At 66.7% G+C, this 53,963-nt stretch carries 58 protein-coding genes and 1 tRNA gene (1 of these 59 running past the window's edge); 34 read left to right on the forward strand and 25 right to left on the reverse strand.

All coding sequences use genetic code 11. The features are described 5' to 3' along the window. Positions 1-104: 104 nt before the first annotated feature. The 3 genes from mutS to ACE3Q6_RS05625 all read right to left on the reverse strand — a co-directional run bounded on the left by mutS (position 105) and on the right by ACE3Q6_RS05625 (position 5,670). Positions 105-2,720 (reverse strand): DNA mismatch repair protein MutS, encoded by a 2,616-nt coding sequence (gene mutS / locus ACE3Q6_RS05615; protein WP_374429534.1) that lies wholly within the window; start codon positions 2,718-2,720, stop codon positions 105-107. 593 nt (positions 2,721-3,313) lie between these two features. After that, positions 3,314-4,612, reverse strand: coding sequence for an ATP-dependent protease ATPase subunit HslU (gene hslU, locus ACE3Q6_RS05620; RefSeq protein ID WP_374429536.1), 1,299 nt, complete (start codon positions 4,610-4,612; stop codon positions 3,314-3,316). Further along, positions 4,609-5,670: a hypothetical protein gene (locus ACE3Q6_RS05625; protein ID WP_374429538.1), complete on the reverse strand. Its 1,062-nt coding sequence runs from the start codon at positions 5,668-5,670 to the stop codon at positions 4,609-4,611. The genes hslU and ACE3Q6_RS05625 overlap by 4 nt, the downstream gene beginning before the upstream one ends. Before the next feature lie 202 nt (positions 5,671-5,872). Here ACE3Q6_RS05625 and ACE3Q6_RS05630 point away from each other — a divergent pair, with 202 nt between their 5' ends. Further along, entirely contained in the window at positions 5,873-6,160 is a 288-nt protein-coding gene (locus ACE3Q6_RS05630; RefSeq protein ID WP_374429540.1) for a BrnA antitoxin family protein, read from the forward strand. Here ACE3Q6_RS05630 and hslV read toward each other — a convergent pair. Together hslV and rpsO are read right to left on the reverse strand one after the other, a co-directional pair. Continuing rightward, entirely contained in the window at positions 6,157-6,717 is a 561-nt protein-coding gene (gene hslV / locus ACE3Q6_RS05635; protein ID WP_374429542.1) for an ATP-dependent protease subunit HslV, read from the reverse strand. The genes ACE3Q6_RS05630 and hslV overlap by 4 nt on opposite strands. 99 nt (positions 6,718-6,816) lie before the next feature. Further along, complete coding sequence (gene rpsO / locus ACE3Q6_RS05640) at positions 6,817-7,086, reverse strand: 30S ribosomal protein S15 (protein ID WP_374429544.1); 270 nt, start codon at positions 7,084-7,086, stop codon at positions 6,817-6,819. A 282-nt stretch (positions 7,087-7,368) separates the two neighbouring features. Here rpsO and ACE3Q6_RS05645 point away from each other — a divergent pair, with 282 nt between their 5' ends. Further along, a complete protein-coding gene (locus ACE3Q6_RS05645) occupies positions 7,369-8,364 on the forward strand; it encodes a calcium-binding protein (protein ID WP_374429546.1) in 996 nt (331 codons plus the stop codon). Positions 8,365-8,370: 6 nt separating this feature from the next. Here ACE3Q6_RS05645 and ACE3Q6_RS05650 read toward each other — a convergent pair whose 3' ends face one another. Continuing rightward, complete coding sequence (locus ACE3Q6_RS05650; RefSeq protein ID WP_374429548.1) at positions 8,371-8,871, reverse strand: DUF1643 domain-containing protein; 501 nt, start codon at positions 8,869-8,871, stop codon at positions 8,371-8,373. 192 nt (positions 8,872-9,063) lie between these two features. On the opposite strand from ACE3Q6_RS05650, the gene ACE3Q6_RS05655 reads away from it, so the two are divergent. From ACE3Q6_RS05655 to queG, 4 genes are all read left to right on the forward strand, one after another. After that, on the forward strand, positions 9,064-9,582 hold the full coding sequence (locus ACE3Q6_RS05655; protein ID WP_374429550.1) for a DUF1269 domain-containing protein: 519 nt from the start codon (positions 9,064-9,066) through the stop codon (positions 9,580-9,582). Positions 9,583-9,604: 22 nt separating this feature from the next. Further along, positions 9,605-10,357: a monofunctional biosynthetic peptidoglycan transglycosylase gene (gene mtgA / locus ACE3Q6_RS05660; protein WP_374429552.1), complete on the forward strand. Its 753-nt coding sequence runs from the start codon at positions 9,605-9,607 to the stop codon at positions 10,355-10,357. Between the two features lie 65 nt (positions 10,358-10,422). Further along, the gene (locus ACE3Q6_RS05665) at positions 10,423-11,088 is read left to right on the forward strand and encodes a glutathione S-transferase family protein (RefSeq protein ID WP_374429554.1); all 666 of its coding nucleotides are present in this window, start codon (positions 10,423-10,425) and stop codon (positions 11,086-11,088) included. Positions 11,089-11,142: 54 nt separating this feature from the next. Beyond that, the gene (gene queG, locus ACE3Q6_RS05670; protein WP_374429556.1) at positions 11,143-12,177 is read left to right on the forward strand and encodes a tRNA epoxyqueuosine(34) reductase QueG; all 1,035 of its coding nucleotides are present in this window, start codon (positions 11,143-11,145) and stop codon (positions 12,175-12,177) included. On the opposite strand, the gene ACE3Q6_RS05675 is transcribed toward queG, so the two are convergent. After that, the gene (locus tag ACE3Q6_RS05675) at positions 12,174-13,004 is read right to left on the reverse strand and encodes a hypothetical protein (protein WP_374429558.1); all 831 of its coding nucleotides are present in this window, start codon (positions 13,002-13,004) and stop codon (positions 12,174-12,176) included. The two genes, queG and ACE3Q6_RS05675, sit on opposite strands and share 4 nt — an antisense overlap. Positions 13,005-13,152: 148 nt before the next feature. Here ACE3Q6_RS05675 and ACE3Q6_RS05680 point away from each other — a divergent pair, with 148 nt between their 5' ends. Beyond that, on the forward strand, positions 13,153-13,917 hold the full coding sequence (locus tag ACE3Q6_RS05680) for an SDR family NAD(P)-dependent oxidoreductase (RefSeq protein WP_374429560.1): 765 nt from the start codon (positions 13,153-13,155) through the stop codon (positions 13,915-13,917). Here ACE3Q6_RS05680 and ACE3Q6_RS05685 read toward each other — a convergent pair. Genes ACE3Q6_RS05685 through ACE3Q6_RS05695 form a run of 3 tightly spaced genes read right to left on the reverse strand, consistent with a single transcriptional unit; the run spans position 13,914 to position 16,282 of the window. Next, positions 13,914-14,678, reverse strand: coding sequence for an SDR family oxidoreductase (locus ACE3Q6_RS05685; protein ID WP_374429562.1), 765 nt, complete (start codon positions 14,676-14,678; stop codon positions 13,914-13,916). The two genes, ACE3Q6_RS05680 and ACE3Q6_RS05685, sit on opposite strands and share 4 nt — an antisense overlap. Then, the gene (locus ACE3Q6_RS05690; protein ID WP_374429564.1) at positions 14,678-15,532 is read right to left on the reverse strand and encodes a fumarylacetoacetate hydrolase family protein; all 855 of its coding nucleotides are present in this window, start codon (positions 15,530-15,532) and stop codon (positions 14,678-14,680) included. The genes ACE3Q6_RS05685 and ACE3Q6_RS05690 overlap by 1 nt, the downstream gene beginning before the upstream one ends. Positions 15,533-15,547: 15 nt before the next feature. Continuing rightward, the gene (locus tag ACE3Q6_RS05695) at positions 15,548-16,282 is read right to left on the reverse strand and encodes an SDR family oxidoreductase (protein WP_374429566.1); all 735 of its coding nucleotides are present in this window, start codon (positions 16,280-16,282) and stop codon (positions 15,548-15,550) included. Positions 16,283-16,434: 152 nt separating this feature from the next. On the opposite strand from ACE3Q6_RS05695, the gene ACE3Q6_RS05700 reads away from it, so the two are divergent. Next, positions 16,435-16,602: a hypothetical protein gene (locus tag ACE3Q6_RS05700; protein WP_374429568.1), complete on the forward strand. Its 168-nt coding sequence runs from the start codon at positions 16,435-16,437 to the stop codon at positions 16,600-16,602. Positions 16,603-16,611: 9 nt separating this feature from the next. Here the strand turns inward: ACE3Q6_RS05700 and ACE3Q6_RS05705 are convergent, their stop codons facing one another. Next, positions 16,612-17,043, reverse strand: coding sequence for a MarR family winged helix-turn-helix transcriptional regulator (locus ACE3Q6_RS05705; RefSeq protein WP_374429570.1), 432 nt, complete (start codon positions 17,041-17,043; stop codon positions 16,612-16,614). A gap of 104 nt (positions 17,044-17,147) precedes the next feature. On the opposite strand from ACE3Q6_RS05705, the gene ACE3Q6_RS05710 reads away from it, so the two are divergent. After that, complete coding sequence (locus ACE3Q6_RS05710) at positions 17,148-17,576, forward strand: organic hydroperoxide resistance protein (RefSeq protein WP_374429572.1); 429 nt, start codon at positions 17,148-17,150, stop codon at positions 17,574-17,576. 1 nt (position 17,577) lies between these two features. Here the strand turns inward: ACE3Q6_RS05710 and ACE3Q6_RS05715 are convergent, their stop codons facing one another. From ACE3Q6_RS05715 to ACE3Q6_RS05725, 3 genes are all read right to left on the reverse strand, one after another. Next, complete coding sequence (locus tag ACE3Q6_RS05715) at positions 17,578-18,048, reverse strand: hypothetical protein (protein ID WP_374429574.1); 471 nt, start codon at positions 18,046-18,048, stop codon at positions 17,578-17,580. Beyond that, entirely contained in the window at positions 18,033-18,257 is a 225-nt protein-coding gene (locus tag ACE3Q6_RS05720) for a hypothetical protein (protein WP_374429575.1), read from the reverse strand. Before ACE3Q6_RS05720 ends, ACE3Q6_RS05715 begins: the two co-directional genes overlap by 16 nt. A gap of 189 nt (positions 18,258-18,446) precedes the next feature. After that, on the reverse strand, positions 18,447-19,313 hold the full coding sequence (locus ACE3Q6_RS05725) for a branched-chain amino acid aminotransferase (RefSeq protein WP_374429577.1): 867 nt from the start codon (positions 19,311-19,313) through the stop codon (positions 18,447-18,449). A 141-nt stretch (positions 19,314-19,454) separates the two neighbouring features. On the opposite strand from ACE3Q6_RS05725, the gene ACE3Q6_RS05730 reads away from it, so the two are divergent. The 8 genes from ACE3Q6_RS05730 to ACE3Q6_RS05765 all read left to right on the forward strand — a co-directional run bounded on the left by ACE3Q6_RS05730 (position 19,455) and on the right by ACE3Q6_RS05765 (position 26,441). Continuing rightward, on the forward strand, positions 19,455-19,949 hold the full coding sequence (locus ACE3Q6_RS05730; RefSeq protein ID WP_128516317.1) for a MarR family winged helix-turn-helix transcriptional regulator: 495 nt from the start codon (positions 19,455-19,457) through the stop codon (positions 19,947-19,949). Then, the gene (locus tag ACE3Q6_RS05735; RefSeq protein WP_374429689.1) at positions 19,946-20,644 is read left to right on the forward strand and encodes a response regulator; all 699 of its coding nucleotides are present in this window, start codon (positions 19,946-19,948) and stop codon (positions 20,642-20,644) included. The genes ACE3Q6_RS05730 and ACE3Q6_RS05735 overlap by 4 nt, the downstream gene beginning before the upstream one ends. Before the next feature lie 62 nt (positions 20,645-20,706). Next, positions 20,707-21,621 carry a histone deacetylase family protein gene (locus ACE3Q6_RS05740; protein ID WP_374429580.1) on the forward strand — a complete coding sequence of 305 codons (915 nt, stop codon included), beginning with the start codon at positions 20,707-20,709 and terminating at the stop codon, positions 21,619-21,621. Next, positions 21,618-21,869 carry an exodeoxyribonuclease VII small subunit gene (locus ACE3Q6_RS05745; protein WP_374429582.1) on the forward strand — a complete coding sequence of 84 codons (252 nt, stop codon included), beginning with the start codon at positions 21,618-21,620 and terminating at the stop codon, positions 21,867-21,869. Before ACE3Q6_RS05740 ends, ACE3Q6_RS05745 begins: the two co-directional genes overlap by 4 nt. Beyond that, on the forward strand, positions 21,866-22,735 hold the full coding sequence (locus ACE3Q6_RS05750) for a polyprenyl synthetase family protein (RefSeq protein WP_374429583.1): 870 nt from the start codon (positions 21,866-21,868) through the stop codon (positions 22,733-22,735). Before ACE3Q6_RS05745 ends, ACE3Q6_RS05750 begins: the two co-directional genes overlap by 4 nt. A gap of 19 nt (positions 22,736-22,754) precedes the next feature. Beyond that, complete coding sequence (gene dxs, locus ACE3Q6_RS05755; RefSeq protein ID WP_374429585.1) at positions 22,755-24,668, forward strand: 1-deoxy-D-xylulose-5-phosphate synthase; 1,914 nt, start codon at positions 22,755-22,757, stop codon at positions 24,666-24,668. Between the two features lie 118 nt (positions 24,669-24,786). Continuing rightward, the gene (locus ACE3Q6_RS05760) at positions 24,787-25,722 is read left to right on the forward strand and encodes a restriction endonuclease (protein WP_374429587.1); all 936 of its coding nucleotides are present in this window, start codon (positions 24,787-24,789) and stop codon (positions 25,720-25,722) included. 110 nt (positions 25,723-25,832) lie between these two features. Beyond that, positions 25,833-26,441, forward strand: a complete 609-nt coding sequence (locus tag ACE3Q6_RS05765; RefSeq protein WP_374429589.1) for a hypothetical protein — start codon at positions 25,833-25,835, stop codon at positions 26,439-26,441. 22 nt (positions 26,442-26,463) lie between these two features. Here the strand turns inward: ACE3Q6_RS05765 and pip are convergent, their stop codons facing one another. Next, positions 26,464-27,432 (reverse strand): prolyl aminopeptidase, encoded by a 969-nt coding sequence (gene pip / locus ACE3Q6_RS05770; RefSeq protein WP_374429591.1) that lies wholly within the window; start codon positions 27,430-27,432, stop codon positions 26,464-26,466. 56 nt (positions 27,433-27,488) lie between these two features. Between pip and ubiG the strand changes: the two genes are divergently transcribed. Next, positions 27,489-28,226, forward strand: a complete 738-nt coding sequence (ubiG, locus tag ACE3Q6_RS05775; RefSeq protein ID WP_374429593.1) for a bifunctional 2-polyprenyl-6-hydroxyphenol methylase/3-demethylubiquinol 3-O-methyltransferase UbiG — start codon at positions 27,489-27,491, stop codon at positions 28,224-28,226. Positions 28,227-28,259: 33 nt separating this feature from the next. On the opposite strand, the gene ACE3Q6_RS05780 is transcribed toward ubiG, so the two are convergent. After that, positions 28,260-28,784, reverse strand: coding sequence for a TetR/AcrR family transcriptional regulator (locus ACE3Q6_RS05780; protein ID WP_374429595.1), 525 nt, complete (start codon positions 28,782-28,784; stop codon positions 28,260-28,262). 111 nt (positions 28,785-28,895) lie between these two features. Between ACE3Q6_RS05780 and ACE3Q6_RS05785 the strand changes: the two genes are divergently transcribed. The 3 genes from ACE3Q6_RS05785 to ACE3Q6_RS05795 all read left to right on the forward strand — a co-directional run bounded on the left by ACE3Q6_RS05785 (position 28,896) and on the right by ACE3Q6_RS05795 (position 30,922). Next, a complete protein-coding gene (locus ACE3Q6_RS05785) occupies positions 28,896-29,321 on the forward strand; it encodes a VOC family protein (protein ID WP_374429597.1) in 426 nt (141 codons plus the stop codon). 62 nt (positions 29,322-29,383) lie between these two features. After that, entirely contained in the window at positions 29,384-30,466 is a 1,083-nt protein-coding gene (gene pheS / locus ACE3Q6_RS05790; RefSeq protein WP_374429599.1) for a phenylalanine--tRNA ligase subunit alpha, read from the forward strand. Next, on the forward strand, positions 30,467-30,922 hold the full coding sequence (locus tag ACE3Q6_RS05795) for a hypothetical protein (RefSeq protein ID WP_374429601.1): 456 nt from the start codon (positions 30,467-30,469) through the stop codon (positions 30,920-30,922). It begins immediately after the preceding gene. Positions 30,923-30,955: 33 nt separating this feature from the next. Here ACE3Q6_RS05795 and ACE3Q6_RS05800 read toward each other — a convergent pair whose 3' ends face one another. The 4 genes from ACE3Q6_RS05800 to ACE3Q6_RS05815 are packed head-to-tail and all read right to left on the reverse strand — an operon-like array spanning position 30,956 to position 34,969. Next, a complete protein-coding gene (locus tag ACE3Q6_RS05800) occupies positions 30,956-32,131 on the reverse strand; it encodes a TIGR03862 family flavoprotein (protein WP_374429603.1) in 1,176 nt (391 codons plus the stop codon). Continuing rightward, positions 32,115-33,407 (reverse strand): mechanosensitive ion channel family protein, encoded by a 1,293-nt coding sequence (locus ACE3Q6_RS05805; protein ID WP_374429605.1) that lies wholly within the window; start codon positions 33,405-33,407, stop codon positions 32,115-32,117. The genes ACE3Q6_RS05800 and ACE3Q6_RS05805 overlap by 17 nt, the downstream gene beginning before the upstream one ends. Positions 33,408-33,410: 3 nt before the next feature. Continuing rightward, entirely contained in the window at positions 33,411-34,355 is a 945-nt protein-coding gene (speB, locus tag ACE3Q6_RS05810; RefSeq protein WP_374429606.1) for an agmatinase, read from the reverse strand. Further along, positions 34,352-34,969: an enoyl-CoA hydratase/isomerase family protein gene (locus ACE3Q6_RS05815; protein WP_374429608.1), complete on the reverse strand. Its 618-nt coding sequence runs from the start codon at positions 34,967-34,969 to the stop codon at positions 34,352-34,354. The genes speB and ACE3Q6_RS05815 overlap by 4 nt, the downstream gene beginning before the upstream one ends. A 105-nt stretch (positions 34,970-35,074) precedes the next feature. On the opposite strand from ACE3Q6_RS05815, the gene ACE3Q6_RS05820 reads away from it, so the two are divergent. From ACE3Q6_RS05820 to ACE3Q6_RS05835, 4 genes are all read left to right on the forward strand, one after another. Then, entirely contained in the window at positions 35,075-36,583 is a 1,509-nt protein-coding gene (locus ACE3Q6_RS05820; RefSeq protein WP_374429610.1) for a DUF2125 domain-containing protein, read from the forward strand. Positions 36,584-36,649: 66 nt separating this feature from the next. Then, positions 36,650-37,993, forward strand: a complete 1,344-nt coding sequence (locus tag ACE3Q6_RS05825) for a TldD/PmbA family protein (RefSeq protein WP_374429612.1) — start codon at positions 36,650-36,652, stop codon at positions 37,991-37,993. After that, positions 37,980-38,756 carry a 3'(2'),5'-bisphosphate nucleotidase CysQ gene (locus ACE3Q6_RS05830; protein WP_374429614.1) on the forward strand — a complete coding sequence of 259 codons (777 nt, stop codon included), beginning with the start codon at positions 37,980-37,982 and terminating at the stop codon, positions 38,754-38,756. Before ACE3Q6_RS05825 ends, ACE3Q6_RS05830 begins: the two co-directional genes overlap by 14 nt. Positions 38,757-38,898: 142 nt before the next feature. Further along, entirely contained in the window at positions 38,899-41,349 is a 2,451-nt protein-coding gene (locus ACE3Q6_RS05835; protein ID WP_374429616.1) for a DEAD/DEAH box helicase, read from the forward strand. Between the two features lie 143 nt (positions 41,350-41,492). Here the strand turns inward: ACE3Q6_RS05835 and ACE3Q6_RS05840 are convergent. From ACE3Q6_RS05840 to ACE3Q6_RS05855, 4 genes are all read right to left on the reverse strand, one after another. Continuing rightward, a tRNA-Thr gene (locus ACE3Q6_RS05840) sits at positions 41,493-41,568 on the reverse strand. Positions 41,569-41,617: 49 nt separating this feature from the next. Continuing rightward, on the reverse strand, positions 41,618-43,078 hold the full coding sequence (locus tag ACE3Q6_RS05845) for a heme biosynthesis protein HemY (RefSeq protein WP_374429691.1): 1,461 nt from the start codon (positions 43,076-43,078) through the stop codon (positions 41,618-41,620). Then, on the reverse strand, positions 43,078-44,220 hold the full coding sequence (locus tag ACE3Q6_RS05850) for a COG4223 family protein (protein WP_374429618.1): 1,143 nt from the start codon (positions 44,218-44,220) through the stop codon (positions 43,078-43,080). The genes ACE3Q6_RS05845 and ACE3Q6_RS05850 overlap by 1 nt, the downstream gene beginning before the upstream one ends. Positions 44,221-44,273: 53 nt before the next feature. Continuing rightward, a complete protein-coding gene (locus ACE3Q6_RS05855) occupies positions 44,274-44,999 on the reverse strand; it encodes a uroporphyrinogen-III synthase (protein ID WP_374429620.1) in 726 nt (241 codons plus the stop codon). A gap of 44 nt (positions 45,000-45,043) precedes the next feature. Between ACE3Q6_RS05855 and tsaD the strand changes: the two genes are divergently transcribed. The 9 genes from tsaD to ACE3Q6_RS05900 all read left to right on the forward strand — a co-directional run bounded on the left by tsaD (position 45,044) and on the right by ACE3Q6_RS05900 (position 53,011). After that, positions 45,044-46,129 (forward strand): tRNA (adenosine(37)-N6)-threonylcarbamoyltransferase complex transferase subunit TsaD, encoded by a 1,086-nt coding sequence (gene tsaD, locus ACE3Q6_RS05860; RefSeq protein ID WP_374429622.1) that lies wholly within the window; start codon positions 45,044-45,046, stop codon positions 46,127-46,129. Beyond that, positions 46,126-47,082 carry an NAD(P)H-dependent glycerol-3-phosphate dehydrogenase gene (locus ACE3Q6_RS05865; RefSeq protein ID WP_374429623.1) on the forward strand — a complete coding sequence of 319 codons (957 nt, stop codon included), beginning with the start codon at positions 46,126-46,128 and terminating at the stop codon, positions 47,080-47,082. The genes tsaD and ACE3Q6_RS05865 overlap by 4 nt, the downstream gene beginning before the upstream one ends. 2 nt (positions 47,083-47,084) lie before the next feature. Next, positions 47,085-47,357, forward strand: a complete 273-nt coding sequence (locus ACE3Q6_RS05870; RefSeq protein WP_374429625.1) for a YciI family protein — start codon at positions 47,085-47,087, stop codon at positions 47,355-47,357. Continuing rightward, positions 47,354-47,773 carry an EVE domain-containing protein gene (locus tag ACE3Q6_RS05875; RefSeq protein WP_374429693.1) on the forward strand — a complete coding sequence of 140 codons (420 nt, stop codon included), beginning with the start codon at positions 47,354-47,356 and terminating at the stop codon, positions 47,771-47,773. The genes ACE3Q6_RS05870 and ACE3Q6_RS05875 overlap by 4 nt, the downstream gene beginning before the upstream one ends. A gap of 187 nt (positions 47,774-47,960) precedes the next feature. Further along, positions 47,961-48,659, forward strand: a complete 699-nt coding sequence (locus ACE3Q6_RS05880) for a GntR family transcriptional regulator (RefSeq protein ID WP_374429627.1) — start codon at positions 47,961-47,963, stop codon at positions 48,657-48,659. Positions 48,660-48,741: 82 nt separating this feature from the next. Beyond that, entirely contained in the window at positions 48,742-49,701 is a 960-nt protein-coding gene (locus ACE3Q6_RS05885) for a dihydrodipicolinate synthase family protein (RefSeq protein WP_374429629.1), read from the forward strand. Position 49,702: 1 nt separating this feature from the next. After that, entirely contained in the window at positions 49,703-50,932 is a 1,230-nt protein-coding gene (locus tag ACE3Q6_RS05890; protein WP_374429631.1) for an NAD(P)/FAD-dependent oxidoreductase, read from the forward strand. Position 50,933: 1 nt separating this feature from the next. Then, positions 50,934-51,935: a 4-hydroxyproline epimerase gene (locus tag ACE3Q6_RS05895; RefSeq protein WP_374429633.1), complete on the forward strand. Its 1,002-nt coding sequence runs from the start codon at positions 50,934-50,936 to the stop codon at positions 51,933-51,935. A gap of 356 nt (positions 51,936-52,291) precedes the next feature. Further along, complete coding sequence (locus ACE3Q6_RS05900; RefSeq protein WP_374429635.1) at positions 52,292-53,011, forward strand: hypothetical protein; 720 nt, start codon at positions 52,292-52,294, stop codon at positions 53,009-53,011. An 83-nt stretch (positions 53,012-53,094) separates the two neighbouring features. Here ACE3Q6_RS05900 and uvrC read toward each other — a convergent pair whose 3' ends face one another. After that, positions 53,095-53,963 carry the 3' portion of an excinuclease ABC subunit UvrC gene (uvrC, locus tag ACE3Q6_RS05905; protein WP_374429637.1) on the reverse strand. It continues 988 nt past the right edge of the window, so only the last 869 of its 1,857 coding nucleotides appear in the window; its start codon lies beyond the right edge, outside the window; the stop codon is at positions 53,095-53,097.

Here is a 53,963-nt window from a genome sequence, read left to right on the forward strand (position 1 = left end):
GGGGGGCGGCCCGGGGGGGGGGGGGGGTGGTGGGCGCCTTTGGTTGGCGGTTTGGGGGGCACTGAGGGGATTTCGGTGGGGTGGGTGCGCCATGAATGCGCACCCTACGCCAACCCTTTGATTTCATAGATCAGTTTCAGGGCCTCCATCGGGGTGAGTTCATCCGGGTGGATGTCCTTCAGGCGTTCCTCCACGGCGGAGACCTTCTGCTTCTGCGGCGGGGGCGCGGGTGGCGCTGCCCGGAACAGCGGCAAGTCGTCGATTAGTGTGGCCTGCTTGCCGCCCTCGCGGTCGCCCTTTTCCAGCGCGTCGAGGACGACTTTTGCCCGCTCGATCACAGACGGCGGGAGGCCTGCAAGGCGCGCGACCTGGACGCCGTAGCTGCGGTCGGCGGCGCCTTCGCGGACTTCGTGCAGGAAGATGACCTCGCCTTCCCATTCCTTCACGGTGACCGTGGCGTTCTTCACGCCCGGGAGCTTGCCCGCCAGCGCCGTCATCTCGTGGTAATGCGTGGCAAAGAGGGCGCGGGAGCGGTTGACCTCGTGCAGGTGTTCGAGGGTCGCCCAGGCGATGGAGAGGCCGTCGTAAGTGGCGGTGCCGCGGCCGATTTCGTCCAGGATCACCAGCGCGCGGTCGTCGGCCTGGTTCAGGATCGCGGCGGTTTCGACCATTTCCACCATGAAAGTGGAGCGGCCCCGGGCGAGGTCGTCGGAGGCGCCGACCCGGCTGAAGAGCTGGGAGACGAGGCCGATGCGGGCCTCTGTCGCCGGGACGTGGCTGCCGGCCTGGGCGAGGAGGGCGATGAGAGCGTTCTGGCGGAGGAAGGTGGATTTGCCGGCCATGTTGGGGCCGGTCAGCAGCCATATGGCGGGGGTGTCCTTGTCCGTGAGCGCGCAGTCGTTGGCGACGAAGGGTTGGCCGTCGCGGCGCAGCGCGCGTTCGACGACGGGGTGGCGGCCCCCGGTGATCTGGAAGGCGCGGCTGTCGTCGACCTCGGGGCAACACCAGCCTTCTTCGGCGGAGAGGTCGGCGAAGGCGGCGGCGAGGTCGATCTCGGCCAGGGCGCGGGCGGCCAGCGCGATGGGGGCGGAGTGGTCGAGGATTTCGGCTTTCAGGGAGGCGTAGTGGCGCTTCTCGATCTCGAGCGCGTGGTTGGCGGAGTTGAGGATGCGGGTTTCGAGGTCGGAAAGCGCGAGGGTGGTGAAGCGGACCTGTCCGGCGGTGGTCTGGCGGTGGATGAAAAGCTCCGGCATGGCGCGCATGCGGTCTTCGTGGGTGGTGGTCGTCTCGATGAAGTAGCCGAGGACGTTGTTGTGCTTGATCTTCAGGGACTGGATGCCGGTCTGGTCGATGTAGTCGGCCTGCATCCGGGCGATGACGCTGCGGCCTTCGTCGCGGAGGGCGCGGGTGTCGTCGAGTTCGGGGTCAAAGCCGGGCGCGATGTAGCCGCCGTCGCGGGTGAGGAGCGGGGGTTCGGCGATTAGGGCGCGGGTGAGGTGGGCGACGAGTTGGTCGTGGCCGAGGAGAGATTGGGCAGCTTCCGTGAGGAGCGGTGGGGCGTCGGTCAGGAGTTGGGCGATGCGGCCGGCCTGTTCGAGGCCTGCGCGGATCGCAGCCATGTCGCGGGGGCCGTCGCGGTCGAGCGCGAGGCGGGAAAGGGCGCGGTCGATGTCGGGGACGCGGCGGAGCGCCTCGCGCAGCTGGTCGCGGAGGAAGGGGGTTTCGAGGAGGTAGTCGAGGGCGGCCTGGCGGGCGTGGATGGTGTGGAGATCGAGGGACGGGGAGGAGAGGCGGCGTTCCAGGAGGCGCGCGCCCCCGGCGGTGACGGTGCGGTCGATGGCCGCGAGGAGGGAGCCTTCGCGGCCGCCGGAGAGGGCCTGGGTCAGTTCCAGATTGCGGCGGGTTGCGGCGTCGATCTGCATCGTGCCGCCGAGGGGTTCCTTGACCGGGGGGCGGAGGAGAGGCATCCGGCCGCGCTGGGTGAGGTGGAGGTAGTCGACGAGTGCGCCCATCGCGGAGATCTCGGCGCGGTCGAAAGTCCCGAAGGCGTCGAGGGAGGCGACGTGGAAGAGGTCGCAGAGGCGGCGCTCGGCGTTGGTGGAGTCGAAACTGCCGCGGGAGAGGGGGGTGACGGCGGTGGCGTCGAGGAGGGGGGTTATGTCGCGCTCGCGGGCCTCGGAGAGCAGGAGCTCGCGGGGGGCGATGCGGGCGAGGTCGGGGCCAAGGCGGGTGAGGGAGGAGGGCATCACCCGGAATTCGCCGGTGGAGATGTCGGCCCAAGCGAGGGCGGCCTGGTCGCGGACCTCGGCGAAGGCGGCGAGGAAGTTGTGGCGGCGGGCTTCGAGGAGCGAGTCCTCGGTCAGCGTGCCGGGGGTGACGAGGCGGACGACGTCGCGTTTGACGACCGCCTTGGAGCCGCGCTTCTTGGCTTCGGCGGGGTCTTCCAGCTGTTCGGCGATGGCGACGCGGAAGCCCTTGCGGATCAGGGTGAGGAGGTAGCCCTCGGCCGAGTGGACCGGGACGCCGCACATGGCGATGGGTTCGCCGAGGTGGAAGCCGCGCTTGGTGAGGGCGATGTCGAGGGCGGCGGCGGCGGCGACGGCGTCGTCGAAGAACATCTCGTAGAAGTCGCCCATCCGGTAGAACAGGAGCGCGCCGGGGTTCTGGGCCTTGATCTCCAGATACTGCGCCATCATCGGCGTGACGGTGTCTTCGGTCACTGCGGCCCCCCTTGAGTGGGGGGAGAGTATCGGGTTGGCGAGGGTCGGGAAAGGGGGAGTGTCCACGGTGGACATTTCCGGATTTCTGTTTGGTTTCCGGGGGATGGTCGTGGACGGCAGGGATTTGCTAACCCTGTCTGGGAAGCCCCCTCACCCCGGCCCTCTCCCCCGGGGGGGAGAGGGGGCGCGGGTTTCGCCGTGGTGCCTGGCCATTGGCGGCGGGAGGGTCGAAGCGGCGGAGCCTCCGGCGGGGGTATCTGGGAAAGGGAAAGGTGTGTCTGGGGAGTCGGTCTGACGCCTGACTTATGTTTTCCGTCGGACGGTCGTAGGCGCTGACCGGATGTTCAGCAATGTGTTCGGCCGGTGCCCCCCACCCCCGGCCCCTCCCCACGGAGGGGGAGGGGAGGTGCCTGGCTGCGGCGGTGCGCTTTTTCTGCGCCCATGCTCCGGGTTTCGAGGGTGGAGCCTCCGGCGGGGATATTTGAGCCAGTATGAAAAGCGGTGGTGGTGGCGTCCGCCGGTGCTGCCTCCGGCGGGGATATTTGGGCAAAGATGAAGGGGCTGTCTGGAAGGGAGTCGATCTGAAGCCCGACCTACAGGACGTATCTTGAGATATCGGCAGAGCGGGCCAGCGCGCCGAGGTTGGTTTCGACGAAACCGGCGTCCACCGTCACCGACTGGCCGCTGCGGTCTGGGGCGTGGAAGCTGAGTTCCTCGAAGACGCGCTCCATCACTGTGTAGAGGCGGCGGGCGCCGATGTTTTCGACGCTGCGGTTCACCTCGGCGGCGATGCGGGCGAGCGCGGCGATGCCGTCGGGGGTGAAGGTGACTTGCACATCCTCGGTCGCCATCAGGGCCTTGTACTGGCGGGTAAGGGCGTTGTCGGTCTCGGTCAGGATGGAGACGAAGTCGTCCTCGGTGAGGGGCGCGAGTTCGACGCGGATCGGGAGGCGGCCCTGGAGTTCCGGGAGGAGGTCCGAGGGCTTGGCGATGTGGAAGGCGCCGGAGGCGATGAAGAGGATGTGGTCGGTCTTCACAGGGCCGTGCTTTGTGCTGACCGTGGTGCCTTCGATCAGGGGGAGAAGGTCGCGCTGGACGCCTTCGCGGGAGACATCGGCCCCGCGGGCGTCGGAGCGGGCGCAGATCTTGTCGATCTCGTCGAGGAAGACGATGCCGTTTTCCTGCACGGCCTCCATCGCGGCGGCGCGGACGGCTTCGTCGTCGAGGAGCTTGTCGGCTTCCTGGCCGATCAGCACGTCATAGCTTTGCGCGACGGTCATGCGCTTGCGGGTTGAGCGGCCGCCGAAGGCCTTGAAGAGGTCCTGCAGACCCTGCATCTGGGTTTCCATGCCGGGCATCCCGAAGCCCAAGGGCATGGCGGGGGCGGCGTCGGCGACGTCGATCTCGATCATCGTGTCATCCAGCTCGCCACGCTTGAGCTTGCCGCGAAACATCTCACGTGTCTGGTCCCGGGCGTCCTTCCCGGCGAGGGCTTCGATGACGCGGTCCTCGGCCGCCTTGTGGGCGCGAGCCTTCACCTCCTCACGCATCGCGGCGCGGGTGTCGTTGATCGCGACGTCGACAAGATCGCGCACGATGGAATCCACGTCGCGGCCAACGTAGCCGACCTCGGTGAACTTCGTGGCCTCGACTTTCAGGAATGGGGCCTTGGCAAGTTTGGCCAGGCGGCGGGAGATCTCGGTCTTGCCGACGCCAGTGGGGCCGATCATCAGGATGTTCTTCGGGTAGACCTCGTCGCGGAGGTCGTCGCCGAGGCGCTTGCGGCGCCAGCGGTTGCGGAGCGCCACGGCGACGGCGCGCTTGGCCTCCTTCTGGCCGATGATGAAACGGTCAAGTTCCGAGACGATTTCGCGGGGGGTGAGGTCGGTCATTCGGTCGATCCATAGGGCGGCAAGCGGGATTTGCCGGGGAAATTCGGAAGCAGGTCCATGACCTTGGCGCGCAGCTGCACCCACCAGGTGCCGATGGCGGTGATGAAGCTGCCGAGGACGAGGAGGACGAAGATCCAGCTGGTGCCGCCGTCTCCGCCCATGACCCAGCCGATCACGATGGCGATGTAGACGATGGCAGCGGTGAGGAAGCTGCGGCGGTCGATGACCAGCGCGAGGAGGGTGATGAGGACTAGCGCCACGGCGAGGAAGCCCATCCCGCCGCCGTTCATCAGCGTGACGGCGACGGTGTTCACCAGGGCGGGCGCGGCGAGGAGGTGGCACCAGAAGGCGGTGGCGGCGTGGCGGCCAAGGCGGTGCGGGTCGCGGGTGTCGAACCACATGCCGGTCAGGAAGGCCGCGGTCCCGAAGAGAAGCGTGGCCGTTGCGAAGGCCGGGCTTTCGGTCAGGTCGAAGAAGCTTCGGAAGTCATCGCCGCCCGCGACGAGGCCGATCAGGTTTTCGGCCGAGGCGGTGACGGCATAGACGGCCCCAAGAGCGAAGGCCCCGACCAGGAAGGCCGAGAAGGGCAGGCGGAAGCGGCGATACCAGGCGACCATGCCCAAGGCCGAGGCGACGAAGCCCAGGATCGCCGTCATCCGCTCGTCCAGCTGGCCCTGAGCAAGGACGGTGAAGGCGAAGATCGCGATGCCGGTGCCGAAGGCCGTCGCCAGCACCATCGAGGGCAGGGTCATGCGGCGCTTGAGCGTGAAATAGCCCGCCCACCACCAGGCGATGGCGGCGGTGGCCAAGGGTACGAGCGTAAGGAGCGTTAAGCCGCCGATCACGGTGAGCAGCGCGGAGGCGCCGACCAGAAGGATCACGAGGCCGATGGAGATGAAGATTTCCGAGAAGCCGCGGAAAAATTCGAACGGCTCATCCTCGGCCGGCAGGGCGGCGCGTTTTCCGGCGCGATCGTTGGCCAGCGCCACAAGCGAGGCGGCCTGCGCTTCGCTGAGAATTCCGGCAGCGACGGCGGCGCGGAGATCTTCTGGGGTCATCGGGCACAGACTCTCGGCAAGAAACGGTCAGTGCAGAGATAAGGGGTTTGTCCGGGCAAACCAAGTCAGGTAACTTGTACGCGGCAGTCGTATATACGGGCGGTAGGTTGCATATGTACAATCTGTATATATGCATGGCCCCATATGCGTTTGACAAAAATAGAAAAGACCGGTTCGGCAGCCGGAGCAGAGGGGCATGTGCATGGTGGAAGAGGTTCCGAAACGGTTGAGCATCGCCGAGAAGCGGGCGATGGGGTCTCCTCTGGTGCTGACGCCGGAACGGCAGGTCCAGGAGCTTGAGGTCGAGGCACTGACGACGGCGGCCTGGGTCGAGGCGTCGATGCGCGATCAGACGCGGAAGAAGCTGATCTCGTTGCGGGTGGATCCCGAGGTGATCGAGTTCTTCAAGGCGCAGGGGCCGGGCTATCAGACACGGATGAACGCGGTACTCACGGCCTACATGCAGGTGAAGAAGGAAATGGAGACCTAGGCGGCGCGGATGCGTTCGACCGTCAGGTTCCCGTTCGTATAGACGCAGATGTCGGCGGCGATGGCCATAGCCTGGCGGGCGATGGTTTCGGCGTCGAGGTCGGAGTGCATCAGCCCGCGCGCGGCCGCCAGGGCGAAGTTGCCGCCCGATCCGATGGCGGCGACGTCGTGTTCGGGTTCCAGCACGTCCCCCGCGCCGGTGATCACGTATAGCGCGCTGCCGTCGGTGACGATCAGCATGGCCTCGAGGTTGCGGAGGTACTTGTCCATCCGCCAGTCCTTGGCAAGGTCGACGCAGGCGCGGGCAAGCTGGCCGGGGGCGGCTTCGAGTTTCTTCTCCAGCCGTTCCAGAAGGGTGAAGGCGTCGGCGGTCGATCCGGCGAAGCCGCAGACGACATCGTGGCCGCCGGGGGAGAGGCGGCGGACTTTGCGGGCGGTGCCCTTGATCACGGTCTGGCCGAGGGAGACCTGGCCGTCACCCGCGACCACGACTTCGCCACCCCGGCGGACCGCGAGGATGGTGGTGCCGTGCCAGCCGGGGAATTTGTCGTCAGCCATGATGCCCTCCGCGTTTGGGTCTATATAGGCGGTGTGGCGGCACAACGCAAAACGCCCGCGCCTTGCGGGCACGGGCGTTCTTGGCGGTTGCAGCCGGTCTTAGCGGCGCAGGCCGAGGCGGGTGATGAGGGTGGAATAGCGGCCCTCATCGGTTTTCTTCAGGTAGTCCAGCAGCTTGCGGCGCTGGGCGACGAGCATGAGGAGGCCACGACGCGAGTGGTTGTCGTTCTTGTGGCCCTTGAAGTGCTCGGTCAGGGTGGCGATGCGCGAGGAGAGGATCGCAACCTGGACTTCCGGCGAGCCGGTGTCGCCTTCCTTGGTCGCGTATTCCTTGATGAGCTTCGCTTTTTCTTCGACGGTGATCGACATCGGGGTCTCCTTGGCTATGGGTGATGGCGCAAGCCGGGATGTCGTCCAGCAGGGCCCTTGGAGGGTCCGACCTTGCGGGCGGATGCGGGCGTATAGGCGGAAACCGGCAGCAAGAAAAGCGGATTCGCGCAGGCGGGGCACAAGACGTCCTTAACCTAGAGTCGCGACGACACTTTGGGCCGCGCCAGAACCGTGCTATTCCTGCGAAAGTTGCCTTGCGTTACCAATATGTTAACGCGATGCGGTCGCCGAGGTCGGGCCGCGCAGTGGGGAGTAGGTGGTGTGCTCGCGTTGATAGGTGTCTTTGGCGTCCTGATGGCCGGTCTTGCGGCGGACGCCCTGCTGTCCAGCCGCCAGGACCCGGAGCAGGAGGATGATCCAACTCCGGAGGAGGAGGAAGCTCCGGCCGAGGGAAACCTTCTGGACGACATGTACGGCGACCCCACGATCCCCCAGTCGGACGACAATCCCGACGCCGAGGACCCCGCGCTTCAGATCAAAGGCGGCAATGGCTCCGACCTTCTGGACGGTGCGCAGGCGGGCGACACGATCCTGGGCCTTGGCGGGGACGACCAGATCAACGCGCGCGACGGGCACGACTGGCTGTCGGCGGATGACGGCAACGACATGGTCTGGGCCGGTGCGGGCAACGACACGGGCCTGGGCGGCGACGGCAACGATACGCTGTATGGCGACGCTGGCGCGGACTCGCTGGTTGGCGGTGCGGGGGCGGATTCGCTCGCCGGCTGTGAGGACAACGACAGCCTGTCCGGCGGTGACGGCGGTGACAGCTTGATCGGGGGCGAGGGTGACGACTGGCTGGACGGTGGGGACGACGCCGATTGGCTGGTCGGCGGGCTGGGCGATGACACGCTGGACGGTGGCGCTGGCAAAGACGACCTGGACGGAGGCGCGGGCCACGACGTCATCGACGGCGTCGAGGATGGCGCGCAGGAAAGCGACTTCCTGAACGGGCAGGCGGGAAATGACCGGCTGATCCTTGGCGCAGGCGACCAGGCAAGCGGGGGCGATGGTGAGGACGAGTTTGTTCTGCAGGAATGGGTGTCAGAGGGTTCGGTCGCCAGCATCATGGACTATGACCCGACCCAGGATCAGCTGGTGGTCGTCTATGACGCCGCCATCCACACCGATCCCGTCCTGACGATCGAGCCGAACGCTGGTGGAACCGGGCAGTCGATCCTGATCGACGGGGCGAAGGTCGCCGTGGTCAATGGCGCCAAGGTCAGCCTTTCGGATATTCGGCTGGTCCCCGGTTGAACCCGATTACCAGGGCTGCGGTTGCTGGTCGTAGCCCACGTAAAGCGGATGCCGTGGCTGGCCCTGGCCGGTCAGGCCAAGATGCGTAAGCCGCGCTCCGGTCGAACGCAGCAAGGCTTCGATCCGCGCGCCGCGATCCAGATGCAGCCCGTGGTTGCCCCAGGCGCAGACGATGCTGTCGGCCCAGCCCACACTTTCCAGGATGGCCGCGTCGTTTCCCGGCCCGACGGGGTCGGCTGCGGCCCGCATCACCTTGGGATCCGTGGCGCGGAAGGCAAAGATGTTGGTCACCCGGAACGCGCCGAAGCCAAGGGCGCGAGCCCGCCGCTCGCAGCGCTCGACCGTCGGGTCGTTCTGCACCTCGGTCGCGGTCGAGGGGTTGAGCATGACAAAAAGCGCCTTCGGTCCCGGCGCCCACACCCGGGTCAGCAGGTAGCGATAGGTTTCGCAGTCGGAATAGACCGCTTCGGACAGGGCGTCGCCCTTGGTGAAGCTGCGCGAGATCATCGGACCGGGCCCCTGGTGACGGCGTGGCGGTGCGCCGGACTTTGGCAGCGCCGGATCGCTCTAGCAAACCGCAGGGACCGAGGCCAGAAGGACCGGCGCGCCTTGACGCGGGCGGGCGATTCCGCTTGTTGCGGATTTGCAGACGCGCCTAGATTGTCGCGCAGCCACCGAACCGGCCGTGGAGCCAGCCCCGTGTCCGACCTGATCCTTGCCGCCTATGCCAGCCACCGCCCCGCATTCGCGGCCGGCGAAGCCCTGGCTGCGCTCCAGGCCGAAACCGGCGTCGACCGGGAGGACATCGTGGTCGTGACGCGCAGTGGTCCGGGGCGCGTTTCGCTGAACCAGGGGATCGACGGGGCGACGGGTCAGCCCCTGGGCGGCGGGCAGTGGGGCGCGTTGATCGGGATGCTGTTCCTGGACCCGCGCCGACCTACGGGCCAAGGACAGGGCCTGGCCGAGCAGTTGCTGGCCTCGGGCCTTGCGGCCGACTTCCTGGGGGAGGTCGTCAAGTCCCTGACGCCGAAGGCCGCAGTGGTCGGCCTGCGGGTGCGGAAGCTGGGCGTGGACCGGGTGCGGGCCAGGCTGGAGGCGCTGCCGGGCCGCCCGAAGATCCTGCAGGCGCGGCTGACGCCCGACACCGAGGACGCGCTGCGCGAGCTGCAGGATCAGATTCCACACGGCGTGCTGCAGCAGCCGGACGGGATGATCTGATGCTTTGGGCTTCCAAGCGGTCATGACCGGGAAATCCCGCGACACAGAAGACGCGCCTGCCCCGCGCAAGCGCAAGGCCAAGGCGGCCCCGCCGCCAAAGCGTCCGCTGTGGCGGGTGGGGTTGACGTGGCTGGGCCGCGGGCTTGGCGCCGTGGCCGGGCTTTATGCGCTGCTGGTCCTGCTTTTCAGCTTCGTGCCTCCGCCGATCAACTTCTACCAGATGGGCGAGATCTGGCGGCTGGGCAGCATCGACAAGGACTGGGTCAGCTGGGAAGAGATCGCCCCGGTGATGGGCCGGTCGGCCGTGGCCGCCGAGGATGCGAACTTCTGCAACCACTGGGGCTTCGACATGGCGGCGATCCGGCAGGCCATCGAAGAGGGCAGCAACCGGGGTGCCAGCACGATCAGCCAGCAGGTGGTGAAGAACGTCTTCCTCTGGCACGGCCGCAGCTGGGTGCGGAAGGCGATGGAGGCGGTGCTGACCCCGGTGGTCGAACTGGTCTGGTCGAAGGAGCGGATCCTGGAGGTCTATCTGAACGTGGCCGAGTTCGACGAGGGCGTGTTCGGCGTGCAGGCGGCGGCGCAGCATCACTTCGGGGTGGACGCCAAGGACCTGAGCGCGCTTCAGGCGGCCCGGCTGGCGGCGGTGCTGCCCGATCCGCAGGGCCGCAGTGCCTCGGAGCCGACAAGCTTTGTCCGCAGCCGGACGCGTGCCATCATCTCGGGCGCGGAAACCATCGCGGCGGACGGTCGATCCGCCTGTTTCGAGGGCTGAAGCGGGCGCAGGGATTGAATTCCGGGTCCCGGCGCTGCAAGACGTAGGAAAGGAGCTGCCGCCCGATGAACCGCCTGTACCACGTCCCCCTCTCTCCATTCTGCCGCAAGGTGCGCCTGACCCTTGCGGAGAAGAAGATCGAGGTGGAGCTGGTCGAGGAACGGTACTGGGAGCCCTCGCCCGACTTCCTGCGCCGGAACCCGGCGGGGAAGGTGCCGATCCTGAAGATGGGCAACCGGGTGATGAGCGAAAGCCAGGCGATCTGCGAGTTCATCGAGGAGACGGCTCCCGAGCCACCGCTGATGCCGCGGGGTGCGGAGGGGCGGTACGAGGTGCGGCGCTTGTGTGCCTGGTTCGACGACAAGTTCCACAACGAGGTGACGTCGAAGCTTTTGTACGAGCGGGTGAACAAGAAGGTCACTGGCCAGGGCTATCCGGATTCGAAGAACGTGAAGCTGGGGTCGACGCGGATCAAGTATCACCTGGACTACATGGCCTGGCTGCTGGACCAGCGGCGCTGGCTGGCGGGGGATGCGATGACGCTGGCGGATTTCACCGCGGCGGCGCATCTGAGCTGTCTCGACTACATCAGCGACGTGGACTGGAACCGGCATGCGGTGCTGAAGGACTGGTACGCGAAGATCAAATCGCGGCCGTCGTTCCGGCCCTTGCTGGCGGACCAGATTTCGGGCTTCCCGCCAGCGGCGCATTATGCCGACCTGGATTTCTGATCCTGGCGGCGGACCGGGGGCCAGCCCCCGGACCCCCGGGATATTTGTGCAAAGATGAAAGGGCTGACGAAAGAGCAGCTGGTGGCGCGGGCCCTGGAGGAGGGGTTCGTGAAGGTGGGGGTCTGTCGGCCGGATGCGGTGCCAGAGGCGGCGGGGCGGTTGCGGGCGTTCCTGGAAGCGGGGCGGCACGGGCAGATGGGCTGGATGGCCGAGCGCGAGGAATGGCGCGGGTCTGCGGCGGCGCTTTGGCCACAGGCGCGGTCGGTATTGATGCTGGCGGAGGCCTATACTCCTGACGTTGATCCGCTGGCGGGGCTGGCGCGGCGGGATCGGGGGGTGATTTCGGTCTATGCGCAGGGGAAGGATTACCACGACCTGGTGAAGCGGCGGCTGAAGCGGCTGGGGCGCTGGATGGTCGAGGCGTCGGGCTGCGAGATCAAGGTCTTCGTCGATACGGCGCCGGTGATGGAGAAGCCGCTGGCACAGGCGGCGGGGCTGGGGTGGCAGGGGAAGCACACGAACCTTCTGGGACGCGACCTGGGAAACTGGGTGTTCCTGGGGGCGATCTTCACGACGTTTGAGCTGGAGCCGGACGTGCCGGAGGTGTCGCATTGCGGGTCCTGCACGGCCTGCCTGGACATCTGCCCGACGCGGGCCTTTCCCGCGCCGTATCAACTGGATGCGCGGCGGTGCATCTCGTACCTGACGATTGAACATCGCGGCCCGGTAGATATGGAGCTACGGGCGTGTATAGGCAATCGTATCTACGGCTGCGACGACTGCCTGGCGGTCTGCCCATGGAACAAGTTCGCCGTGGCGGCGCGGGAGATCGGATATCAGCCGAAGCATGGCTTGCCGGAGTTGGCCGAATTGGCGGCTTTGGACGATGCGGCGTTTCGGGAGCGGTTCGCGGGATCGCCAATCAAAAGAATCGGGCGCGACAGGTTCGTGCGCAATGTCTTGTATGCTATTGGAAATTCGGGAAATCCCGCGCTCAGACACGTGGCGCTGCGACTGACTGGCGATGCAGACCCGACGGTGGCCGAAGCGGCGGAGTGGGCCGCCGCCCGGCTTGGTTCGGCCGCCTAGGCCTTTACCTTCCGCTTCTCGATCGCCAGCCCGACCCCCGCCTGCGACATGGCGGCGTTCATGCCGGTGAGGTCCATCGCCTCGGTATCGATCGACGCGAGGAGGCCTGCCAGCATCAGCGACTGGTCTTCCTCGGGGATCAGCGCGGTCATCCGCTCAAGCCGCGAGAGGTCGAGGTCGACGGGGAAGGTGGGGAAGATGAAGGGCTGATCCGGCGTAATGGCATTGACGGCCATGCCCGAGGCGGTGGGCAGGCTGGACTGGGTCTGGTCCGAGACGGTGCCGTTCTGGGCGTAGTAGACCGCGCGGTTCTGCGGTGTCAGCATGACGCGGACCGGGGTGGCGGACTGGGCGACGCGGCGGAAGGTGAAGCCGCCGTTCGGGCGCGGGACCAGCCGGAAGACGGTGGGAAGACGCAGACGGACGTAGCCGCGCACTTCGAAGTTCTGCCCTTGCAGAGGGGTCTGGTCCAGCGGACCAGCCGGGAAGGCCGAGGGCAGCACGGCGACAAGCGCGGTGGCTCCCGGTTGGATGGTGATCGTCCCGGTCGAGGGCGCAAAGACGTTGCCAGCGGCATTCCCGTTCAGCACACCGGGTGCGTTGTTCACGCCGGGAGTATCGACGAAGACGACGGTGTTGCCGGTCAGGTTGCGCTCGGGCGGAGCGCCGGGGGCGACGACGAACTCTACCGCATAGCTGTACGCCGTGGATTCGAGGTTGGTGATCTCCAGGAAGTAGCCCTGGAAGACCTTGTCGATGCCGGTTTGGCCGATGGGGGTGGCGGGGGCCTGGGGCTTCCAGACCAGTTCGAAATGGGAGACTTCCATGAAGGACCTCGTGGGAAAATACGGAGATGGGAATGGGTCGGAGGCACGGAAATGTGCCGAGAAAGCTTCGGGCGAATCGGCTGATGTCGGCAGTCTGGAAATCCGGACCCCGGCGGAATAGGGTCGGGACAGGGAACGGGAGGGCATCATGGACAGGCTGAAGGGCAAGACGGCGATCATTTCGGGCGGGGCGACGGGAATGGGCGCGGCCTCGGCCCGGCTCTTCGCGTCGGAAGGCGCGGCGGTGGGGGTGATCGACCGTAACGTCGAGGCCGGCGAGGCGCTGGTGGCCGAACTGAAAGCGGCGGGGCATCGAGCGGTGTTCGCGCGGGCCGATGTGTCGTCGAAGGCGGAGGTCGAGTCGGCGGTGGCGGCGGTGAATGCGGCGCTGGGGCCGGTGAATGTGCTCTTCAACCACGCCGGAACCATCGTCATCAAGCCGTTCCTCGAGACGGAGGAGGCGGACTGGGACTTCCTGTTCGATGTGAACGTGAAGTCGATGTACCTGATGACCCGCGCGGTGCTGCCGCAGATGCTGGAGCAGGGGAAGGGCTCGATCGTCTGCACTTCGTCGATCTCGGCGGTCTATGCAACGCCGAACGAGGTGCTGTATGACGCGACCAAGGGCGCCTGCCACATGTTCGCCCGGGCGATTGCGGTGGAGTTCCGCGACCGGGGCATCCGCTGCAACGCGGTCTGTCCGGGGTTCATCGAGACCCCGCATGGCAACCGGGAGGTCGAGGGGCTGACGAAATACGGCGTCGATGTCTCGGACGCGGCGATTGCGGCGGCTCAAGGCAGGATGGGCAAGCCCGAAGACGTGGCGCGGGCGGCGTTGTATCTGGCGTCGGACGACGCCGAGTTCGTGAACGGCGCGCAGCTCTTCGTGGATAACGGGTTCTCGGCGGTCTAGGCGAGGGCGCGGTCCAGGTGGGTGTAGCCACCGTCGGGGAAGAGCCATTGGCCGGTGGTGTGGGAACTCCGCGGTGACAAAAGGAATACCACTGTGTCCGCGATTTCGCGCGGGGTGGTCATGCGGTGGCCAAGGGGAATGCGGCGGGTGATCTCGGCCAGGCGTTCTTCCGGGTTGTCGAAGGTTTTCAGCCAGTTGGCGTAGAGCGGCGTCATCACCTCGGCCGGGATGACGGCGTTGACGCGGATGCCGTCCTTGAGGAAGGCGGCGGCCCATTCGCGGGTCAGGCCCAGCTGCGCGGCCTTGGCGGCGACATAGGCCGAGGTCGCGCCCTGCCCCGTCAGCGCGGTCTTCGAGGAGACGTTGACGATGGACCCTTTGGTGGCGCGGAGGTCGTCTGCCAGCAGGTGAACCAGCGTGTAGTAGTGGACGAGGTTGCGGTCGAGGCTTTGGCGGAAGGCGTCCGGTCCGGCCTCGATCCCGACGGAGTCGTTGGCCCCGGCGTTGTTGACAAGGCCGTCGATCTTTCCGTGCCTGGCGCGGATTTCCTCAACCGCCAGGCGGCATTGGGCGTCGTCGGAGAGGTCGGCGAGGACCACGTCCGCGCGGGCGACACCCTTTAGCCATGCGGCATCGGGGGCGCGGCGGGTGAGGATGACGGGGATCGCGCCTTCCTCGGCCAGGACTTCGCTGACGGCGGCCCCGATGCCGGAGCCTCCACCGGTGACGATGACGACCTTGTCGCGCAGCCCGAGGTCCATCAGGTCTTGACCACGCGCTGGGTCTGCTGGCCGAGGTTCTCGATCCCCAGCCGCATGACTTCTCCCCCTTTCAGGTAGACCGGGGGCTTTTGGCCGAGGCCGACGCCGGGCGGGGTGCCGGTCGAGATGACGTCGCCGGGTTCCAGCGACATGAACTGCGACAGGTAGGAGACGAGGTGCGCCACGCCGAAGATCATCGTCGCGGTGGAGCCGTTCTGGTAGCGGTGGCCGTCGACCTCGAGCCACATTTTCAGGTTGCCGACATCGCCGGCCTCGTCCTTCGTGACCAGCCAGGGGCCGGTCGGGCCGAAGGTGTCGCAGCCCTTGCCCTTGTCCCAGGTGCCGCCGCGTTCGGTCTGGTATTCGCGCTCGGATACATCGTTCACGACACAATAGCCCGCGACATGGTCAAGTGCCTGATCTTCCGAAATATATTTCCCGCCCGTGCCAATGACGACGCCAAGCTCGACCTCCCAGTCGGTTTTCACCGAGCCTCGGGGGATTTCCACGTCATCGTCGGGGCCGCACATGGCGGTGATCCACTTGTTGAAGATGATCGGCTCCTTGGGGATCGCCGCGCCGGTCTCGGCCGCGTGGTCGGCGTAGTTGAGGCCGATGCAGATGAACTTGCGGGTGCCGCCCACGCAAGCGCCGAGGCGCAGGTCCTTCTGGGGCGTGCCGGGGACGAGGGGGAGCGTCGAAGGGTCCAGCGCCGCGAGGCGCTGCAGGCTGTCGGGCGAGAGGGCCGCGCCGCCGATGTCGGGGACATGGCCGGACAGGTCGCGGACCTGGCCGTTTGCGTCGAGGAGGCCGGGTTTCTCGGCGCCCTTCGGCCCGTAGCGGAGGAGTTTCATCGGGGGACCTTTCGTTCAGATCGTGACGCCGCCGTCGACCAGGCAGGCCTGGCCCGAGACGAAGCGGCTTTCGTCGGAGAGGAGGAAGACGACCATCGGGGTGATGTCGTCGGTGGTGGCAAGGCGGCCCATCGGCTGGCGGGCGATGAAGTCCTTCTCGGCCTGGACCGGGTCGGCGGAGGCGGCGATGCGGCCGCGCAGGCTGGGGGTGTCGACGGTGCCGGGGCAAAGCGCGTTGCAGCGGAGGCCGGTCTTCACGAAATCGGCGGCGATGGCCTTGGTCAGGCCGATCACGGCGGCCTTGGTGGCGCCGTAGGCGGTGCGGTTCGGGAAGCCTTTGATCGAGGAGGCCATTGAGGCCATGTTCAGGATCGAGGCGGTACCGGTGGTCTTCGCGCGGTCGAGCATCCCGGGCAGGAAGGCGCGGCAGGTGTGGAACATCGATTTGACGTTGAGGTCGAAGGAGAAGTCCCAGTCCCGCTCGGTCACGTCGAGGATCGTGCCGTTCGCCACGTAGCCCGCGCAGTTGAAGAGGCCGTCGAGCGGGGGAAGCTTGTCCCGCAATGCGGCGATGGCGCTGGGGTCGGTGACGTCGAGGGGGTGGGTTTCCATCTCGAGCCCGGACAGGAGCGCGGGGTCGCGGTCGGTGGCGATCACGGTCGCGCCTTCGCGGGCGCAGGCGATGGCGCTGGCGCGGCCGATGCCCTGACCAGCGGCCGTGATCAGAATGGTTTTCCCGTGCAGCCGCATGATCCGATCCCCCGATGCCCGGGCAAGGTAGACGGGACTGACATGTTAGTGCAAGCCGTTGTCGGCGGGATCGCGCCGGGGGAAGGAAAGAGCCGGGTTGGCGGAAGGCTGATTCGGGTGCAAGCTGTCTGTCTGCAGCTTGGGAGGAGAGCATGAGCCGTCATCTTGCCGATCATCGCAGCCGGTCCACTGGCGGGCGGGTGAAACATTTCCTGCGGCTGGCGCGGACTCCAAGAGAGACCTGGCAGCGGCCGCGGGGCAAGGCGGGGACGACGCGGTTGATCCAGTTCCTGCGGATCGAGCGGGGCCGGACCGTCTGAGGGCTGAGGTCAGCCTCGGGCGGGCTTCAGCCGGTCACGCAGCGCGGCGAGGATGTCGCGCAGGTCGGCAAGGTCACCCAGTGGCAGACCGGTCTTTTCGGCAAAGGCGCGGGGTACGGACGACGCGCGCTGGGCAAGCGCGCGGCCCTCTTCGGTCAGCGAGAGGCGGACCTGGCGTTCATCGACGGAGTCACGGCTGCGACGAAGCCAACCAGCACCCTCCATCCGCTTGAGGAGTGGCGTGAGCGTGTTGGATTCCAGCCGAAGCTCGGCCCCCAACTGTCCGACGGTCTGTGCGTCCGTGGCGTTCAGCGAGGACAGGACCAGATATTGCGGATAGGTCAGCCCCAGCGGCTGCAACAGCGGGGCATAGGCCGCGTGGACCGCATGGGCGGTGGAATGCAGCGCAAAGCAAAGCATGTCGGCAGGGGCCAGGGTCATACACAAACGTTATATCGCCCACGATGAAAAAGCAAATGGATTGACTTCCCAGCGAATCTGCCTCAACTATATCGTGCACGATGTAATTTCAGCAGGAGACGTTGATGTCTGTGGATGCAAAGTATTGGACCGAGGCCCGTGCCACCGGCGGCGGCCGCAACGGCATTGCGGGGCTGGCGAATGGTCAGCTTACCGTGACGATGACCAGCCCGAAGGAACTGGGTGGCTCGGGCCTAGGGCATAATCCCGAAGAGCTGTTCGCCGTGGGCTACGCCGCCTGCTACTTGGGGGCGATGCGCTTTGCGGCCACCAGTGAAAAGCTGGGGACAGTCCCTGAGAACGCCACGGTGACGGCCCATGTCGGGATCGGTCCGCGGTCGGACGGCGGGTTCGGGCTGAAGGTTCGACTTGTCGTGGCGATGCCGGGGGTCGAGAAGTCCGTCGCCGAGAAGATCGCCGAGCGCGGACATTTCATCTGCCCATACTCGAACGCCACCAAGAACAATATCGAGGTTGTGACCGAAGTCGTCTAAGTCAGGTCGCCCGCCCTTGAAGGCGGGCGTCCCTCCCCCGCGCGGGCTCGGGCTGCGTCGAGGTGAGCGGCGGCGCCAGCGTCAACGCGACGGCCACGCTGGCCACCAACATCTCGCCGCCATCCTCGATCAGCGCAAACACATGCTTCAGGAGCCCGACCGACGGGTAATGTTCGGCAAAATGGACGACCATCTGGTGGATGAGGTCAACTCCGACGCCAAAGAACCCGAGCCCGACGATCACCAGCGCATAGCGGGTGCTGAACTGGCGGGACGTTGCCCCCGCCCGCGTGAAGGAATGGAGCGTCAGCAGGACAACCGAAAGGCCCATCACTGCGAACACCACCAGCTCTCCCTGGTCGGCGGGATCGATCAGGAACACAGCCTCTAGACCGGCCCACGTGCCGATGAACCAGCCAACCGTTTCATGAATCTGCAGGGAGTCGTCTGCGAGGATCAGCAGGAAGACCATTGCCCAGGCCAATGCGGTCCCCAACGATCGCGCAGGGCGATCCGCAGCAAGGCCACGATGATCACGACCCATTTCAGGGAGTTGAACATCTCTGGCAGCGCCCAGTCGCGGGAAATCACGAAGATCCCGGGGATCTCTGGAGCGAGTCCTGCCCGGTGGAGCAGGAAACCGACAGAGTGGATCAGGATGAACCCGAGGGGAGAAGCCAAAGCAGGACGACCCGGAAGGGAGCGGCAAGAGACTGAAACGGGCGCTTCAAGACAGCCTCATACGCGGCCAGCCGCATGTTTCACTCTGGCGCCGGCGGGGCGCAAAAACAAGCCAGGCGCTGACCGGGGTGGCCAGCGCCTGGCTGAAAGGCCGGTGACTGCACGGCCAACTGACCGGATGCGGAAAATTCAGGCGCGGACGAGCTTTTCGTACTCGGTCGCGACGCGGCGGGTCAGGTCGCCCACTTCGAAGGTGTAGTCACCGATCTGGCCGACGGGCGTGACCTCGGCAGCCGTGCCGGTGAGCCAGCACTGTTCGAAGGTCGCCAGTTCCTCGGGCATGATGTAGCGTTCGTGGACCTTGATCTGCATGTCCTTGAGCATGCCGATCACAGTCTGCCGGGTAATGCCGTTCAGGATGCAGTCCGGGTTCGGGGTGTGAACCTCTCCGTCCTTGACGAAGAAGATGTTGGCCCCGGTCGCCTCGGCCACATAGCCGCGGTAGTCGTAAAACAGCGCGTCCGAGCAGCCCTTGGCCATCGCCGCGTGCTTCGACATGGTGCAGATCATGTAAAGACCGGCGGCCTTGGCGGCGGTCGGGATGGTTTCCGGCGAGGGGCGTTTCCACTTGGCGATGTCGAGCTTCGCGCCCTTCATCTTGGCGTCGCCGTAATAGGCGCCCCAGGACCAGCAGGCGATGGCAAGGCGGACCGGGTTGCCCAGCGAGGCGACGCCCATCTCGTCCCCCGCGCCCCGGAAGGCCACGGCACGGACATAGGCGTCGGTCAGGCCGTTGGCCTTCAGGACCTCTTCCTTCGCCGCGTCGATCTGTTCGGCGGTGTAGGGGATCGGCATGTCGAGAAGGCGGCCGGACTCCAGAAGACGCAGCGAATGTTCGTGGCCCTTGAAGATCTTGCCGTTGTAGCACCGCTCACCCTCGAAGACCGAGGAGGCATAGTGGAGCGCATGGGTCAGGATGTGGACGTTCGCCGAACGCCATTCCACCAGCTTGCCATCCATCCAGATGAACCCGTCGCGATCGTCGTATGCTGCCATCCCGGCCTCCCACTTTTGCGAATGTTGCGCCTGAAAGGTCCGCTTCGGACAGATTCTTGCGCGAAATCGTGGCAGGGTTACGGGTTCGTGCTTGGAAAGTCAACAAGGCTGACGTAAATTCGCTGGGAAGGAGTTTGGCACATGGCAGAGACACCCGGCGGGGAAAACCTGCTGTTCCTGACGGACGAGCAGTTGCGGAAGGGGATCGAGGCGATGTTCTTCGCCTATCGCGGCTTCACGGCGGACCCGGACCGGATCCTGGAGGGGATGGACTATGGCCGGGCGCATCATCGGGCGATCCATTTCATCCATCGGTCTCCGGGGACGACGGTGTCGAACCTGCTGTCCATCCTGGGTGTTACAAAGCAGTCGTTGAATCGTGTGTTGCGCACCCTGATCGAGGATGGCCTTGTTCGCAGTGAAAAGGGCAAGGTGGATGCGCGGGAACGGCATCTGCATTTGACGGACAAGGGACAGATGCTGGAACGGGAGTTGTCTGACGCTCAGCGGGCGCGGATGCGGGCGGCGTATCGCGCGGCGGGGCCGCAGGCGGTGGCGGGCTTCCGGCAGGTGCTGGAGGCGATGATGGATCCCGAGATGCGCCGCCAGTACAACCGGCTGAAGGAGGGTGGCTGATGGTTCCCGACGCTCACCTGCTGATCGTCGATGATGACGAGCGTATCCGGGGGCTTCTGCAGAAGTTCCTGATGCGGAACGGGTTCCTGGTTTCCATCGCACGCGATGCAGCCCAGGCGCGGAAGATCCTGGCCGGGCTGGAGTTCGATCTGATCGTCATGGACGTGATGATGCCGGGCGAGGATGGGGTGACGCTGACGCGCGACCTGCGGCGGAAGATGACGACTCCGATCCTTCTTCTGACGGCGCGGGGCGAGACGGCGAACCGGATCGAGGGGTTGGAGGCCGGGGCGGATGACTATCTGGTCAAGCCGTTCGAGCCGAAGGAGTTGCTGCTCAGGATCAACGCGATCCTGCGGCGGATGCCGCAGGTCAAGCCGGCCGAGCCGGTGCGGCAGATCATCCATCTGGGCGCGGTGCGCTATGACCTGGACCGGGGCGAGATGTGGCGCGGCGAGGTGCCCGTGCGGTTGACGGCGACCGAGGCGCAACTGATGCGGGTCTTCGCGGCGCAGCCCGGTGTGGCGTTAAGCCGGGAGAAGCTGGTGACCGAGACCGGCGGCGAGGATGCGGCGCAGGAGCGGGCGGTGGATGTCCAGATCACTCGGTTGAGGCGGAAGATCGAGGACGACCCGAAGGTGCCGCGCTATCTGCAGACGGTGCGGGGCGAGGGCTATATGCTGCAGCCGGACTGAGGGATGGCTGACCCCGGGGCGCTGCCCCGGACCCCGGGATATTTGTGCAAAGATGAAAGGGCTTGTTGGTGCTTCTGTTCACACACCAGGCGTTTCGTAGCCATGTGACCCCGCCCGGGCATCCGGAGCGGGTGGACCGGCTTGGGGCGGTGGAGCGGGGGCTGGCGGGGATTGCCGTGGAGCGGCGGGAGTGTCCTGTTGGCGACGAGGCGGAGGTGCTGCGCTGCCATCCGGCGGGGTATCTGGCGCGGGTGAAGGGGGCGGTGCCGAAGGAAGGCTGGGCGCAGCTGGATGGGGATACGTTCCTGTCGCCGGGGTCGTTTGACGCGGCGATGCGGGCCGTGGGCGGGATCTGCGCGGCGGTGGATGCGGTGGTCTCGGGCGAGGCGAAGACGGCCTTCGTGGCGGGGCGGCCGCCGGGGCACCATGCGGAGCGCGAGACGGCGATGGGGTTCTGTCTGTTCGGGACGGTGGCCATCGGCGTGAAGCGGGCGCTGGATCATCATGGGCTGAAGCGCGTCGCAGTGGTGGATTTTGACGTGCACCACGGTAACGGGACGCAGGATTTGCTGTGGGACGACGGGCGGTGTCTGTTCGTCTCTTCCCACCAGATGCCTTTGTATCCGGGAACGGGGCGGCCAGAGGAGCGGGGGGCGCATGGGCAGGTGTTGAACGTGCCGTTGCGCGCGGGCTCGGGCGGGCGGGCAATGCGGGAGGTTTACGAGGGCGTGGTGTTCCCGGCGCTCAAGGCTTGGGAACCTGAGTTGCTGCTCATATCGGCGGGGTTCGATGCCCATGCGGATGATCCCCTGGCCGGGTTGGAATGGCAGGCGGAGGACTATCGGTGGCTGACCGAGAAGCTCTGCGATTTCGCCGGGGGGCGGGTGGTGTCCTCGCTGGAGGGTGGCTATGATCTGGAGGCGCTGGCGGCATCCGTGGCCGCGCATGTTGGGGTGCTGGAGGAGCGGGGCCGATGACGGAAAAACCTGGTGTGGGGCCGGTTGATGCGATGAGCTTCGAGGAGGCGATGGCCGCCCTGGAGCAGGTCGTGGGGGCCCTGGAACGGGGCGAGGTGCCGCTGGAGCAGTCCATCGCGCTGTATGAACGCGGGGCCGCGCTGAAGGCGCATTGCGCGAAGAAGCTGGCCGAGGCCGAGGAGAAGGTTGAGCTGATCCGGGCGCAGGAAGGCCGGGCGGTGGGCACGACTCCGGCGGAGGGCATGTGACGTTTCAGGAGCGGTTGGCGGCGGATGCGGGGCTGTGTGAGGCCCGGCTTCTGGCTGCGCTGGAGGGTCGCGCGGACCAGCCGGTGACCGAGGCGATGCGCTATGCGGTCCGCGGTGGCAAGCGGCTGCGCGGGTTCCTGGTGCTGGAAGGCGCGCGGATGCTTGGTGTCCGGGAGGAGCGGGCGGTGAGCGCGGCGGCGGCGATCGAGGCGCTGCATGCCTATTCGCTCGTGCACGATGATTTGCCCTGCATGGATGACGACGACCTGCGGCGGGGACAGCCGACGGTTCACAAGAAATGGGACGAGGCGACGGCGGTGCTGGCGGGGGATGCCTTGCAGACGCTGGCCTTCGAGTTGCTGTGCGAACCTGCTTTGGGGTCTGCCGAGGTGCGGATGGAGTTGGTCCGGGGTCTCGCGGTTGCCTCTGGGATTGACGGGATGGTCCTGGGCCAGGCGCTGGACATCGCGGCAGAGACGGCGGTGCGGTCGCTGACGCTGGAGGAGATCACGGCGCTGCAGGCGGGGAAGACCGGGGCCTTGATCGGGTTCGCGTCGGAGGCGGGGGCGGTGATTGCGGGGGCGGATCGCGCTCCGTTGCGGCGGTATGCCGCTGCGCTGGGGCTGGCTTTCCAGATTGCGGATGACATCCTTGATGTGACCGGCGACGAGGCCAAGACGGGCAAGCGGCTGCACAAGGATGCCGAGGCGGGGAAGGCGACCTTCGTCTCGCTTCTGGGGCTGGACGGAGCCAGGGCGCGGGCGACGGAGTTGGTGCGAGAAGCCGAGGCGGCGCTGGCCGGGTATGGAAATGCGGCGGCCAACTTGATCGCCGCGGCGCGCTTCGTTATCGCGCGGGACAGTTGAACCGCCAAAGGCAGGCATGATGACCGACCGACCGAAGACTCCGCTGCTGGACCGGGTGCATGTTCCGTCGGACCTGAAGGGGCTGAGCGACCGGGAGCTGCACCAGCTGGCGGGGGAGCTGCGGGCGGAGACGATCAGCGCGGTGTCCGAGACGGGCGGGCATCTGGGCGCGGGGCTGGGGGTCGTCGAGCTTACGGTGGCGATCCACGCGGTGTTCGACACGCCGCGCGACAAGCTGATCTGGGACGTGGGCCACCAGTGCTATCCGCACAAGATCCTGACCGGGCGGCGGGACCGGATTCGCACCTTGCGGATGGAGGGGGGCCTGTCGGGGTTCACCAAGCGGTCGGAAAGCGCCTACGACCCGTTCGGGGCGGCGCATTCTTCCACGTCCATTTCGGCGGCGCTGGGCTTTGCGATGGCGTCCGAGCTTGGCGGGGACCCGGGTGATGCGATTGCGGTTATCGGCGATGGGTCGATGTCGGCGGGCATGGCCTTCGAGGCGATGAACAACGCGGGTCATCTGAAGAAGCGGCTGTTCGTGATCCTGAACGACAACGAGATGTCGATTGCTCCGCCGGTCGGGGCGCTGTCGTCGTATCTGAGCGGGCTCTATGCGGCGCCCCCGATGCAGGACCTGAAACAGGTGGCGAAGGGGATCGTGGGGCTGTTGCCTTCACCATTCCAGGAGGGAGCCAAGCGCGCAAAGGATATGCTGAAGGGCATGGCCGTGGGCGGCACTTTGTTTGAATCGCTCGGATTCGAGTATGTGGGACCCATCGACGGGCATGACCTGGACCAGCTTTTGCCGGTGCTGCGGACGGTGAAAGCGCGGGCGACGGGGCCGGTCCTGATCCATGTGCTGACGAAAAAGGGCAAGGGCTATGCCCCGGCCGAGGCGGCGCGGGACAAGGGGCATGCGACGGGCAAGTTCGACGTGCTGACCGGGGTGCAGGTGAAGGCGGCGTCGAATGCTCCGTCCTATACCAAGGTGTTCGCGCAGTCTCTGGTGGCCGAGGCCGAGCGGGACGAGAAGATCGTCGCGGTGACGGCGGCGATGCCGGATGGGACGGGGTTGGACCTGTTTGCGGGCCGGTTCCCGAAGCGGTGTTTCGACGTGGGGATCGCGGAACAGCATGCGGTGACGTTCTCGGCTGGCCTTGCGGCGGGGGGAATGAAGCCGTTCTGCGCGATTTACTCGACCTTCCTGCAGCGGGGGTACGATCAGGTCGTGCACGATGTGGCGATCCAGCGGTTGCCGGTCCGCTTTGCCATCGACCGGGCGGGGCTGGTGGGGGCCGACGGGGCGACCCACGCGGGGGCGTTCGACGTGGGGTTCCTGTCCAACCTGCCGGGCTTCGTGGTGATGGCGGCGGCTGATGAGGCGGAGCTGGTGCATATGGTGGCGACGGCCGTGGCGCATGACGCGGGGCCGATCGCGTTCCGGTATCCTCGGGGCGAGGGTGTCGGCGTGGACATGCCCAGCCGTGGCGTTCCGCTGGAGATCGGCCGGGGTCGGGTGGTGCGCGAGGGGTCTCGCGTGGCGATCCTGTCGTTCGGGACGCGGTTGAGCGAGAGTTTGAAGGCGGCGGAGGCCTTGGCGGGGCGCGGGGTGTCTGTGACGGTGGCGGATGCGCGGTTCGCGAAGCCGCTGGACCGGGAGCTGGTGCTGCGGCTGGCGGCGGGGCATGAGGCCTTGGTGACGGTGGAAGAGGGCGCTGTGGGAGGCTTCGGGTCCCATGTGGCGCAGCTTCTGGCCGAGGAGGGGGTGTTCGACAGGGGGCTGAAGTTCCGCTCGCTGTTCCTGCCGGATATCTTCATCGATCAGGCCTCACCTGAGGCGATGTACCGGGTCGCGGGGCTGGATGCGGGGCATATCGAGGCGAAGGTCCTGCAGGCTCTGGGCGTCGCGGTGGTGGGGAAGCGGGCGTGAGTGTCCACGGTGGACATATCGCGTAAGATATTGAATTATTGAGAAAACGTGGTCCGCTGTTAAGGTGGTGTTAATACCTCGGCACCAAACTTTCATCAGTGATTGAACCGGAGGATTGATGCCAATTCCGTCGATGGGTGAGTTCCTGTTGCCCTGCCTGCGTCTGCTGGCCGCCGATGCGCGGAACACGCGGGACTGCCTGCCTGCACTTCGGGTTGAGTTTGGGCTGACCGACGACGAGATGGCCGAGATGCTGAACAGCGGCACCCGGACACGCGTGTTCGACCGGGCGGATTGGGCGGTGCATCACCTTCTGAGATCGGGGCTGGTCGAACGACCGGAGCGCGGGGTCTACCGGGCCTCTGCTGAGGGGCAGGCGTGGCTGGCGGCGGGGAAGCCGCTGGACTGGCGGGTGATCAAGTCGATCCCTGCCTATCAGGCCGCGATGGCCGAGGCCGCCGAACGAAATGCGGCGCGGGAGGCTGTACCAAGCCCCTCCCAGACCACTGTCGAGCTTCCTGACGAGACCCCGGAGGACCTGATCGAGCGGGCGTCAAAGGAGGCTGAAGCCGGGCTGGTCGAGGACGTGCTGCAGCGGCTCTACCGGATGAACCCCGTTCGCTTCGAACGCCTGATCCTCGACCTGCTCAAGGCGATGGGCTACGGCGCGGGGTCGTTTGGGACGCACCAGATGACGAAGACCTCGGGCGACGGGGGGATCGACGGGATCATCCATGAGGACGCCTTGGGCCTCGATGCGGTCTATATCCAGGCCAAGCGCTATCAGGCGGAGACCAAGGTCGGGCGGCCGGCGATCCAGCAGTTCATCGGCAGCTTGACAGGCGAAGGTGCGACGAAGGGGGTGTTTGTCACCACCTCGGACTTCTCGGCCGAGGCGCACGGCTATCTGGCCAAGGTGCAGCACCGCGTGAAGCTGATCGGCGGGCGGGAGCTGGCGAGGCTGATGATCCGGCATGGCGTCGGCGTGCGGGACCGGGTCAGCTATGTGATCCGAAGCGTGGATGAGGATTACTTTTCGGACCCGGAGGGCTGAGCCCCCGGCGTTCGCTGACCGCCCGAAAAACCGGCAGACTGTTTCCCAGAGCACAGCGTTTGGGCGCTTGCATGGCGTAGAACCCGGGAAAGTTGGTTCGGAGGGACGCCATGCACAGCATTTCACTTCGGAACGAGTTTGCCCAACGGCTGAGCGGGCCGGGCGGGTTGTACAACCTGGGCAATGCTCTGGGTCTCTTGGGCGGTGTCTCGTTTCACGTCGCGGCGGCGACGGCCGTGGGGATTACGGGCTGGGCGGCCTTTGCGGATTACTTCGTCGGCAGCCTGGGGGCCACGGCGATCACGCTCGCGATGCTCATCTTCTTCTGGTCCGGCGAGCAGTATCACAAGGCCTGGGCGCATGGTGCGCCGCCGGATGCGCGGCTGAACCGGCTGGGGGATGTCTCCTCGGGCTGGGGGGCACTGATGCTGGGGCTGGGGTTGTTCCTGATGGGGCATCCGGTGCTGGCGGCCACCGCGGGGCTGATGCATGCGGCGGGGAAGTTCGGGAGCGCGCTGCCTGGTCCGGTTCAGGCGCGGTTGCCCGTCGGGCCGGGCGTGTTCCGCGGCGTGGTGGTGGCAAGCCGTCTTCCGGCGCTGGCGGCGGTGCTGATCGAGTTGACCCAGGCGGGCGACCTGGAAAGCCTGGCCGCGAACGCGCTCTTGGTTCTGTGCTATGGCCTCTGGCTGAAGGCGGACGTCGCCTTGATGCGGAGCTGAGGCAGGTGCGCAGGCGCTGAGCTTACGCCCGAAGGCTGTCCATCACGCGGACCAGAGCCTCGGAAATGCCGGGCTCGGACAGGGCGTGGCCGGCCATGGGGACCATCTTCAGCTCGCATTTCGACCAGCCCTGGGCCAGTGACCAGGCGGAGTGGGGCGGGCAGATCATGTCGTAGCGGCCCTGGATGATGGTGGCGGGGATGTGCTGGATCCGGTGGCGTTCACGCAGGATCCAGCCGTCGCATTCCAGGAAACCCGCGTTCTGGAAGAAGTGGTTCTCCAACCGGGCGAAGGCGCGGGCATAGTCCGAGGGGCTTTCGCCCAAGGCGCCTTCGTTCTGGATCGAGGCCAGCGCATTTTCCCAGTTGGCCCAGATGCGGCCGTAGCGCGTTTCCTCGACGAGGTTGCCGGAGAACAGGCGGCGGTGATAGGCGGCGATGAGGTCGCCCCGCTCTTCCGGGGGGATGACCTCGGTGAAGCGCGACCAGAGGTCGGGGAAGAAGGCCCCGGCGCCGCCGGCGTAGAACCAGTTGAGCTCGGCCCGGGTGGCAAGGAAGACGCCGCGCAGGACAAGGTGCAAGACGTGGTCAGGATGGGTGATGGCGTAGATCAGAGCGAGCGTCGCACCCCAGCTGCCGCCAAACCCGATGAAACGGTCGATTCCCAGCGTTTCGCGGATCGTCTCGACATCCTGGACCAGGTGCCAGGTGGTGTTGGCCGTGACACTGGCGTGGGGACGCGAGCGGCCGCAGCCGCGCTGGTCGAACAGGACGACGCGGAAGACGCGCGGATCGAAGTAGCGCCGCATGGCCGGGGAGCAGCCGCCACCGGGGCCGCCGTGGAAGACGATGACCGGAATACCATCCGGGCGGCCGCACTGTTCGACATACACCCGGTGACCGTCGCCCACGTCGATCATGCGCTGATCGAACGGGTCGATCGGCGGGTACAGGAATTCGACTGCGCGCTTTTGACCTGATCTCTGATCCATGTTCACCCTATATAGCGCCGGTAAGTCCCGGAGTCGAAGGGCATTAGGAGACGGCGATGGCGGTGGATACGGTTGATCCGGCGGAAGTGGCCAAGTTCGAGCGCATGGCGGCGGAATGGTGGGACCCAACGGGCAAGTTCAAGCCCTTGCACATGCTGAACCCCTGCCGGCTGGACTATATCACCAGCCAGATCGCGGCCGAGTTCGGGCGGGATCTGACCGGGCCGCTGCCGTTCAAGGGGTTGCGCATCCTGGACATCGGCTGCGGCGGCGGGCTTCTGTCCGAGCCGATGGCGCGGTTGGGGGCCGATGTCGTGGGTGCCGATGCGGCCGAGCGGAACATTCCCGTGGCGCAGGCCCATGCGCGGCAGTCGGGGCTGGAGATCGACTATCGCCACACGACCGCCGAGGCCCTGGCGGCTGCGGGCGAACGGTTCGACGTGGTGCTGAACATGGAGGTCGTGGAGCATGTGGCGGATCCCCAGGCCTATCTGACCGCCTGCCAGGAGCTTCTGAAGCCCGGTGGCCTGATGATCTGTTCGACGCTGAACCGCAACCCGAAGTCCTTCATGATGGCGATCATCGGGGCGGAATGGGTGATGCGCTGGCTGCCCAAGGGCACGCATGACTGGGCGAAGTTCATCACGCCGGACGAGCTTTACGCGCTGATCCAGAAGGCGGGCCTGCGGCCGGTGGACCGCAAGGGAATGGTGTTCAACCCGGTCACCTGGCGCTGGAGCCTGTCGGCCCGCGACCTGAGCTGCAACTACGTCACGGCCTCGGTCAAAGGCTGACCTTTCGGCGCGGGTTCGGCGGGCGAAGTCGCTTTATGGCAGCAGCCCGGTGACCAGCCTTCGCAGCGCCTCGTGCCAGGGCTGGGGCGGGTCGCCCCGGTCGATGGCCAGCGCGGCGCGGTCGTAGGCCGAGGAGAGGAGCGCGGCGAGGACCGCTGGCTCTGCCACACCGGCGGCGCGGAGGCCCTCTTCCAGCGTGCGACCGCCCGTTGCCGCGTCGATTTCGGCAAGCGTGTCGGGTGGAAGTGCAGCCGGGGCTTCGATCAGCATCAGCCGCGCCCGGCCGGGCTGGCGCATCGCGGACAGGAAGGCCTCGCCGCCCTGGATGAGCGCTTCGGCCGGCGACAGGTCCGGTGTTCCGCTTGATTCGATCTGCCCCGCGATGGCCTCGGCCTCGGCCCGGATGACAGCGGCGAAGAGCGCCTCCTTGTCGGCGAAGTGGTGATAAAGCGCGCCCCGCGTCACCCCGGCGGCCGCCACGATCTCGGGCGTGCCGGTGGCGGCGAAGCCCTTGTCCACGAACAGCTTTCGCCCCGCGGCGATCAGCGCCGAGCGCATGGATTCGCTGCGGTCCTTCTGGGTGCGTCTCGTCGCTTCTTCTTGCATACATACAGCCTGTATGTTATTTACGTGCACAGTGTATCTAAATTCGCTGGAAAGGAAAATCCCATGAAGGTGACAAGCTACTACCCGGTCGTGCTCAGCGCCGATGTCGCGCAGGCAGCCCGGTTCTACATCGACCATTTCCACTTCCGGCCGCTGTTCCAGTCCGACTGGTACGTCCATCTGCAATCGACCGAGGATGCGGCGGTGAACCTGGGCCTTGTAGCGAAGGATCACGGGACCATTCCCGCGGTTGGACGAGGGCGCGTTGGGGCGATGTTGCTGAATTTCGAGGTCGAGGACGTCGATGCCCACTACGCCCGCCTGGGTGCCGAAGGTGTCAGGATGGCCCTGAACCTGAGGGACGAGGTCTTCGGCCAGCGGCATTTCATCGTCGAAGGGCCGGACGGCGTGCTGATCGACGTGATCCGCCCGATCCCGCCGGATGCCGAGAACGCGGCGCTTTACGCGGCCGAGGCCCTGCCGATCTGAGCCCGATCTTGCATTGCGGGGCCTTCGCCGCTAGCAGAGGGTCGGTTTTCAGGAGACGGACCATGGACGGGATCGACACGCTCAAGGCCAAGTATCTGGCGGCGGTGGCCGGTGCGGCGGATGAGGCCGGGCTGGAAGAGGTCCGCGTGGGTGCCCTGGGCAAGAAGGGTGAGATCTCGGGCCTGATGGCGGGTCTGGGGAAGATGGACCCGGAGGCGCGGAAGGCGGCGGGGGCGTCGCTGAATGCGCTGAAGGATGAGATCGATGCGGCGCTGCGGGCGCGGAAGGTGGCACTGGCGGATGCGGCCTTGGATGAGCGGCTGAAGTCGGAGTGGCTGGACGTGACTTTGCCGGGGCGGCCCAGGCCGCGGGGGACGGTGCATCCGGTGTCCCAGGTCATGGAAGAGCTGACGGCGATCTTTGCCGACATGGGCTTTTCGGTGGCCGAGGGGCCGCAGGTCGAAAGCGACTGGTACAACTTCGACGCGTTGAACATCCCGCCGGAGCACCCCGCGCGGCAGGAGCATGACACGTTCTTCATGGCGCGGGCCGAGGGGGACAACCGCCCCCCGCATGTGCTGCGGACCCATACGTCCCCCGTGCAGATCCGGGCGATGATGGCGCAGGGGGCGCCGATCAGGGTGATCGCGCCGGGCCGGGTCTACCGGATGGACATGGACCAGACGCATACGCCGATGTTCCACCAGGTCGAGGGGCTGGCGATCGACCGGTCGATTTCGATGGCGAACCTGAAGTGGTGCCTGGAGGAGTTCTGCCGGGCCTTCTTCGAGGTCGACAAGGTGGAGCTGCGGTTCCGGGCATCGCACTTCCCCTTCACCGAGCCGTCGGCGGAGGTGGACATCCGCTATTCCAACGTCGGCGGCCAGCTGAAGATCGGCGAAGGCGACAAGTGGATGGAGATCCTGGGGTCGGGGATGGTGCATCCGAAGGTGTTGCAGGCGGCGGGCGTGGACCCGACGCAGTGGCAGGGCTTTGCCTTCGGGATGGGGATCGACCGGATCGCTATGCTGAAATACGGCATCCCGGACCTGCGCGCCTTCTTCGAGGCCGACCTGCGCTGGCTGCGGCATTATGGGTTTTCTGCGCTGGACGTGCCGGACCTGGCCGGGGGCTTGTCGGCCTGAATGGACGACCCGGACCTTTCCGCACGGAAGCATCTGGCGGGGAGTGACCCCTCTTTCCCCGCGCGGCGGGAGGAGGCCTGGGGGCGGATCGTCGCGGCCTTGGACGGGGTCTTGGGTCCGGCGGGGTTCATGCTGGCGCGGACGACCTGGAACAAGGTGACGGCGGCCGGCAAGTCGGCGGTGCATCTGCAGCGGGACCGCTATGGCTGGGACGTGCGGATCGTGCTGCGGTTCGTGACTCCGTCAGGCGAGGTGCCGGATCACCCCGACTGGCCGGGCGGGGAGGACGTGACCCTGGCGGACTTCTTCGAGCAGGCGGACGGCGATCCGGGGACATTGGCGTTCCTGGATGTGCTGGAGCGGCCTGAGTGCTTGGACCTGGCGGTGGAAGTGCTGCGAGAGCAGGTCCTGCCGTGGTTCGAGGCGTTGCACGAGGAACACCCGCCCCGGACTTGATCCGGGGCCTCGTGTGTTGCAGGAGGTCCCGGATCAAGTCCGGGACGGGGCTTCTTGAAACCGTCGTGCCGCTGCCATTCCCGCCCAGCGGCCCGTGGCCCATGAGGCGGTGAGAAGATAGCCGCCGGTCGGGGCCTCCCAGTCCAGCATTTCCCCGGCGGCGAAGATGCCCGGGAGGGCCTTCAGTTCGAGGTCGGGGGTGAGGGCGTCCCAGGTGATGCCTCCTGCCACGCTGATGGCCTCGTCCAGGGGGCGCGGGCCTTGCAGGGGGATGGGGAGATGCTTGAGCTGGGCGAAGGGGTCGGCGCGCGAGAACTCCATCACCAAGGCGACCTGGGTGCGGTCGAGGCCGAGCTTGCGCAGTTTGTTCGCGGCGCTGTCGCCGGGTTTCATTTTCGACAGGCGGCGGGTGATTTCGTATTGGCTCAAGTCGGGGAGAAGGTCGAGGGCCAGCGTATATGCGTCGCGTAGATACCTGTATATACTGTATATTCCCCCGCCCTCTACGCCCTTGGCAGATATCACGAATTCTCCACGCTCGCGGTGCGGGCCGGCAATCAGGGCGACGCCTTTTACGGGTTGGCCGAAGAACGGGGCCATGTGGGGGGACCAGTCGACGCGGAAGCCCATGTTGGCGGGTCGCCAGTCGGTAATTTCCACGCCCTCCTCCCGCAGCCAGGGGACCCAAGCCCCGTCAGAGCCGAGGCGGGACCAGCTGGCGCCTCCGAGCGCGAGGATGGTGGCTTTGGGAGCGAGGGTCTGGCGGCCGGTGGGAGTGTCGAAGGTCAGCGAAGGACCGTCGAAGCCGGTCCAGCGCCAGCGGGTGCGGATCTCGAGGCCCTGGGAGGTGAGGCGGTTCAGCCAGGCGCGGAGGAGGGGTGAGGCTTTCATCGCCACGGGGAAGACGCGGCCGGAGGAGCCGGTGAAGACCTCTTGCCCAAGGGAGCGGCACCAGTCTTGCACTTCTTTGGGGCCGAAGTCCCGCAGGATGGGGCGCAGGTGGGGGCAGTCGTAGCGGGAGACGAAGGTTTCCCAGTCCTCGTCCTTGGTGACGTTCAGTCCGGATTTCCCGGCCATTAGGAATTTGCGGGCGACGGTGGGTTTGGCATCGACGACAAGGGTTTGCACGCCTGCCTTGGCCAGTTCCTCGGCGGCCATCAGGCCGGCGGGGCCGGCGCCGATGACGAGAGCCTCAGGCTGCGGGAGCATTGCGCAGTTCGACGACGCGGTGGGGGTAGGGCATTTCGATCCCGGCCTCTTTCAGCGCGTTCCAGATCGCGAAAAGGACGGGGGAGCCGTACTTGTTCTTGCCGTCGTCGATGCCCGCGACCCAGTATTCCACGGCGAAGTCGACGGAGGACTCGCCGAAGCCGCGCAGTTCGCAGTCGGGACCGTCGGGGGATTGCAGGACGAAGGGGAGTTTGGATACGGCGCGTTCGATTATATCGGGGACGAGGTTTATGTCGGTTTCGTAACTTACTGAAAACAGGGCCTCGTACCGGTTGGCGCTGCCCTGGTCGGAGTAGTTCACCACGCGGGACGTGATGAAATGTTCGTTCGGGACGACGATCCACTTGCCGTCGAAGGTCTCCAGGATGCAGGCGCGGGCGGTCATCTTGACGATGGTGCCCTTCTCTCCCCCGTCGAGTTCGACGTAGTCGCCGACGGTGGTCTGGCCTTCGAGGAGGAGAATGATCCCGGAGACGAAGTTGGCGGCGATCTGTTGCAGGCCGAGGCCGATGCCAACGCCCAAGGCACCGCCAAGGACGGCGACGGCGGTGAGGTCGATGCCCATGATCGACATGAGAAGGAGGAAGGCCGCGCCGAAGATGGCGACCTCGCTAGCCTTGATGGCAAGCTCTCGCGTGGCGGGGCGGAGGTCCTGCTGCTGCTTGATGTAGCCGGCGGATTGGCGGTTGGACCAGGAGCCGAGCCAGAAGAGGAGGGAGCCTGCGATGAGGCCTCGGATCAGGGCGAGGGCGGTGAACTGGATGTTGCCGAGGTTGACCTGCGCGGCGTCGAGGCGGGCGGTGACGTCGTCCAGGACCCCCAGGGCGTGGAGCGCCATGACGGGGAGGAGGACGTAGCGGCCCATCAGTTTCAGGAAGCCGGGGGGCAGGACCTGGCGGACGAGGGCGAGGGCGGCGAGGAAGAGGAAGACGCGTTTGCCGAAGGCGATGACCTCGCCGGTGCCGAAAGTGGCGCGGGTCAGGCCTTCGCCCACGGCCGTCAGGGCGTAGGCGAGGAGGGGGAGGAGAAGCGGCAGGAAGAGGAGCGCGAAGCGGCGGAGGCGGGCAATGGGGTGCGTCGCCTCGGGTTTTGGGGTGAGGGTGCGTTCGATGACCGGGGAGAAGCGGCGGGCAAGCAGTGTCGCCAGTATATACGCGGCGATCAGGAGGCCGAACTGCATCAGCGCGGCGGGCGAGGAGAGCCAGCCGAGCGCGATGTCGGTCGCCTGTTGCAGCCAGAGCTGTGGCCGCTCCATCCCTTACCTCCGGTTATGGGCGATGCGCCCGATGGTGTTGAGCAGGATCTGCGCGGCAAGGATCGCGGTGGTGCCGGTGTGGTCGTAGTCGGGAGCGACCTCGACCAGGTCGATGCCGATGATGTCGCCCTGTTTCGTCAGGCCGTCGATCAGTTCCAGGACCTCGTAGTAGAGGAAGCCTCCGTGCGAGGGGGTGCCGGTGCCGGGGGCGATGGAGGGGTCGAAGCCGTCGATGTCGATGGTGAGGTAGTAGTCGACGCCCTTGGGGATGCGGGCGAGGGTCGCCTCGATCCCCAGTTTGCGGACCTGGCGGACGGAGAGGATGTCGTCGCCCATCTTCCGCGCGGCCTCGTAGCCGTCCTTGGCGGTGGACGAGACGTTGCGGATGCCAAGGGCGGTGATGCCCTTGACGTGGTCCTGTTCGGCGGCGCGGCGCATGGGGTTGCCGTGGCCGTGGCGGACGCCGTGGCGGACGTCGACGAAATCGAGGTGCGCGTCGATCTGGACGATGTGGAGCGGGCGGCCTTCGAAGGCGCGGATGCAGGGGATGTTGATGGAGTGATCTCCGCCCAGCACCACCGGCACGGCGCCTGCGGCGAGGATTGCGCGGACGCCCTTCTCGATGTTGGCGTGGGAGGTTTCGGTGTCGGTGTGGACGATGTCGGCATCGCCGATGTCGAGGATCTTCACGCCTTCCAGATAGGTGACGTCGTCCTCGTGGTCATAGGCCCCGGCGTGGCCGAAGGAGAAGAGGGTGGAGGCTTCGCGGATGCCACGGGGGCCGAAGCGGGCTCCGGCGCGGAACTGGGTGCCGAAGTCGAAGGGCGCGCCGAGGATGGCGAAGTCGGCGTCGATCCTGGACCAGTCGGGTTCATAGGGGTTCTTGCCGAAGGTCGAGATGCCGACGAAGGGCAGGTTCAGGCGGCCTTTGTCGTAGGCGTTGGTCATGGCGTTTCCCCGTTGGTCATGCGTTTCAGGGCGGCAACATGCCCCGGATCGGCGGCCAGCGCATGTTCGGCCAGCGACATGGCGGTGTCGATAAGGGTATCGGGCGCGCAGATGCGGTCAATGAGGCCCCAGGCCAGCGCCGTTTCGGCGTCAATCTTCTGGCCGGCGAGGAGGATCATTTTCGCGCGGGCGGGGCCGACCAAAGCCGCAAGGCGACCGGGGTCGGACGGCTGCGGGCGGTAGCCCAGGCGCATGACGGGGTAGAAGAAGCTGGCCGATGGCACGGCGATGCGGAGGTCGCAGGCCAGCGCCGCACCCATCGCTCCGCCCGCCAGAGTGCCATTCAGGGCGGCGATGGAAAGCCCGGGGAAGGCGGCGATGGCGCCCGACGCGGCCTCCCATGCCGGGGAAAGGCCGAGACCCGCCCTCATTCCGTCAAGATCGGCCCCGGCCGAGAAGACCTTGCCCTCGCCGGTCAGGATCAGGACCTTGGCCGAGGTGGCCAGGACGGCCGAGGCCAGGCTTTTCAGCATCGCCTCGGTCAGCGCATTGGCCTTCTCCGGGCGCGCGAGCGTGATGGTGCAGCAGTCCCCCGAATGTTCGACCCGTATCATTCGTCCCCCTACGCGTTTCCCGACCTGCGCCCTGCAGGCCCTTGACGCTTTCTGGCCGAGATAGAAAGGTTGCCGCCAGCGAATTCAACCCGAAAGGCATATGCCATGACCCGTGCCCTGACCTGTTCCTCGGCGCTTGCCCTTGTGTTCCTTGCAAGCTCTGCTTCGGCCGACGTGACCCCGCAGGAGGTCTGGGCGAGCTGGCAGGAGATGATGACCTCGGCCGGGCAGGAACTGACCGTGGGCAATACGGCGGACAGCGGATCGACGGTCGAGGTGACGGATGTCGTCATCGCCTACAAGGACCAGATGGGGGGCAGCGCCAGCGTCAGCTTCGACAAGCTGGTCTTTGCCGACAATGGTGACGGGACCGTCACGGTGACGCTGCCGGACAGCTATCCGCTGCAGATGGCCTTCCCGCAGCAGGAGGACGGGCCGGGGTCGCTGAAGCTGACCGTGAACCAGCCGGGCGCAACGGTCGTGGCGGGGGGCAGCGCCACCGAGACAAGCTATGACCTGACTGCGCCGCAGGTGCAGATGGTGCTGGACGAGGTCACGGACGAGGAAGGCAAGGTGCTGGACACCAAGGCCGACCTGACGATGACCGAGGTATCCGGCGCCTACCGGATGACCAAGTCGGGCGAGGTTCTGGGGCTGGACACCAGCTTTGCGGCCAAGTCGGCGGTGCTGACCATGTCCGGGACTGGGGGCGATGAGGGGGGATCGGGCAGCTTCGTCGTCGATTTCGCCGATCTGAGCGGGGCGACGAAAGGCAACTTCCTTTCGGCCGAGATGATGGCCGACATGGCGGCGGCGCTGAACGCTGGCTTCACGATGGATACCAGCCTGAACTTCGGCGCGATGACGATGACTGCCGACATCACCGAGGCTCAGGGGCCGACCAAGCTGGCGGCAAATGCGACGGGCGGTGGCTTCGAGCTGGCGATGAACAAGGACCAGCTGACCTATGGCACCGCGCTGAACGGGGCGAAGTTCACCGTTCAGGGCGCCGACATCCCCTTCCCGCAGATCGATCTGGCCTTTGCGGAAAGCGCGTTCAAGGTGGTGATGCCGGTCAGCAAGTCCGACGTGGCGCAGGATTTCAGTTTCCTGACCAAGGTGGTCGACCTGACCGTGTCCGAGGATGTCTGGGGCCTCTTCGACCCTGCCGCCCTTCTGGCGCGCGACCCGGCGACCTTCATCGTGGACCTGAAGGGCAAGGGATACTGGGAGCAGGACCTGATGGACCCTGCGCTGCAGATGGAAGGGGCGCAGCCGCCCGGCAAGTTGGAAAGCCTCGACCTGACGCAGGTGCTGGCCAAGGCGGCCGGGGCCGAGGTGTCGGCCAGCGGCGGGTTCACGCTGGACAACAGCGACCTGCAGACCTTCGGCGGCGTGCCGCGGCCCGACGGCAAGCTGACCGTCAACATCAAGGGCGTGACCAAGCTTGTGGACAACCTGATTGCCTTGGGGGTGCTGACCGAGGATGACGCGATGGGCTTCCGCATGGCGCTGGCGATGTTCGCCAAGCCCGGCGCGGGTCCGGACGAGCTGGTGTCCGAGGTGGAGTTCAAGGGTGGCGGCGTCTTCGCCAACGGGATGCAGCTGCAGTAGGGGCGGTCCCGGCCTTGCGCCCGGAGGCGGGCAGGACTACCTCCTGCACCTGACCAGAGGAACGCCATGACCCGCAGCCTGTCCGACCTGAGCCACGCCCTTCTTGATGCCGCCCGCAAGGCGGGGGCCGACAATGCCGATGCTCTGGCCGTGTCGGGGACGGCGCTGACGATCGAACTGCGCAAGGGCGCTTTGGAGACGGCGGAACGGTCCGAAGGCGTCGAGATCGGCCTGCGGGTGCTGATCGGACGGCGGCAGGCCTGCGTGTCGGCCTCGGATACCTCGGACGCGACGATCTCGGCCCTTGCCGAGCGGGCCGTGGCGATGGCGCGCGAGGCACCCGAGGATGCGACGGTGGGGCTGGCAGAGCCGTCCGACCTGGCCCGGGACTGGAATCTGGGCGCGCTGGACCTGGCCGATCCTGCCGGAGAGCCGGGTGCGGCGGTGCTGGAGGCTCACGCTCGGGCGGTCGAGGCGGCGGCGTTGGGGTCGGCCGGGATCACTCAGGTCGAGGCGGCGGCGAGCTACAGCCAGCGGGCGCTGCACATGGCGGCGACGAACGGGTTTTCGGGCGGGTATGGCCGGACCTCGACAAGCCTGTCGGCGGTGGCCTTCACCGGGTCCGGGACCGAGATGCAGCGGGATTATGCGGGGGAGGGGCGTATATACGCGTCCGACATGCCATCTGCCGAGGAGATCGGGCGGCTGGCGGCGGAGCGGACCTTGGCGCGGGTCGGGTCGGTAAAGCCGAAGACCGGGACCTATCCGGTGGTCTATGACGAGCGGGTGGCGGCGTCGCTGGTCGGGCATCTGTTGTCGGCGGTCAACGGGACGTCGATTGCGCGGGGGTCGTCCTGGGCGCGGGATCTGCTGGGCAAGCAGGTGTTGCCGAAGGGTCTGTCGCTGATCGAGGACCCGCATCGGGTGCGGATCGGGTCCTCGCGGCCGTTTGACGGGGAAGGCTTGGCGACCCGGCGGCGCGAGATCGTGGCGGATGGGGTGCTGACCGGCTGGGTGCTGGACCTTGCCACGGGGCGGAAGCTGGGGATGCCGTCCACGGCGAATGCGATGCGTGGGACCAGCGCTCCGCCTTCGCCGTCGACGACCAATATCGATCTGACGCAAGGGGTTGTGACCCGCGAGGACCTGTTGAAGCAGATGGGGACGGGGCTGTTGGTCACCTCGATGATCGGCTCGACGATCAACCCGACGACGGGGGACTATTCGCGCGGGGCGAGCGGGTTCTGGGTGGAGAATGGGCAGTTGGCCTATCCGGTGCATGAGTGCACCATCGCCGGGAACCTGCGTGACATGCTGCTGAGGATTATCCCGGCCAACGACGCGCGGGCGCATCTGTCCACCCGCGTTCCGTCCATACTTGTCGACGGGATGACCCTTGCCGGCGCGTGACCTGGCCCTGCTGACCGAGGCCGCGCGCGAGGCGGGGCGGATCGCGTTGCGCTATTGGCGGAAGGACCCGAAGGTCTGGGACAAGGGTGGCGAGCACGGGCCGGTCAGCGAGGCGGACCTGGCGGTCAACGAGATGCTGAAGGCGAAGCTGCTGGGGGCACGGCCCGGCTATGGCTGGCTGTCGGAGGAGACTCCGGACAACCCGGACCGGCTGGCTGTAGATACTGTGTTCATCGTGGACCCGATCGACGGGACGCGGGCCTTTGTCGCGGGGGAAGAGACTTGGGCGCATTCGCTGGCGGTGGCGCGTGGGGGTAAGGTCACGGCAGCGGTGGTCTATCTACCGGCGATTGACCGTATATACACGGCCTCCGAGACCGCGGCCCCGATGAAGGACGGCGAGGTGATCCGGTGCAGCGGGCGGGATCGGCTGGAGGGCGCCAACATCCTGACCACCAAGGCGAACATGGCGCCCGAGAAATGGCCGGGCGGGGTGCCGGAGATCGTGCGGAGCTTCCGGGCATCGCTCGCCTACCGGATGTGCCTGGCGGCGGAGGGACGGTTCGACGGGATGCTGACTTTGCGTGATGCCTGGGAGTGGGACATCGCGGCGGGCGCGCTGATCGCCGAACGGGCGGGGGCGGTGGTGACGGACCAGACGGGGGCGGCGCTGCGGTTCAATACTCCGGGCGCGCAGGCGAAGGGAGTCCTGGCCCTGCCGCCGGGGCCGCATGCCGAGGCTTTGGCGCGCCTGAGGGGTTAGGGTCTATACAGGCCCGCCGTTCTGGGATAGGTGCGCCCCACGGTCGAGATTCCTACGACTGCGGGCGAGGAGGCCCGTACAAGGGGACAGGGGCCGTTTGGCTTTGATGGGCGCTGGCCGTCCCCCTTTGGAAAAGACATCCATGACGATTGAAAACGTGGCCTCGCCGCTGGCGCAGGCTTTGGCCCTCAAGGGCTATGAAGCGCTGACTTCGGTGCAGGACGCCGTGCTGGCGGAAGGCGTTGCGGGGCGGGACCTCTTGGTCTCGGCGCAGACCGGGTCGGGCAAGACGGTGGCCTTCGGGCTGGCGATTGCTCCGGAAGTGCTGAACGGGCAGGACGTGCTCTTGTATGCCGACAAGCCCATCGCTTTGGCGATTGCCCCGACGCGGGAACTGGCGCTGCAGGTGGCGCGAGAGCTGGAATGGCTTTATGCGGGCGCGCAGGCCAAACTGGCCACCTGCGTCGGCGGGATGGACTACCGGACGGAGCGTCGGGCGCTGGAGCGGGGGGCGCATATCGTCGTGGGGACTCCGGGGCGTCTGCGGGACCATATCGAACGCGGGTCGCTGGACCTGTCGGGCCTGCGGGCCGTGGTGCTGGACGAGGCGGATGAGATGCTGGACCTGGGCTTTGCCGAGGACCTGGAGTTCATCCTGGCGGCGGCCCCCGAGGAGCGGCGGACGCTGATGTTCTCGGCCACCGTGCCGAAGGAAATCGAGAAGCTGGCGGGCGAGTTCCAGAAGGACGCGCTGCGCATTCAGGCCCAGGGTGAGGCGAAGCAGCACGTCGACATCGAATATCACGCGATGAGCGTGGCGGTGCGCGACCGGGAGCATGCGATTTTCAACGTGCTGCGGTACTACGACGCGCGGACGGCCATCGTGTTCTGCAAGACGCGGGTGAACGTGAACCACCTGCTGGCGCGGATGGGGAACCGGGGCTTCCAGGTCGTGGCGCTCTCGGGTGAGCTGTCGCAGCAGGAACGGACCCACGCGCTGCAGGCGCTGCGGGACGGGCGGGCGCGGGTCTGCATCGCGACGGACGTGGCCGCACGGGGGATCGACCTGCCGGGACTTGAGTTGGTGATCCATGCCGACCTGCCGTCGAACTCGGAAACCTTGCTGCACCGCTCGGGCCGGACGGGGCGCGCGGGGAAGAAGGGTGTCTCGGCGCTGATCGTGACGCCGGCGGAGTACAAGAAGGCGCAGCGGCTGTTGTCGGGCGCCAAGGTCGTGGCGGAGTGGGGCTCGGCCCCCGGCGCGGACGACGTGCAGGCCAAGGACGATCTGCGGATCCTGGAGCATCCGGCGCTGACCATGCCCATCGGCGACGATGTCGGCATCGCCGCGGACCTTCTGGAGCAGTTCGGGCCCGAGGCGCTGGCGGCGGCCTTCGTGCGGCTGTGGCGAGAGGGGCGGTCGGCCCCAGAAGTGCTGTCAACCGACCTGCCGGTCCCGCCGCCGTCGGCTCCGCGCGAACGGGGGGAGTTCGGACCTTCGGTCTGGTTCCGAATCAACGTGGGCCGGGCTGGCCGGGCCGAGGCGCGCTGGCTTCTGCCGAAGATCTGTGACGCTGGGTCCATCGCCAAGGACGGCATCGGCGCAATCCGGGTGCGCGAGGACGAGACCTTCGTGCAGATTTCCGAAGCCCTGGCCTCGCGGTTCGGGACCCAGGTCGAACTGGACAAGGGCCTGACGATGGAGCGGGTCGAGGGCGAGCCGGACTTTGACAAGCCGCGTTTCGACAAGCCGAAGTTCGAGCGTCCGGCGCGTCCGGAACGGGCCGAGCGTCCGGTGCGGGCCGAGAAGCCTGCCTATACGCCGAAGCCGCCGCGGGTGGTCGAGGAGGAGGGTGAAGCCGAGGCTCCTCGCGAATATGCGCCGAAGCCGAAGTACGAACCGCGTCCGCGGGTGACGCCGTCGGAGGCCCGGCCGGAGCGGAGCGAGCGTCCGGCGCGGTCCTATGAGGAGCGTGCCCCGCGTCCCGAGGGTGAGGAAGAGCGTCCGCGCAAGCCGCGCTGGTCGCCGGACCAGAAGGCGGTGCCGCGCTCGGCGGGGTTCAAGAGCCATGGCGGGTCGGCGGATCGTCCCGGTCGCGCGGCGGGCTACAAGAGCCACGCGGCGGAAGGCGGCTACAAGGGCAAGTCCGAGGGCTGGAAGCCGCGCGAGGACGGGGATCGCCCGAAGAAGCCCTATGCTCCGAAAGCCGAGGGGTGGAAGCCACGGGAGCGGAGCGAGGATGGCGAGCGCCCGGCGCGGAAGCCCTATGCCGGCAAGTCCGAGGGCTACAAGCCGCGCGGGGAGTACAAGCCCCGGGAAGATGGTGAGCGTCCGAAGAAACCCTATGCGCCGAAGGGTGAGGGATTCCGTCCGCGTGAGGATGGCGACCGGCCGAAGAAGACCTACGCGCCCAAGGGCGACGACGCGCGGCCCTATGTGAAGCGCGAGGGGGCTGGCAAACCGGCGGGCAAGAGCTTCGGGACGAAGAAGCCGTTCGAGCGGGCGGGTGGTTCGGACCGTCCGGCCAAGCCGCGCCCCGACGCGAAGGATACCTCGAAGCGGTTCGTGCCGCCGAAGGGGCCGAAGCGCTGAAATCGGGCCGGGGAGCCCCCCACCCTCTCCCTCCCCACGAGGGGGAGGGAAGCGCGGGGTGAGGTGTCTTGAGCTGCTTCAAGGGCCGGGAAACAACAAGGCCGCCGGGTCCATCGGGACCGGCGGCCTTTGTCTTGGAAGAATGGTGCCGGTGAAGGGACTCGAACCCCCGACCCCATCATTACGAATGACGTGCTCTACCAGCTGAGCTACACCGGCATTCTTCCGTGGCCGGGCTATTAGCACCGCCCATCCGCAGTGTGTAGCCCTAATTTGCGCGCCGGGCGATCTCTTCCAGTGGCAGGGGAGGTTCTTCCGGTTGCGCTGCGACCTCGGGTTCGGGGTCGGGCCCTGGTCGGGCCTCCATCAGCGGCAGAAGCTCGGCCAGGACGGGGGAAGTGGCGGCATTGGCCGGGGGCGTCTTCCAGGACAGGGTGTCGAAGCTGCCGCAGTTCTCGCAGACCGGCTGCCAACCGTCATGGATCGCGTGGCACTTGTCACAGACCCATTGCGGGCCGCGTGGCGCGGCGATTGCGCGGGCGACAAGATCGCGGACGATGGAATCCTCGGCGCCTTCCCCTCGTGCCAGGGCCGCAAGAATGGCCAGGGAGCGCTGGGTCGGCGCGCGGGTCGCGACGTCGCCCAGGGCGCGCCTGGCTGCGGGGAAGTCCTCGGTCGCCAAGAGAAGCTCGGCCAGAAGCATCTTCGATTCGTCATCCTCGGGCCGGGCATTGGTCAGGGTGCGGAAGCGTTTCAGGCGGTCCTGCGGTGCCTCATTAGGCTCGATCTCGGCAAAGGCGGCGGCGAGGTCGGGGTGTGGCAGCACTTCCCATGCTTTCTTCAGCACCCGGGTCGCGTTCTTACGGTCACCCTTGGCGATATAGCCCCGGGCAGCCATCGCGGCGGCGGGGATCAGATCCGGCGACAGGCGGTTCGCCTCGATCGCGGCCTCGCGCGCTTCGATGCTGGCCTCGTCGTCGATCACCGTGCGGGCCTGTTGCAGGGCCAGGACGGCATCCCGGCGGCGGTAGACATCCTTGGGCAGCGCCCCGGTGCGCAGTTTGGCGCCAAGCGTCGCCCGCGCGCCCGACCAGTCCCCGGCGTCGGATTGCAGTTTCAACAGGATGTCCTGCGTCTCGGCATGTTTGGGGCGGAGTTCGAAGGCTTTCTCGGCAAGCTTCAGCGCGACCTCGCGGTCCCCTTCGGCCAGCTTCTGCTGGAGAAGGCCCCGGACCCCGACGAAGCGCGTCGCATTGTCCTGAAGGAGCGTCTTGTAGGCCTCGGTCGCCCGCTTGTGGTCGCCCGCCGCCTCGGCCGCCTGCGCGACGAGGAGGGTGGTCAGTTCGGGCTTTCCGAGCAACCTCTCGGCATTCTGCGCCCGGGTCAGCGCAAGGCGTGGCTCGCCCGAGGCGAGGGCCATCATGCCTTCGGACAGCGCGCGATAGCCCTTGCGCTCGCGGTTGCGGTCGAAGAACCGCGAAATCGCCGTCTCGTCGCCATTGAGGAACCGGAACGTGGCGCCCAGCAGGCCCAGGATCTTCAGGATCAGCCAGACGGCAACGAACAGGAGGACGCCCAGAACAACGGCCTGGACCGGACCGATGGTGAACTCCCACCCGGCGACGATGATGCGCAGCGCCTGGCCGCTTTCGGCCAGAAACGCGGCCCCAAGCGCAAGCGCCGCGATGATGACGACGAAGAGGACGACTTTTGTCAGCGACCAGAGCATCATTCCCCCCGTGCTGCCTGCAGCGCCGCATTGGCGGAAAGATGCGCCTGCGCCTGCGCCAGCCAGGGGTCAAGCGCGGCCTTCACCGGGGTCTCGAGCGCCTGCAACTCGGCCATGGCATCGGCGACGCGGCCCTCTGAAAGCGCGAAATCCGCGCGCGACAGGATCGCATCCGGGGTATTCCCTTCCAGTGGGGTCAGCGGCCGCGCGCCGGTCTGCGAGGCCAGGAAGTCGACGAGCCGCCCCGTCCAACCCGTCTCGGTGCCCGTTTCGCGGGCAACGCGCAGCGCCTCGCGGGCGGCATCGGGAAAGGTTGCCTGCAGATCGGACAGTGTCGGCACGCCGGTTTCTGCGAGCGGAGCAAGGGTTTGCGCCAGGTCAGCGTCGCCCAGCGCCTGCATCTCGGCCGCAAAGGGTTCACCCGCCGCAAGGCGCGCAGCCAGTGCATCCAGGGCCCGCGTGCGTTCCGCCGCGGCCGCCGCCGCTGCTGCTTCCTCGGCGCGCTGGGTGGCCGCCGCCTCTGCCTCGTCCAGCCGGGCAAGGGCGGCGTCCAGCTGAGCCTGCACTTCCGGCGACGTTCCCTGCGGCTGGGTGGCCAGGCGGCGTTCCAGCTCGGCCAGCTTTGCAGTCAGGGCGGTGGTCGAGGCGTTGCCGTCCGTGGGCATCGCCTCGATCGCGGCCAGACGCTCTTCCAGCCCGTCGAGACGCGAGAGATCGGGGGCGGCGGGCGCCGGGGCGGCTTCCAGCTGTGCGACGCGATCCGAAAGCGCGGCCAGATCGCCGGCCAGGGTCCCGATGCCCGAAATCTGCGCCTCGACCTCGGCCAGCTGCGTCGTCACCGCCGCAAGCTCGGCCGAGGGGGTGGAGCGAAGTCCGAAGGCATCGAAATGCGACAGGGCGAAACCGCCGATCGCCGCCAGCGCGCCGCCCAAGAGGGAGGGGAAGATGCTGCCGCGCCGCTCGACGATCCGCGGGGTCGACGGTGGCACCGGCTCGGCGGGCGGGGGGTCCGGCAGGGGATCGGGTGCTGCCGGCGGATCGGTCGGATCCGTCACCACGAAGGGCTCGCCCGCGACGCTTTCAGCCGGGGAGGTGTCCTGCGGCGTGTCCGCCTCAGGCTGGGGGTGCTTGCGTCTTGTCATCGTGCCGCCCTTTCCGTCCCTTGGCCTAACCTAAGCACTCGCGGCCTGCCGGTTCAAGGCGCGGGGAGTTGGACAAGCAAGGTTTCGACCGCATCCAGCATTGCGGGCGCGTCTGGGCGAAGGGCGATTGTCAGATGGGCCCTGGGCAGGTCTTGAAGCGCCTCGGCGACATTCGCGCTCATTGCCGCAATGTGCAGCCGGGCCTGCGCCGCCTTGGGGAGAGCCGCACGAAACAGCCGGGCAGAGCGGGGCGAAAAAAGCGGAACGATAACGTCGGTGCGCTGGCGAAGAAGGTCCAGTGCCTCTGGCCCCAAATCCTGTGGTGATTGTAGATACACGACGGCCTCATCGGCATCTATACCAAATTCGCGCAATCTTTCCAACAAGTTGAAAGCTGTATCTACTCCACGTAGATACAAAATCGAACCTTTTGGAGGATCTGCTGCAAGCGCCCGGACAAGGGCATCGCCGTCTCCTCCGCCGGATCGGGCGTCGAAACCGGCCAAGGATGCAGCGCGTGCCGTCTTGGCGCCGACGCACCACGCTTGCCGGGGCAGCCTGGGCAGGTAGGGACCCGCCGCCTCGACTGCCTGGGCCGAGGTAAAGACCACTGCCGCGTAGTCCTGATCGGGCAGATCCGGGGTCAGGTTGCGGGGCGCGAGAAGGGGCGAGACGACCGGTCGCACCCGGGGGCCGAAGCGGGCGACCAGTGCGGCGGCGAAGGCGTCGCCTTCCGACTTGGGCCGGGTGATGAGGACGGCTGCGGATTGTGTCGCCATGTCCAAGGTGTTACCTGCCGGAAAGGCTTCACGCAACGGCGGCCATGGACCGGACCCTGACCCTCCTCGGCATCGAATCAAGCTGCGACGATACCGCGGCGGCGGTCGTGCGGCTGACGCCCGAGGGGCCGCGCATCCTGTCGTCGCAGGTGCTTGGCCAGACGGCCTTGCACGAGGCCTTCGGCGGCGTGGTGCCCGAGATCGCGGCCCGCGCCCATGCCGAACGACTGGACGGCGTGGTGGAGGAGGCGCTGGACAAGGCAGGCGTCACGCTGGACCAGATCGACGGGATCGCTGTCACGGCCGGGCCGGGGCTGATCGGCGGGGTGCTGTCGGGTGTGATGCTGGCGCGGGGCCTGGCGGCGGCCAAGGGACTGCCGCTGGTGCCGGTCAACCACCTTGCGGGCCATGCCCTGACGCCCCGGCTGACGGACGGAATTGCCTTTCCCTACCTGATGTTGCTCGTCAGTGGTGGGCATTGCCAGTTTCTTCTGGTGCAAGAGGTCGACCGTTTTGTGCGGCTGGGCGGCACCATCGACGACGCACCGGGCGAGGCCTTTGACAAGACCGCGAAGCTTCTGGGCCTGCCGCAACCGGGTGGTCCCGGCGTCGAGGCAGAGGCCGCGCTTGGCGATGCGGGGCGCTTTCATTTCCCGCGCCCGCTTCTGGACCGCGAGGGCTGCGACATGTCCTTCTCTGGCCTGAAGACCGCGCTTTTGCGCGCCCGCGATGCCTTGATCGCCGAAAAAGGCGGGATCACCGTGCAGGACCGCCGCGATCTTTGTGCCGGGTTCCAGGCGGCGGTGGCCGATGTGCTGGCGAAGAAAACATCGCGCGCGATTGAAGTGGCTGGTGAGCGACCGTCTGCGCTGGCCGTGGCGGGGGGTGTGGCGGCCAACTCGGCCATTCGAGGGCGGCTGGAGGCACTCTCGGCGCAAGCTGGCATTCCCTTCCTCGCACCACCGCTGCGGCTTTGCACGGACAACGCGGCCATGATCGCCTGGGCCGGACTCGAGCAGCTTCGCGCGGGTATGTCGCCCACGACTGATTTTGTCGCCCGCCCCCGCTGGCCGCTGGATGACCGCGCGCCGGCGCTTCTGGGGTCGGGGAAGAAGGGGGCCAAGGCATGATCGGGATCGCCGGGGCTGGGGCCTTCGGCACCGCGCTGGCTGTCGCGCTGGCGAAAGGCGGCTGCGAGGTCCGGCTTTGGGCGCGCGATACCCAGCAGGTCCGGTTGATGCAGGAAACCGGGCGGAACGACTCGGCCCTTCCGGGCGTGGACTTGCCGAAAAGCGTGTCCTGCCATGCGGATATCGCCGACGTCTGCGGCGGAGAAGCGCTGCTTCTGGCCATGCCGATGCAGGCGCTGGGGGGGGCGCTGGACAGCTGGCAGCAGATCCACGGGCGTCAGCCGCTGGTCGCCTGCTGCAAGGGCGTCGATCTGGCGACTTTGCGCGGCCCGGTTGCGGTCATCGCGGCCCGACGGCCCGGCGCACAGGCGGCGATCCTGACCGGCCCAAGCTTCGCAGCGGACATCGCCCGCGGCCTGCCGACCGCGCTGACACTTGCCACAGCAGGCGACGGCGCGGCATTGCAAGAGCTTCTGTCGACCCCGACCCTGCGCCTCTACCGGACGGACGACGTCATCGGGGCGGAACTGGGCGGTGCCCTGAAGAACGTCGTTGCCATCGCCGCTGGCACGGTGATCGGTGCCGGTTTGGGAGACAGCGCGCGCGCCGCGCTGATGACGCGGGGCTATGCCGAGATGGTGCGTCTGGCCGAGGCGCTGGGGGCGCGTGCCGAGACCCTGGCCGGGCTGTCCGGCCTTGGCGACCTTGTTCTGACCTGCACCTCGCAGCAATCGCGCAACTTTCGCTTCGGCTGCGCCCTTGGCCGGGGCGAGACCTTCGACCCCAGGGTCACGGTCGAGGGCGTCGCGACCGCCCGCGCCGTGGTCCGGCTGGCGGAAACCCTGAACATCGACATGCCGATCACCGGGATGGTCAACGCCCTTGCCCTTGGCCGGATCGCGCTGAATGATGCCATCTCGCAGTTGATGAGCCGACCCCTCAAACAGGAATGACCATGCGCTACGCCTTGATCTGTCTGGACAAACCCAACGCCCTGCAGACCCGCGTCGAGAACCGGGCGGCCCATCTGGCCTATATCCAGGACACTGGCGTGGTGGAACAGGCGGGGCCCTTCATCGACGCGGCCGGCCAGATGTGCGGCAGCCTTCTGATCCTGGGCGTCAGCTCGAAGGCGGAAGCAGAGGCCTGGGCCGCGAATGATCCCTATGCCAAGGCCGGGCTCTTCCAGTCGGTGATGGTGCAGGAATGGAAGCGGGTGATCGGATGAACTACTGGCTCTTCAAGTCCGAACCCGACGTCTGGGGCTGGGACCACCAGGTTGCCAAGGGCGACGTTGGCGAGGAATGGCACGGCGTCCGCAACTACCAGGCCCGCAACAACATGCGTTCCATGAAGATCGGCGACCGGGGTTTCTTCTACCATTCCAACATCGGGAAAGAGATCGTCGGCATCGTCGAGGTCTGCCGCGAAAGCAGCCCTGACAGCACCACCGACGATCCTCGCTGGGACTGCGTCTGGATCAAGGCGGTAAAGCCGTTGAAGCGGGCGATCACGCTTGAGGAGTGCAAGGTCACTCCAGGGCTCGAAAACATGGTCCTGGTGAACAACACCCGGCTTTCGGTGCAGCCGGTCAGCGCCGAGGAATGGAAGATCATCTGCCATCTCGGCGGAATAGCACCGTGATACCCGCGCAGATTGTATCTACAGACAGAGATACACTACGTATTTACATCGCCGCGCAACCTTTTGATATATGGATGTAATCCGGGCGATTGCGCGGTGTTTGCCCACTGATGCTGCGCCAATCGATTTCTGTTCCGCCGTCGCCGCGTGCCGTTGTATCACCTTTGTCGACAGAAGGAGGCGCGCCGTGTCGGAAGATGATGTGCAGGAACGCAAACGCGGCACTGGGGCGCGCTACGTCTACGAGACGCTTCGCGACGAGATCCTGAACCTTATCCTGCAACCCGGTGAGCCTATCGACGAAATTGGTCTTGCCGACCGGCTGTCCATGTCGCGCACTCCGATCCGCGAGGCGCTTGTGCGGCTGGCGGGCGACGGGCTGGTGACGCTTCTGCCCAACCGATCCACGGTCGTCAGCCAGATCGACTTTCCGAACCTGCACCATTACTTCGACGCACTGACCCTGATGTACCGCGTCACCACTCGGCTGGCCGCTCAGTTCCATGACAACGCAGCACTCGCCCGGATCCGGGCTTGCGAGGAAGCCTTTGCCAAGGCCGTCCTGTCCGGAAACACCAATGGCATGATCGAGCTGAACCGCAATTTCCACGTCGCCATCGCCGAGGCCGGGCGCAATCCCTACTACCTTCAGCTTTTCTCGCGGCTGCTGGATGAAGGCCGGCGTATCGTCCGGCTTTACTACTATCCGACCTTCGAGCCGCGTCTTCCCCATCCCTATATCGAGGAGCACGAGGCCATCATCGCCGCCATCGCAGCGCGGGATGTGGCAACCTGTGACCGTCTTGCAAAGGACCATGCAGACAAGATCGTGGGCCAGATTCAGGAAATGATGGCTCGGGATCTGCGCCAGGATCCAGTTCTGTGAGATTCTTGTCGACAAATAAAATACAAAGCCTATCCTGAAGCGCAGGAAGCAGCGGATTCGCCCGCCAACGGAGGATTGCAGAATGAAGTCGGATATCTTCTCGGGCACGATCCCGGCCCTGATGACACCATGCAAGGCGGACCGCACGCCGGACTTCGACACCCTTGTCGCGAAGGCGAAAGAGCTGGTCGGCCTTGGGATGTCCGCCGTCGTCTACTGCGGATCGATGGGGGACTGGCCGCTTCTGACCACCGAACAGCGGATGGAAGGGGTCGAGCGTCTGGTGAAGGCCGGGATCAAGGTCGTCGTCGGCACCGGTGCTGTAAATACGGCGACCTCCGCCGCCATCGCCGCCCATGCCCAGAAGGTCGGCGCGCATGGTCTGATGGTAATCCCTCGCCTGTTGTCGCGCGGCACGGTCGTCGCGGCGCAGCGGCTGCACTTCAAGGCCGTCCTCTCCGCCGCCCCGAACCTGCCTGCCGTGATCTACAACAGCCCCTACTACGGTTATTCCACCAAGGCCGACCTCTTCTTCCAGATCCGGGCCGAGCATCCGAACCTGGTCGGCTTCAAGGAATTCGGCGGCTATGATGACCTGTCCTATGCCGCCAACGCCATCACCGGCGCCTCGCCCGACCTGCGGCTGATGATCGGTGTCGATACGGCCGTCTACCACGGCTACGTCAACTGCAACGCCGACGGCGCGATCACCGGGATCGGTAACGTCCTCCCGCGTGAGGTGCTGCACCTGGTGTCCCTGTGCAAGGCTGCCCAGAAGGGCGACGCCGAGGCGCGCCGGCTGGCCTATGAGCTGGACAGCGCGATGCAGGTCTTGTCCGAGGTCGACGCTGGCCCGGATCTGGTCTTGTTCTTCAAGCACATGATGGTCCTGCGCGGGGAGACGGCATATCTGCACCACTTCAATGAAGGGGATGAGCTTTCGGCCAGCCAGAAGGGCTTCATCGAGGCGCAGCTGAAGATGTTCGACGCCTGGTATGCCGATTGGGCCAAGCAGCCGGAGGCCCGGAAATACGCCGCCTGACATGAAGGTCATCGTCATCGGGGCCGGGGTCATCGGCCTGTCCGCGGCCCTGATGGCCCAGGCGCGGGGCCTGTCCGTCACCGTTATCGACCGCGAAGGCCCCGCCGCCGGGGCCTCGGCGGGCAACGCCGGGGCCTTCGCCTTTACCGACATCCTGCCGCTGGCATCCCCTGGCATCCTGCGGAAGGCGCCGAAGTGGTTGCTCGACCCGCTCGGCCCCCTGACCATCCCTCCCGCCTACGCGCTGCAGATCACGCCCTGGCTTTACCGCTTCTGGCGTGCCTGTTCGCCCCGGGCCGTCGCGGCCTCCACCACCGCCCAGACCGCCCTGATGGACCTGAGCCGGGCCGAGCTGGAGCCGTTCCTCTCCACCACCGGCACGCTGCCGATGCTGAGGAAGGATGGAAACCTGCAAGTCTATGAGACGGAGGCCGAATTTCAGGCGTCACTGCCTGGATGGGAGGCGAGGACCGCCCACGGGATCGACTTCCGCCACATGAAAGCCGAGGAGATGGCCGCCCTGCAACCCGGCCTCTCCCCCCGCTTCATCAAGGGCACCTTCACACCCGGCTGGTGGTCCATCGCCGACCCCAAGCTGTATGTACAGGCCTTGGCCGACCGCTTCGTGGCGCAGGGCGGTACGATCCTGCAAGCCGAAGTCACTGGTCTGAAACCGCAGGATGGGAGCGTGTCTATACAGACCACCGGCGAGCCGCTCATTGCCGACAAGGTTGTCCTCTCCGCCGGCGCCTTCTCGCACTGGATCGCCGCCACGCTGGGTGAACACATCCCGCTGGAGACGGAACGCGGATACAACACCACCCTGCCGCCGGACGCGTTGGACCTGCGCTGCCAGATCACCTTCGGCGGTCATGGCTTCGTCATCTCGCGCCTGTCCACCGGCATCCGGGTGGGCGGCGCGGTGGAATTGGGGGGTCTGTCCCTGCCGCCGAACTACAAGCGGTCCGAGGCCATGCTGCGGAAAGCAAAGGCTTTTCTGCCGGGTCTGAAGACCGAGGGCGGCAAACAGTGGATGGGCTTCCGACCCTCACTGCCGGACAGCCTGCCGGCCATCGGGCGCTCGCGCGTGTCCCCGAACGTTGTATATGCATTCGGCCACGGCCACCTGGGCCTCACCCAAAGCGCGGGGACCGCGCGTCTGGTGGCGGACCTGTTGACAGATACTTCGCCTGCGATCGACTTGACTCCGTTTAGCCCCCAAAGGTTCTGACATGGCCGTATATACGTTCTCCTGCCTCGACGGGCACACTTGCGGCAATCCGGTGCGGTTGGTCTCGGGTGGCGGCCCCCGGCTGGAGGGCGCGACGATGTTGGAGCGTCGGGCGCATTTCCTGCGGGATTACGACTGGATCCGCACCGGTCTGATGTTCGAGCCGCGGGGGCATGACATGATGTCGGGGTCGATCCTCTATCCGCCGACCCGGCCGGACTGCGACGTGGGGGTACTGTTCATCGAGACCTCAGGCTGCCTGCCGATGTGTGGGCATGGGCTGATCGGGACGGTGACGATGGGGCTGGAGAACGGGCTGATCACTCCGCGCGAACCAGGGCGGTTGGCGGTGGATGCTCCGGCTGGGCGCGTCGAAGTCTCGTATATACAGGACGGCCGGTTTGTCGAGGAAGTGCGGCTGACCAATGTGCCGGGTTTCCTTTATGCAGAAGGACTTACGGCCGAAGTGGAGGGTCTGGGAGAGGTCGTGGTGGACGTAGCCTATGGCGGCAACTTCTATGCGATTGTCGAGCCGCAGAAGGTTTTCCGCGACATGGCGGACCATACGGCGGGGGAGCTGGTGGGGTGGTCGCCGAAGCTCCGCGCCGCGCTGAATGCGAAGTATGAGTTCGTGCATCCCGAGCATCCGCAGATCCAGGGGCTGAGCCATGTCCTGTGGACGGGGAAGCCCACGGTGCCGGGGGCCCATGCCCGTAACGCCGTGTTTTATGGGGAAAAAGCAATTGATCGCAGTCCTTGCGGGACGGGCACCTCGGCCCGGATGGCGCAGCTGGCGGCAAAGGGGAAGCTGGCCGTGGGGGACGAGTTCCACCATGAGAGCATCATCGGGTCGATCTTCAAGGGGCGGGTCGAGGCTTCCGTCACCGTTGCCGGGAGGGAAGCGATTGTCCCCTCCATCGCCGGGTGGGCGCGACAGACGGGGATCAACACGATCTTCATCGACGACCGCGATCCGTTTGCGCATGGGTTCGTGGTGAAGTGACGCTGGCCGGGCGTTCGGTGTGTTGGATCAAGGGGTTGGCTGTAGATACGGCAGCTACTTTGCGTCTACATCGCGTCTACGGGTCATGCATACGCGCGTATGCACGGGGGGTCGTTAACCATCCGTCGCGAATCGGGGCTGGCCGGGTGCCCCCCACCCCGGCCCCTCCCCACGCTGGGGGAGGGGAGGCGCTTGGGGCTTCTGGTGTGCTGAGGCGGTTGAGGGAGCGCCTGGGGTGGGCGGTGGATGCCTCCGGCGGGGATATTTGGGGACAGATGAAAGGTATGGGGTTTCGGAGGGGGATGGGTGCGGCTGGTTGTGTTAGGCTGGCCGCAGTTTGAGGTGAGGCATTGGTTATGGTGCGACTGCTTAGTCTGTTGTGTGTCGCCGCGCTGTTGCTGACGGGGTGCTCGCCTAGCGAATCCTGGAACCAGCGGCTGACCTTGGTCATCGAGACTCCCGACGGAGACGTGCGTGGATCGGTCGTCCAGCGTATTGACTGGGAGGGAACGGGCGCTCTCGGGAAGGCGATGTTCAGCGGCGTTGATTCATCGTCGGCCAGCGTCCAGGTGACGGGAGAGGCTCTTGCCGTCGAGGTGATGCCGGGTCGCTGGCTGTTCGCCCTGCTGAAGGGTGGCAGTGGTTGGCAGGGCGAACCGGGGCTGAACGCCGGCTTCGCAATTGCGGTGCCGCGGGGGCACTTTGCGAAGTCGGCAGAGGGGGTGGGAGAGATTGTCGGGTTCCCGAAGGACACGCCGGTCGAATTGACCCCCGAGGCGTGGCCGCTGCTGGTGACGTTTGACGACATCACCAAGCCCGAGACGGTGCGGGAGGTGGACCCGGCGGACCTTGCGGCGGTGTTTGGTGTGGGGGTGCGGTTGAAGGCGGTGACGCTGGAGATCACGCAGGAGGCCGTGACGGAGGGGCGTGTTGAGGGGATTTTGCCTTGGCTTGAAAGCGTCGGAAGGGAACGAGGGACCTTGATCCCTGACCCACCCCTACTGAGCACAGACCTTACAGATCCAGAAATCCAGTTGCTTGGTCCTAATGCATTCTCGACGGAGCTATACAAGTAGATCTCGCTCAGCGCAGAAGTCTGAAGGAATCCCCTTCCACTGTGAAACGGTGCGCTGTAGCGCACCCTACGATGTGGCCGCCGTCACCCCTTCGCGGAGAAGTAGTCCGCGATGGTTTTGGCCATGGCTTGGGAGATGCCGTCCACGGCTTGCAGGTCTTCGACCCCCGCCCGCGCGACTGCCTTGGCTGACCCGAAATGCTGCAGGAGGGCGCGTTTGCGGGTGGCTCCGATGCCGGGGATGTCGTCGAGGGGGGTCACGGACACCGCCTTTGCCCGTTTGGCGCGGTGGGCGCCGATGGCCCAGCGGTGGGCCTCATCCCGCAGGCGCTGGATGAAGTAGAGGACGGGGTCGTTTCTTTGCAGGGCGAAGGGGCGTTCGCCGGGGCGGTGGAATTCCTCCTTGCCGGCGTCGCGGTCGATGCCCTTGGCGACGCCGACCATCGCGATGTCCTCCACCCCCAACTCGGACATGATCTCGGCAACGGCTGAGACTTGCCCCGCGCCGCCGTCGATCAGGAGGAGGTCGGGCCACATGTCGGTCTTCCGCTCGGGGTCTTCCTTCAACAGGCGCTCGAAGCGGCGGGTGAGGACTTCCTTCATCATGCCGAAGTCGTCGGAGTTCGCCCCGGCCTCGGACCGGATGTTGAACTTGCGGTATTGCGATTTCAGGAAGCCCTCCGGCCCGGCGACGATCATGCCGCCGACGGCGTTGGTGCCCTGGATGTGGCTGTTGTCATAGACCTCGATCCGCTGCGGCGGGGCGTCGAGGTCGAAGGCTTCGGCGAGACCCTGGAGGAGCTTGTTCTGCGTGGTGGACTCGGCCATCCGGCGGGCGAGACTTTCGCGGGCGTTCCTTACCGCGTTCTCCACCAGTTCGGCCTTTTCCCCGCGCTGGGGGACCGTGAGTTCGACCTTGCGGCCAGCGCGGGCGGACAGCGCCTCGCACACCA

Origin of the sequence: Tabrizicola sp. (assembly GCF_041913445.1) — a bacterium.
Lineage (GTDB): Bacteria > Pseudomonadota > Alphaproteobacteria > Rhodobacterales > Rhodobacteraceae > Tabrizicola.

Bases quoted from the DNA above. Each gene is read 5' to 3' on its own strand.
- ACE3Q6_RS05895 (WP_374429633.1), top strand. From the start codon at position 50,934: ATGGCCGTATATACGTTCTCCTGCCTCGACGGGCACACTTGCGGCAAT.
- ACE3Q6_RS05675 (WP_374429558.1), bottom strand. From the start codon at position 13,004: ATGGAAGTCTCCCATTTCGAACTGGTCTGGAAGCCCCAGGCCCCCGCC.
- ACE3Q6_RS05820 (WP_374429610.1), top strand. From the start codon at position 35,075: ATGACCCGTGCCCTGACCTGTTCCTCGGCGCTTGCCCTTGTGTTCCTT.
- ACE3Q6_RS05900 (WP_374429635.1), top strand. From the start codon at position 52,292: ATGGTGCGACTGCTTAGTCTGTTGTGTGTCGCCGCGCTGTTGCTGACG.
- ACE3Q6_RS05690 (WP_374429564.1), bottom strand. From the start codon at position 15,532: ATGAAACTCCTCCGCTACGGGCCGAAGGGCGCCGAGAAACCCGGCCTC.
- ACE3Q6_RS05875 (WP_374429693.1), top strand. From the start codon at position 47,354: ATGAACTACTGGCTCTTCAAGTCCGAACCCGACGTCTGGGGCTGGGAC.
- ACE3Q6_RS05685 (WP_374429562.1), bottom strand. From the start codon at position 14,678: ATGGACCTCGGGCTGCGCGACAAGGTCGTCATCGTCACCGGTGGAGGC.
- ACE3Q6_RS05870 (WP_374429625.1), top strand. From the start codon at position 47,085: ATGCGCTACGCCTTGATCTGTCTGGACAAACCCAACGCCCTGCAGACC.
- ACE3Q6_RS05695 (WP_374429566.1), bottom strand. From the start codon at position 16,282: ATGCGGCTGCACGGGAAAACCATTCTGATCACGGCCGCTGGTCAGGGC.
- tsaD (WP_374429622.1), top strand. From the start codon at position 45,044: ATGGACCGGACCCTGACCCTCCTCGGCATCGAATCAAGCTGCGACGAT.
- hslV (WP_374429542.1), bottom strand. From the start codon at position 6,717: ATGGCTGACGACAAATTCCCCGGCTGGCACGGCACCACCATCCTCGCG.
- ACE3Q6_RS05825 (WP_374429612.1), top strand. From the start codon at position 36,650: ATGACCCGCAGCCTGTCCGACCTGAGCCACGCCCTTCTTGATGCCGCC.
- pip (WP_374429591.1), bottom strand. From the start codon at position 27,432: ATGGATCAGAGATCAGGTCAAAAGCGCGCAGTCGAATTCCTGTACCCG.
- ACE3Q6_RS05850 (WP_374429618.1), bottom strand. From the start codon at position 44,220: ATGACAAGACGCAAGCACCCCCAGCCTGAGGCGGACACGCCGCAGGAC.
- ACE3Q6_RS05760 (WP_374429587.1), top strand. From the start codon at position 24,787: ATGCCAATTCCGTCGATGGGTGAGTTCCTGTTGCCCTGCCTGCGTCTG.
- ACE3Q6_RS05715 (WP_374429574.1), bottom strand. From the start codon at position 18,048: ATGGTCTTCCTGCTGATCCTCGCAGACGACTCCCTGCAGATTCATGAA.
- ACE3Q6_RS05780 (WP_374429595.1), bottom strand. From the start codon at position 28,784: ATGCGCTCGGCGCTGATCGCCGCGGGGCGAAAGCTGTTCGTGGACAAG.
- ACE3Q6_RS05650 (WP_374429548.1), bottom strand. From the start codon at position 8,871: ATGATCTCGCGCAGCTTCACCAAGGGCGACGCCCTGTCCGAAGCGGTC.
- ACE3Q6_RS05680 (WP_374429560.1), top strand. From the start codon at position 13,153: ATGGACAGGCTGAAGGGCAAGACGGCGATCATTTCGGGCGGGGCGACG.
- ACE3Q6_RS05630 (WP_374429540.1), top strand. From the start codon at position 5,873: ATGGTGGAAGAGGTTCCGAAACGGTTGAGCATCGCCGAGAAGCGGGCG.
- hslU (WP_374429536.1), bottom strand. From the start codon at position 4,612: ATGACCGACCTCACCCCCCGCGAAATCGTCTCGGAACTTGACCGTTTC.
- ACE3Q6_RS05795 (WP_374429601.1), top strand. From the start codon at position 30,467: ATGGACGACCCGGACCTTTCCGCACGGAAGCATCTGGCGGGGAGTGAC.
- ACE3Q6_RS05845 (WP_374429691.1), bottom strand. From the start codon at position 43,078: ATGCTCTGGTCGCTGACAAAAGTCGTCCTCTTCGTCGTCATCATCGCG.
- ACE3Q6_RS05865 (WP_374429623.1), top strand. From the start codon at position 46,126: ATGATCGGGATCGCCGGGGCTGGGGCCTTCGGCACCGCGCTGGCTGTC.
- dxs (WP_374429585.1), top strand. From the start codon at position 22,755: ATGACCGACCGACCGAAGACTCCGCTGCTGGACCGGGTGCATGTTCCG.
- ACE3Q6_RS05700 (WP_374429568.1), top strand. From the start codon at position 16,435: ATGAGCCGTCATCTTGCCGATCATCGCAGCCGGTCCACTGGCGGGCGG.
- ACE3Q6_RS05855 (WP_374429620.1), bottom strand. From the start codon at position 44,999: ATGGCGACACAATCCGCAGCCGTCCTCATCACCCGGCCCAAGTCGGAA.
- ACE3Q6_RS05805 (WP_374429605.1), bottom strand. From the start codon at position 33,407: ATGGAGCGGCCACAGCTCTGGCTGCAACAGGCGACCGACATCGCGCTC.
- ACE3Q6_RS05835 (WP_374429616.1), top strand. From the start codon at position 38,899: ATGACGATTGAAAACGTGGCCTCGCCGCTGGCGCAGGCTTTGGCCCTC.
- ACE3Q6_RS05705 (WP_374429570.1), bottom strand. From the start codon at position 17,043: ATGACCCTGGCCCCTGCCGACATGCTTTGCTTTGCGCTGCATTCCACC.
- ubiG (WP_374429593.1), top strand. From the start codon at position 27,489: ATGGCGGTGGATACGGTTGATCCGGCGGAAGTGGCCAAGTTCGAGCGC.
- speB (WP_374429606.1), bottom strand. From the start codon at position 34,355: ATGACCAACGCCTACGACAAAGGCCGCCTGAACCTGCCCTTCGTCGGC.
- ACE3Q6_RS05665 (WP_374429554.1), top strand. From the start codon at position 10,423: ATGAACCGCCTGTACCACGTCCCCCTCTCTCCATTCTGCCGCAAGGTG.
- ACE3Q6_RS05890 (WP_374429631.1), top strand. From the start codon at position 49,703: ATGAAGGTCATCGTCATCGGGGCCGGGGTCATCGGCCTGTCCGCGGCC.
- ACE3Q6_RS05885 (WP_374429629.1), top strand. From the start codon at position 48,742: ATGAAGTCGGATATCTTCTCGGGCACGATCCCGGCCCTGATGACACCA.
- ACE3Q6_RS05725 (WP_374429577.1), bottom strand. From the start codon at position 19,313: ATGGCAGCATACGACGATCGCGACGGGTTCATCTGGATGGATGGCAAG.
- ACE3Q6_RS05730 (WP_128516317.1), top strand. From the start codon at position 19,455: ATGGCAGAGACACCCGGCGGGGAAAACCTGCTGTTCCTGACGGACGAG.
- ACE3Q6_RS05815 (WP_374429608.1), bottom strand. From the start codon at position 34,969: ATGATACGGGTCGAACATTCGGGGGACTGCTGCACCATCACGCTCGCG.
- ACE3Q6_RS05745 (WP_374429582.1), top strand. From the start codon at position 21,618: ATGACGGAAAAACCTGGTGTGGGGCCGGTTGATGCGATGAGCTTCGAG.
- pheS (WP_374429599.1), top strand. From the start codon at position 29,384: ATGGACGGGATCGACACGCTCAAGGCCAAGTATCTGGCGGCGGTGGCC.
- ACE3Q6_RS05800 (WP_374429603.1), bottom strand. From the start codon at position 32,131: ATGCTCCCGCAGCCTGAGGCTCTCGTCATCGGCGCCGGCCCCGCCGGC.
- mtgA (WP_374429552.1), top strand. From the start codon at position 9,605: ATGACCGGGAAATCCCGCGACACAGAAGACGCGCCTGCCCCGCGCAAG.
- ACE3Q6_RS05710 (WP_374429572.1), top strand. From the start codon at position 17,148: ATGTCTGTGGATGCAAAGTATTGGACCGAGGCCCGTGCCACCGGCGGC.
- rpsO (WP_374429544.1), bottom strand. From the start codon at position 7,086: ATGTCGATCACCGTCGAAGAAAAAGCGAAGCTCATCAAGGAATACGCG.
- ACE3Q6_RS05765 (WP_374429589.1), top strand. From the start codon at position 25,833: ATGCACAGCATTTCACTTCGGAACGAGTTTGCCCAACGGCTGAGCGGG.
- ACE3Q6_RS05785 (WP_374429597.1), top strand. From the start codon at position 28,896: ATGAAGGTGACAAGCTACTACCCGGTCGTGCTCAGCGCCGATGTCGCG.
- queG (WP_374429556.1), top strand. From the start codon at position 11,143: ATGAAAGGGCTGACGAAAGAGCAGCTGGTGGCGCGGGCCCTGGAGGAG.
- ACE3Q6_RS05625 (WP_374429538.1), bottom strand. From the start codon at position 5,670: ATGACCCCAGAAGATCTCCGCGCCGCCGTCGCTGCCGGAATTCTCAGC.